51 protein-coding genes, 1 tRNA gene and 1 pseudogene (1 of these 53 only partly in view) are annotated in these 51253 nt (G+C 66.7%); 29 read left to right on the forward strand and 24 right to left on the reverse strand.

Annotation, left to right across the window (positions count from 1 at the left end):
* The 3 genes in view from A5750_RS14650 to A5750_RS14660 are tightly spaced (at most 24 nt apart) and all read left to right on the forward strand, a layout consistent with a single transcriptional unit that may run on beyond the window.
* A protein-coding gene (locus A5750_RS14650; RefSeq protein WP_066957864.1) for a haloacid dehalogenase type II crosses the window boundary here: on the forward strand, positions 1-148 show its final stretch. It extends 533 nt beyond the left edge of the window; the window shows 148 of its 681 coding nt (coding positions 534-681); its start codon lies off the left edge, out of view; it ends in the stop codon at positions 146-148.
* 24 nt (positions 149-172) lie between these two features.
* The gene (locus tag A5750_RS14655) at positions 173-1627 is read left to right on the forward strand and encodes an NAD(P)/FAD-dependent oxidoreductase (RefSeq protein WP_066957861.1); all 1455 of its coding nucleotides are present in this window, start codon (positions 173-175) and stop codon (positions 1625-1627) included.
* A gap of 3 nt (positions 1628-1630) precedes the next feature.
* Positions 1631-2089, forward strand: a complete 459-nt coding sequence (locus A5750_RS14660) for a cupin domain-containing protein (protein ID WP_066957859.1) — start codon at positions 1631-1633, stop codon at positions 2087-2089.
* On the opposite strand, the gene A5750_RS14665 is transcribed toward A5750_RS14660, so the two are convergent.
* Positions 2083-2481, reverse strand: a complete 399-nt coding sequence (locus tag A5750_RS14665; protein ID WP_066957856.1) for a VOC family protein — start codon at positions 2479-2481, stop codon at positions 2083-2085. The genes A5750_RS14660 and A5750_RS14665 overlap by 7 nt on opposite strands.
* Positions 2482-2614: 133 nt before the next feature.
* Between A5750_RS14665 and A5750_RS14670 the strand changes: the two genes are divergently transcribed.
* The 4 genes from A5750_RS14670 (at position 2615) to A5750_RS14685 (ending at position 6473) form a co-directional block, all read left to right on the forward strand.
* Entirely contained in the window at positions 2615-3433 is an 819-nt protein-coding gene (locus A5750_RS14670; protein ID WP_066957854.1) for a GntR family transcriptional regulator, read from the forward strand.
* 96 nt (positions 3434-3529) lie between these two features.
* Positions 3530-4006, forward strand: coding sequence for a hypothetical protein (locus A5750_RS14675; protein WP_066957851.1), 477 nt, complete (start codon positions 3530-3532; stop codon positions 4004-4006).
* A gap of 198 nt (positions 4007-4204) precedes the next feature.
* A complete protein-coding gene (locus A5750_RS14680; RefSeq protein ID WP_066957849.1) occupies positions 4205-5020 on the forward strand; it encodes a lysophospholipid acyltransferase family protein in 816 nt (271 codons plus the stop codon).
* A gap of 73 nt (positions 5021-5093) precedes the next feature.
* On the forward strand, positions 5094-6473 hold the full coding sequence (locus A5750_RS14685; protein ID WP_197505427.1) for a wax ester/triacylglycerol synthase family O-acyltransferase: 1380 nt from the start codon (positions 5094-5096) through the stop codon (positions 6471-6473).
* Here A5750_RS14685 and purQ read toward each other — a convergent pair.
* From purQ to A5750_RS14700, 3 genes are all read right to left on the reverse strand, one after another.
* Positions 6470-7144 (reverse strand): phosphoribosylformylglycinamidine synthase subunit PurQ, encoded by a 675-nt coding sequence (purQ, locus tag A5750_RS14690; RefSeq protein WP_067263706.1) that lies wholly within the window; start codon positions 7142-7144, stop codon positions 6470-6472. The two genes, A5750_RS14685 and purQ, sit on opposite strands and share 4 nt — an antisense overlap.
* Entirely contained in the window at positions 7141-7380 is a 240-nt protein-coding gene (purS, locus tag A5750_RS14695; RefSeq protein ID WP_066955000.1) for a phosphoribosylformylglycinamidine synthase subunit PurS, read from the reverse strand. The genes purQ and purS overlap by 4 nt, the downstream gene beginning before the upstream one ends.
* A 61-nt stretch (positions 7381-7441) precedes the next feature.
* Positions 7442-8176: an ATPase gene (locus A5750_RS14700; RefSeq protein ID WP_066955003.1), complete on the reverse strand. Its 735-nt coding sequence runs from the start codon at positions 8174-8176 to the stop codon at positions 7442-7444.
* Between A5750_RS14700 and A5750_RS14705 the strand changes: the two genes are divergently transcribed.
* A complete protein-coding gene (locus A5750_RS14705) occupies positions 8153-8791 on the forward strand; it encodes an MBL fold metallo-hydrolase (RefSeq protein ID WP_066955007.1) in 639 nt (212 codons plus the stop codon). The two genes, A5750_RS14700 and A5750_RS14705, sit on opposite strands and share 24 nt — an antisense overlap.
* Positions 8792-8876: 85 nt before the next feature.
* Here the strand turns inward: A5750_RS14705 and A5750_RS14710 are convergent, their stop codons facing one another.
* Complete coding sequence (locus A5750_RS14710) at positions 8877-10544, reverse strand: FAD-binding dehydrogenase (RefSeq protein ID WP_066955009.1); 1668 nt, start codon at positions 10542-10544, stop codon at positions 8877-8879.
* A 48-nt stretch (positions 10545-10592) separates the two neighbouring features.
* Positions 10593-11297 carry a DUF2334 domain-containing protein gene (locus A5750_RS14715; RefSeq protein ID WP_066955012.1) on the reverse strand — a complete coding sequence of 235 codons (705 nt, stop codon included), beginning with the start codon at positions 11295-11297 and terminating at the stop codon, positions 10593-10595.
* 147 nt (positions 11298-11444) lie between these two features.
* On the opposite strand from A5750_RS14715, the gene A5750_RS14720 reads away from it, so the two are divergent.
* Both A5750_RS14720 and A5750_RS14725 read left to right on the forward strand, forming a co-directional pair.
* Positions 11445-13070, forward strand: coding sequence for a DHA2 family efflux MFS transporter permease subunit (locus A5750_RS14720; RefSeq protein ID WP_066955015.1), 1626 nt, complete (start codon positions 11445-11447; stop codon positions 13068-13070).
* 242 nt (positions 13071-13312) lie between these two features.
* The gene (locus A5750_RS14725; protein WP_066955017.1) at positions 13313-14935 is read left to right on the forward strand and encodes a DHA2 family efflux MFS transporter permease subunit; all 1623 of its coding nucleotides are present in this window, start codon (positions 13313-13315) and stop codon (positions 14933-14935) included.
* A gap of 10 nt (positions 14936-14945) precedes the next feature.
* On the opposite strand, the gene A5750_RS14730 is transcribed toward A5750_RS14725, so the two are convergent.
* Complete coding sequence (locus A5750_RS14730) at positions 14946-17096, reverse strand: S9 family peptidase (protein WP_066955927.1); 2151 nt, start codon at positions 17094-17096, stop codon at positions 14946-14948.
* The gene (locus A5750_RS14735) at positions 17093-17980 is read right to left on the reverse strand and encodes a phosphoribosylaminoimidazolesuccinocarboxamide synthase (protein ID WP_067263709.1); all 888 of its coding nucleotides are present in this window, start codon (positions 17978-17980) and stop codon (positions 17093-17095) included. The genes A5750_RS14730 and A5750_RS14735 overlap by 4 nt, the downstream gene beginning before the upstream one ends.
* Before the next feature lie 64 nt (positions 17981-18044).
* Between A5750_RS14735 and A5750_RS14740 the strand changes: the two genes are divergently transcribed.
* Positions 18045-18665: a hypothetical protein gene (locus tag A5750_RS14740; protein WP_066955022.1), complete on the forward strand. Its 621-nt coding sequence runs from the start codon at positions 18045-18047 to the stop codon at positions 18663-18665.
* On the opposite strand, the gene A5750_RS14745 is transcribed toward A5750_RS14740, so the two are convergent.
* From A5750_RS14745 to purB, 3 genes are read right to left on the reverse strand one after another with little or no spacing between them, the layout of a single operon-like run.
* Positions 18630-19649, reverse strand: coding sequence for a tellurite resistance/C4-dicarboxylate transporter family protein (locus A5750_RS14745; protein WP_067263713.1), 1020 nt, complete (start codon positions 19647-19649; stop codon positions 18630-18632). The genes A5750_RS14740 and A5750_RS14745 overlap by 36 nt on opposite strands.
* Entirely contained in the window at positions 19646-20905 is a 1260-nt protein-coding gene (locus tag A5750_RS14750; RefSeq protein WP_067263717.1) for a cytochrome P450, read from the reverse strand. Before A5750_RS14750 ends, A5750_RS14745 begins: the two co-directional genes overlap by 4 nt.
* The gene (purB, locus tag A5750_RS14755; protein WP_067263719.1) at positions 20902-22320 is read right to left on the reverse strand and encodes an adenylosuccinate lyase; all 1419 of its coding nucleotides are present in this window, start codon (positions 22318-22320) and stop codon (positions 20902-20904) included. The genes A5750_RS14750 and purB overlap by 4 nt, the downstream gene beginning before the upstream one ends.
* Positions 22321-22362: 42 nt before the next feature.
* Between purB and A5750_RS14760 the strand changes: the two genes are divergently transcribed.
* The gene (locus tag A5750_RS14760; RefSeq protein WP_066955034.1) at positions 22363-23109 is read left to right on the forward strand and encodes a DUF429 domain-containing protein; all 747 of its coding nucleotides are present in this window, start codon (positions 22363-22365) and stop codon (positions 23107-23109) included.
* On the opposite strand, the gene A5750_RS14765 is transcribed toward A5750_RS14760, so the two are convergent.
* A complete protein-coding gene (locus A5750_RS14765; protein WP_066955037.1) occupies positions 23043-23705 on the reverse strand; it encodes a TetR/AcrR family transcriptional regulator in 663 nt (220 codons plus the stop codon). The genes A5750_RS14760 and A5750_RS14765 overlap by 67 nt on opposite strands.
* A gap of 74 nt (positions 23706-23779) precedes the next feature.
* On the opposite strand from A5750_RS14765, the gene A5750_RS14770 reads away from it, so the two are divergent.
* Together A5750_RS14770 and A5750_RS14775 are read left to right on the forward strand one after the other, a co-directional pair.
* A complete protein-coding gene (locus tag A5750_RS14770) occupies positions 23780-24694 on the forward strand; it encodes an alpha/beta hydrolase-fold protein (RefSeq protein ID WP_067263723.1) in 915 nt (304 codons plus the stop codon).
* A 75-nt stretch (positions 24695-24769) separates the two neighbouring features.
* A complete protein-coding gene (locus A5750_RS14775; RefSeq protein WP_067263766.1) occupies positions 24770-26353 on the forward strand; it encodes a gamma-glutamyltransferase family protein in 1584 nt (527 codons plus the stop codon).
* Here A5750_RS14775 and purD read toward each other — a convergent pair.
* Together purD and A5750_RS14785 are read right to left on the reverse strand one after the other, a co-directional pair.
* A complete protein-coding gene (gene purD, locus A5750_RS14780) occupies positions 26350-27618 on the reverse strand; it encodes a phosphoribosylamine--glycine ligase (RefSeq protein ID WP_067263726.1) in 1269 nt (422 codons plus the stop codon). The genes A5750_RS14775 and purD overlap by 4 nt on opposite strands.
* A 24-nt stretch (positions 27619-27642) precedes the next feature.
* Positions 27643-28074 (reverse strand): MarR family winged helix-turn-helix transcriptional regulator, encoded by a 432-nt coding sequence (locus A5750_RS14785; protein WP_231989201.1) that lies wholly within the window; start codon positions 28072-28074, stop codon positions 27643-27645.
* Between the two features lie 58 nt (positions 28075-28132).
* Here A5750_RS14785 and A5750_RS14790 point away from each other — a divergent pair, with 58 nt between their 5' ends.
* Entirely contained in the window at positions 28133-29218 is a 1086-nt protein-coding gene (locus A5750_RS14790; RefSeq protein WP_067263728.1) for an aldo/keto reductase, read from the forward strand.
* Between the two features lie 6 nt (positions 29219-29224).
* On the opposite strand, the gene A5750_RS14795 is transcribed toward A5750_RS14790, so the two are convergent.
* From A5750_RS14795 to A5750_RS14810, 4 genes are read right to left on the reverse strand one after another with little or no spacing between them, the layout of a single operon-like run.
* Positions 29225-29659, reverse strand: a complete 435-nt coding sequence (locus A5750_RS14795) for a carboxymuconolactone decarboxylase family protein (protein ID WP_066955049.1) — start codon at positions 29657-29659, stop codon at positions 29225-29227.
* Positions 29659-30516, reverse strand: a complete 858-nt coding sequence (locus A5750_RS14800) for an NAD(P)-dependent oxidoreductase (protein ID WP_066955052.1) — start codon at positions 30514-30516, stop codon at positions 29659-29661. Before A5750_RS14800 ends, A5750_RS14795 begins: the two co-directional genes overlap by 1 nt.
* A 49-nt stretch (positions 30517-30565) precedes the next feature.
* Complete coding sequence (locus A5750_RS14805; RefSeq protein WP_066955055.1) at positions 30566-31315, reverse strand: SDR family oxidoreductase; 750 nt, start codon at positions 31313-31315, stop codon at positions 30566-30568.
* A 14-nt stretch (positions 31316-31329) separates the two neighbouring features.
* On the reverse strand, positions 31330-32799 hold the full coding sequence (locus tag A5750_RS14810; RefSeq protein WP_067263731.1) for an aldehyde dehydrogenase: 1470 nt from the start codon (positions 32797-32799) through the stop codon (positions 31330-31332).
* Between the two features lie 219 nt (positions 32800-33018).
* Here A5750_RS14810 and A5750_RS14815 point away from each other — a divergent pair, with 219 nt between their 5' ends.
* From A5750_RS14815 to A5750_RS14860, 10 genes are all read left to right on the forward strand, one after another.
* Positions 33019-33657, forward strand: coding sequence for a TetR/AcrR family transcriptional regulator (locus A5750_RS14815; RefSeq protein ID WP_066955062.1), 639 nt, complete (start codon positions 33019-33021; stop codon positions 33655-33657).
* On the forward strand, positions 33654-34880 hold the full coding sequence (locus tag A5750_RS14820; protein WP_067263733.1) for a cytochrome P450: 1227 nt from the start codon (positions 33654-33656) through the stop codon (positions 34878-34880). Before A5750_RS14815 ends, A5750_RS14820 begins: the two co-directional genes overlap by 4 nt.
* Positions 34881-35705, forward strand: a complete 825-nt coding sequence (locus A5750_RS14825) for an SDR family oxidoreductase (RefSeq protein WP_066955068.1) — start codon at positions 34881-34883, stop codon at positions 35703-35705.
* Positions 35702-37057 (forward strand): cytochrome P450, encoded by a 1356-nt coding sequence (locus A5750_RS14830; protein ID WP_066955071.1) that lies wholly within the window; start codon positions 35702-35704, stop codon positions 37055-37057. Before A5750_RS14825 ends, A5750_RS14830 begins: the two co-directional genes overlap by 4 nt.
* Positions 37058-37065: 8 nt before the next feature.
* Positions 37066-37275 carry a ferredoxin gene (locus A5750_RS14835; RefSeq protein ID WP_066955074.1) on the forward strand — a complete coding sequence of 70 codons (210 nt, stop codon included), beginning with the start codon at positions 37066-37068 and terminating at the stop codon, positions 37273-37275.
* A gap of 3 nt (positions 37276-37278) precedes the next feature.
* Entirely contained in the window at positions 37279-37827 is a 549-nt protein-coding gene (locus tag A5750_RS14840) for a hypothetical protein (protein ID WP_066955077.1), read from the forward strand.
* Between the two features lie 154 nt (positions 37828-37981).
* Positions 37982-39109, forward strand: a complete 1128-nt coding sequence (locus A5750_RS14845; protein ID WP_067263736.1) for an NDMA-dependent alcohol dehydrogenase — start codon at positions 37982-37984, stop codon at positions 39107-39109.
* Between the two features lie 27 nt (positions 39110-39136).
* Positions 39137-41191, forward strand: coding sequence for an FAD-dependent oxidoreductase (locus A5750_RS14850; RefSeq protein WP_067263742.1), 2055 nt, complete (start codon positions 39137-39139; stop codon positions 41189-41191).
* A gap of 16 nt (positions 41192-41207) precedes the next feature.
* Positions 41208-41636 carry a ketosteroid isomerase family protein gene (locus A5750_RS14855; protein WP_066955086.1) on the forward strand — a complete coding sequence of 143 codons (429 nt, stop codon included), beginning with the start codon at positions 41208-41210 and terminating at the stop codon, positions 41634-41636.
* A gap of 119 nt (positions 41637-41755) precedes the next feature.
* Positions 41756-42160, forward strand: a complete 405-nt coding sequence (locus A5750_RS14860) for an HIT family protein (protein WP_066955090.1) — start codon at positions 41756-41758, stop codon at positions 42158-42160.
* Here A5750_RS14860 and A5750_RS14865 read toward each other — a convergent pair.
* Together A5750_RS14865 and phoP are read right to left on the reverse strand one after the other, a co-directional pair.
* A pseudogene (locus A5750_RS14865) lies at positions 42132-43590 on the reverse strand (sensor histidine kinase). The gene A5750_RS14860 and the pseudogene A5750_RS14865 overlap by 29 nt on opposite strands.
* Before the next feature lie 40 nt (positions 43591-43630).
* Positions 43631-44350, reverse strand: coding sequence for a two-component system response regulator PhoP (phoP, locus tag A5750_RS14870; RefSeq protein ID WP_066955095.1), 720 nt, complete (start codon positions 44348-44350; stop codon positions 43631-43633).
* A gap of 156 nt (positions 44351-44506) precedes the next feature.
* Here phoP and A5750_RS14875 point away from each other — a divergent pair, with 156 nt between their 5' ends.
* Complete coding sequence (locus A5750_RS14875; protein WP_066955098.1) at positions 44507-45223, forward strand: hypothetical protein; 717 nt, start codon at positions 44507-44509, stop codon at positions 45221-45223.
* Between the two features lie 28 nt (positions 45224-45251).
* Positions 45252-45326: transfer RNA gene (locus A5750_RS14880), tRNA-Thr, on the forward strand.
* Positions 45327-45829: 503 nt separating this feature from the next.
* On the opposite strand, the gene A5750_RS14885 is transcribed toward A5750_RS14880, so the two are convergent.
* Entirely contained in the window at positions 45830-46615 is a 786-nt protein-coding gene (locus A5750_RS14885; protein WP_066955101.1) for a DUF732 domain-containing protein, read from the reverse strand.
* A gap of 363 nt (positions 46616-46978) precedes the next feature.
* On the opposite strand from A5750_RS14885, the gene A5750_RS14890 reads away from it, so the two are divergent.
* Together A5750_RS14890 and A5750_RS14895 are read left to right on the forward strand one after the other, a co-directional pair.
* Positions 46979-47182 (forward strand): cold-shock protein, encoded by a 204-nt coding sequence (locus tag A5750_RS14890; RefSeq protein ID WP_066955104.1) that lies wholly within the window; start codon positions 46979-46981, stop codon positions 47180-47182.
* A gap of 1041 nt (positions 47183-48223) precedes the next feature.
* A complete protein-coding gene (locus tag A5750_RS14895) occupies positions 48224-49195 on the forward strand; it encodes a transglycosylase SLT domain-containing protein (RefSeq protein ID WP_369829488.1) in 972 nt (323 codons plus the stop codon).
* A gap of 68 nt (positions 49196-49263) precedes the next feature.
* On the opposite strand, the gene A5750_RS14900 is transcribed toward A5750_RS14895, so the two are convergent.
* The 3 genes from A5750_RS14900 to A5750_RS26370 form a co-directional block, all read right to left on the reverse strand.
* A complete protein-coding gene (locus A5750_RS14900) occupies positions 49264-50043 on the reverse strand; it encodes an enoyl-CoA hydratase (protein ID WP_067263749.1) in 780 nt (259 codons plus the stop codon).
* A gap of 7 nt (positions 50044-50050) precedes the next feature.
* Complete coding sequence (locus tag A5750_RS14905) at positions 50051-50290, reverse strand: hypothetical protein (protein WP_066955110.1); 240 nt, start codon at positions 50288-50290, stop codon at positions 50051-50053.
* Positions 50291-50357: 67 nt separating this feature from the next.
* On the reverse strand, positions 50358-51253 hold an 896-nt coding region (locus tag A5750_RS26370; protein WP_231989203.1), incomplete at its 5' end, for an MAP_0585 family protein.

The following is a 51253-nucleotide window of genomic DNA, read 5'->3' on the forward strand; positions in this document are numbered from 1 at the left end:
GGATACCCTCGGCGCCCAGAAGGTCGGCTTCAGCGGTGCGCTCATCACCCGGCCCGGCAATCCGCCGCTGCCCGTCGACGGGCTGCCCCAACCGGATCTGGTGGCGAAAGACCTGCGCCAGCTGGCCGCGAAGCTCGTCGCCAGCTGACGCATCACGGGGAGGACGACAACGATGGCAGCACACGAAGAAAGCGGCTACGACGTCATTGTGCTCGGGGCCGGGCCGATCGGGCAGAACGCCGCAGAGGGCGCCCGGGCGGCGGGCCTGAGCGTCGCGCTGGTCGAGCGCGAACTCGTCGGCGGCGAGTGTTCCTACTGGGCCTGCGTGCCCAGTAAAGCCCTGCTGCGTCCGGTGATTGCCGTCTCGGAAGCCCGCCACGTCGACGGCGCGCGCGAGGCGGTCAGCGGCCCCATCAATGCCGCCAAAGTTTTCCGCCGCCGTAACCGCTACGTCAGCGACTGGGACGACACCGGCCAGGCCGACTGGGTGGGCGGCATCGGCGCCACCCTGGTGCGCGGCCATGGCCGGTTGGATGGCCCGCGACGAGTCGCGGTCACCGCGTCCGACGGAGCCACGTCCGTGTTGACAGCACGGCACGCCGTCGTGATCTGCACGGGAAGCCGGCCCGTCCTGCCCGACTTGCCCGGCATCGACGAAGCCAGGCCGTGGACCAACCGCCAAGCCACCGACAGCAGCAACGTCCCCGAGCGGCTCGCGGTGGTGGGCGCCGGCGGCGTGGGCGTTGAAATGGCAACTGCATGGCAAGGATTGGGGTCCCAGGTGACCCTCCTCGCGCGAGGTTCGGGCCTTCTGCCGAGGATGGAATCCTTCGTTGGCGAGCTCGTCGGCCGCGGCCTCGCCGATGCCGGCGTGGATGTCCGCATTGGAGTATCGGTCCGCGCGCTGCACCGGCCCAACGGCGGAGTGGTGACCCTCGAGTTGGACGATGGCTCCGAATTGGAAGTCAGCGAAGTGCTTTTCGCGACGGGCCGCGCTCCGCTCACCGACGACATCGGTCTACACACCGTCGGTCTGGCACCCGGCGACTGGCTGGAGGTCGACGACACCTGCCAAGTGCGGGCGATAGAAGATGGCTGGCTCTACGCCGCGGGCGACGTCAATCACCGGGCCTTGCTGACCCATCAGGGCAAGTACCAGGGCCGCGTTGCTGGAGCGGCGATCGGAGCGCGCGCGGCGGGTAGCCCGTTGGACACCGCACCCTGGGGCAGGCATGCAACCACCGCCGACCATTACGCCGTGCCGCAGGCCTTCTTCACCACTCCCGAAGCCGCCGCGGTCGGCCTTACGGCCCGGCAGGCCGAGCGGGCCGGGCACCGGGTACGCACGGTCGACGTGCAGATCGGCGATGTGGTGATGGGGGCCAAGCTTTATGCCGATGGGTACAGCGGCCGGGCGCGGATGGTGGTGGACCTCGATCGCGGGCACTTGCTCGGGGTCACGCTGGTTGGGCCCGGGGTCACCGAGATGCTGCACTCCGCCACCATCGCGGTCGCCGGCCAGGTGCCCATCGAGCGGTTGTGGCACGCCGTGCCCTGCTTCCCAACGGTCAGCGAGCTGTGGCTGCGGCTCCTCGAGGCGTATCGGGATGCATCGGACCATAATTGACGTATGGCCACCGCAGACGGATTCCATCCCGATTTCGACGAGACAACATTGGAAGCCGCCCATAACCGGGTGCATCACGTCAGGGCATCGGACATCACTTCCGACACCGCGCAATCGGAGGGACTCCGTCGGTTCGCAGCGCTCAGCGGCGCGTCGGTCGGAGCCGAGAAGCTCTGGATGGGCGAGACACACGCAATGCCGTCGACCGTGTCGTCCAATCACCATCACGGCGATTCGGAGACCGCCATCTACGTTCGCAGCGGCCACCCGGAATTCGTCTTTCACGACGGCGCCCAAGAGGTGCGCATCTCGACTTCGCCCGGGGACTACGTCTTCATCCCGCCACACCTGCCGCACCGGGAGGAAAACCCTGATCCAGACGCACCGGCGGAGGTCGTCATCGCGCGCAGCACTCAAGAGGCGATCGTGGTGAATCTGCCGACGTTGTATCCCCTTCAGTAGACCGCGATTTCGATGAGATTCCCGTCAACGTCGCGGCAGTAGTGTGAGGTCATCGGTCCCAAGGCTCCGGTTCTGGCGACCGGTCCCGCAACGATCTGAACTCCGCAGTCGGCGAGGTGGGCGCGGACCTCGTCCGGGCCGCTGCGGGTGATGAAGCACAGGTCCTCGGAACCGGCCGCCTCGACCGACCCGGTAATCCACTCGGGGTCGGCGGCCAGCGCCCCGACCGGCCGCAGGTTGAGTTTCTGCTCCCCGAAGCGCAGGGCGATCCGGCCAGCGGGACCAAACGTCTCTCGCCGCATGCCCAGAACCCGCTCGTACCACGCGGCGGTGGCCTCGACGTCTGTGCAGTTCAGCACGACATGATCAATCCGTTCCACTGCGAATGCCACGGTCAGCCTCCTGTGGTGTGCAGCCGAAAATCGCTCGGCGCCAGAGTAATCCGACGGCTGTTGTCGGTTGTGGGCGGCAACGGCGCGGCAAGCGGCCTTTACGCCCCACCCACCAGACGTTTTAATACGTCTTATGACCACCCGGTCGCTCGACCTCGAGTCCGCCGATCTGCGAGTCAGGCGCGGCAGCGTGCCCGCGAGCACTCAGCTCGCCGAAGCGCTCAAGGCCGCGATCATCAAGCAACGCGTGCCCCGCGGCGGACGCCTGCCCAGCGAGCGGGAGCTCATCGATCGATCCGGTCTGAGCCGGGTAACCGTGCGAGCCGCAGTCGGACTGCTCGAGCGCCAGGGCTGGCTGGTGCGGCGCCAGGGTCTGGGCACCTTCGTGACCAACCCGGTCAGACAAGAATTGGGCTCCGGCGTGCGGACGATCACCGAGGTCTTGGCGAGCTCCGGGATCACTCCACACGTCGACGTGCTGTCCCATCGCGTCGATGAGCCCCCGCAACGAATAGCCGAAACGCTCGGCTTGTCCAAAGTCCTTTGCATCCACCGGCGCTTTCGCGACGGGGACGTGCCGTTGGCGCTGATGATCGCCTACTTGCCGCCGGGACTGGGCAAGGCCGTCGAACCGCTGCTGTCGAGCGTGTCGGACACGCAACCCGCACGGGCGATGGAAAGCACCTACACGATGTGGGAGCGGCGACTGGGCATCCCCGTCGCCCGGGCCGGCTATGAGATCCACGCGGCGGGGGCCTCCGTCGAGGTGGCCGGCGCGTTGAATCTGCCGTTGGGCTCCCCAGTGCTCGTGCTTGAACGCATCAGCTACGGCAATGACGACAAGCCCCTGGAGGTCGTGGAGTTCCACTATCGTCCCGAGCGGTACCGGTTCTCGGTAATGCTGCCCCGGACCATGCCGGCGCCCGGTGCGGGGATTGTCGAGCGGCGCTGAACGGCCGCCTCGACTCAGCCAATTCTCAACAGATTCTTCGGTGGCCCATGGCTTGTCTCCCAGCATCCGCAAAGCCACTGGCCGCAGCATGTTTTCATGACGAACGAGCCCACGTGCGCAAACTTGGTCGAACATTACCTGCGCACCCGCGGGCGACGCTATTTCCGTGGCCACCACGACGGTGAATACTTCTTCGTCACCAGCGCCCGCACGTCCGTCGCGAGGCGCCTGCACGTCCACCTCGAGATCTCGCCCGAGCACGGCGACGTGCTGATCATTCGCGTGACTCCGGGGTGCTTCTTCCCCGCCGCCGAGCGCTCCTGGTTGGTGCACTTCTCTGACACCTGGAACCGCCAGGAACGCGAAGTCACCGCGATCGTGCACGGCTCGTCCGACCCACAGCGAATCGGTGTGGTGGCGCGCAGGTCGCACTGGATCCGGCAGAACGTTTCCTTCGACGACTTCGCCGCCTTCGTCGACCGCACGATCGCGGACGCGACCGACCTCTTTTACGACTTGAGCCCGGCCGGCGACCTGCCGACGGCGCATCCACTGCTGCGCGACGCCGGCTGATCCTCGCGCGCCGGTGCCACCCGTTGTCAGCGGGCGAGAGCCACAGGCTTTTCTCGGATACCGTCCGGCGTCGTCAGCGAACGAATATGGCATTCTCTTATACGGAGAGTAGGACATGCCAATCCGGGACTCAGGTTTGAGATCTGCGTCACACCGGCAATCAATACCAAACGGCAAGAACACGACAACGGGGAAGCCATGAAGGGCAGCGGTGTTGAGGCGGCCGAAAACCACGAAACCGCCAAGTGGGATCCGGCCTTTACCGAGCAGGTCGCCAATGCCCTCGGGCCGGTCATCAAGCGGTGGTATCGGGCCGAGGTGCGCAATCTCGACAACGTCCCGCCGTCCGGCGGAGCGTTGGTGGTGTCCAACCACTCGGGAGGCATGCTCACCCCGGACGTGTTGATCTTCTCCCCGGCGTTCTACCAGAAGTTCGGTTACGACCGGCCCGTCTACACCCTGGGCCACTACGGCCTGTTCATGGGCCCCCTGGACGGCTGGCTGCGCCGCCTCGGGGTTATCGAGGCGAGCCGCGAAAACGCTGCCGCGGCACTGCATTCGGGCGCGGTGGTGTTGGTGTTTCCGGGCGGTGACTACGACTCCTACCGGCCTACCTTCAGCGCCAACTCCATCGACTTCAACGGGCGCACCGGCTACGTGCGGACCGCCATCGAGGCCGGGGTGCCGATCGTGCCCACCGTCTCGATAGGAGGCCAGGAGACCCAACTCTTCTTGACCCGCGGCAACTGGCTGGCGCGCAAATTGGGGCTGACGAAGGCGCGCATGGATATCTTCCCGGTGAGCTTCGGGTTCCCGTTCGGGCTGAGCGTGATCTTCCCACCAAACCTGCCGCTACCCGCCAAGATCGTCACCGAGGTGCTCGAACCGATCGACGTCACCGCCCAGTTCGGCGACGACCCCGACATCGACGAGGTCGACGCGCACGTGCGCGCGGTCATGGAATCGGCGCTCAAGCGACTCGCCGGTCAGCGCCGACTCCCCATCCTCGGCTGACGTCCGATGACTGAAGGCGAGACGCCATGCGAAAGTCGCGACAGCACAAGCTGATTCCACGGCGGGGTGGCGGTTGAAGAGGCTCAACGGCATGGACGCCATGCTGCTCTACAGCGAGACGCCCAATCTGCACACCCACACGTTGAAAGTGGCGGTCATCGACCCCGCCGAAGCCGAGTTCGGCTTCGAGGCGTTCCGCCGTCACGTTCGTCGCCGGCTGCACCTGCTGGAACCGTTGCGCTACCAGCTCGTCGACATCCCCTGGCAGCTTCATCACCCGATGTGGCAGGAGAACTGCGAGGTCGACCTCGATTACCACCTGCGGCGCGTGCAGGTGCCCCCGCCGGGCGGCCGGCGAGAGCTCGACCAGGTGATCGGCCAGGTCGCCTCGACGCCGCTGGACCGCAGCCGGCCGCTGTGGGAGTTTCACTTCGCCGAGGGGCTGGCCGGTGGGCGATTCGCCCTCGTCGGCAAGATTCACCACGCGCTGGCCGACGGCGTGGCGTCCGTCAACCTGCTGTCCCGCGCCATGGATCTCGAGGACGGGCCAACCGACGAACGCGACAACGACGAAACGGGCGTCACCGCTTCGACCGCCGACCTGCTGCGCGCCGCGGCCCGCGACCATGCCCGGCAAATCGCCGAACTGCCGGGGCTGGTCAGGGACGCCGCCGTAGGGCTGACGCGAGTGCGCCGCCGGTCCAAACAACGCGGTGACCACCCGGACCTGGCCGATGCGTTCGACGCCCCGCCGACGTTCTTGAACAACGTCGTCTCGCCTCAGCGGCGGTTCGCCAGCACGACGCTGCCGCTGGCCGACGCCAAGGCGACGGCCAAGGCGCTGGGCATCACCATCAACGACCTGATCCTTGCGACCGCCGCCGGCGGCCTGCGCACGCTGCTGTTGGCGTATGACGGCGCGGCCGACCGGCCGATCATCGCGTCCGTACCGACGGCGACCGACAAGTCGGACCGCATCACCGGCAATGAGATCAGCGGCCTGATGATCTCGTTGCCGGTACACGTTGCCGATGCCGCCGACCGGGCGCGGCTGGTGGCATTGGCAACTCGAATTGCCAAGGAAGACCACGAGATCCTCGGCCCGCAGCTCTACGGGCGACTAATGGCCTACCTGCCGACCGCCGCTGCCCCGGCCGCTTTCCGGTGGCTGGGGCGGCGCGACGCGCCGAACAAGCTGATGAACGTCGCTGTCTCCAGCGTGGTGGGCCCGCGTGAGCGCGGGCACTTCGGCGGCGCGGCGGTCAGCGAGATCTACTCAACCGGGGTCTTGTCGCCGGGCGCCCCGGTCAATATCACCGTGTGGAGCTACGTCGACCAGCTCGGCGTCGCCGTGCTCACCGACGATCAGACGTTCGACGACCCACACGAAGCGACCGACGCCATCAGCGCAGCATTCGCCGAATTACGGTCAGCCGCAGGGATTTCCGCCTAGACCGAAAGCACCGCGTCCAGCGCCGAATAGAACAGGCCCAAGCCGTCGTCGGAGGGGCCAGTCAACGCTTCGATGGCGTGCTCGGGGTGCGGCATCAGTCCGACGACACGGCCGTTGGCGGAGCTGACTCCGGCGATGTCGTGCAGGGAGCCGTTGGGGTTGTCGAGGTAGCGGAATACGACCCGGCCCTCCCCTTCCAGCTCGTCGAGCACATCGTCGGGGGCCACGTAGCGGCCCTCGCCGGACTTCAGCGGCACCAGCAGCTCAGCACCCCACTGGAAACGCGACGTCCAGGCCGTCGAGATCGACGCCACCCGCAACCACACATCGCGGCAGACGAAGTGCAGCCCGATGTTGCGGGTCAGCGCCCCGGGAAGCAGCCCGGCCTCGCAGAGCACCTGAAATCCGTTGCAAATGCCCAAGACTGGCATGCCGCGATTCGCGGCGGCCACCACTTCACCCATCACTGGGGCGAACCGGGCGATCGCCCCCGCCCGCAGGTAGTCGCCATAGGAGAACCCTCCCGGCACCACCACGGCGTCGACGCCCTTGAGGTCGGCGTCGGCGTGCCACAGGCTGACCGCCTCGGCCCCGACACTCCGCGCCGCCCGGGCGGCGTCGACGTCGTCCAGGGTCCCCGGAAAGGTGATGATGCCGATTCTTGCCGTCACTTGGTCTCCCGGCTGATCGTCCAGTCCTCGATCACCGTGTTCGCCAACAAAGTCTCCGCTATGTCGGCCAGCACCGAATCGTCGACGGTGTCGTCCACCTCGAGTTCGAATCTCTTGCCCTGTCTGACATCTGAGATTCCCGGATGGCCGAGTCGGCCCAACGCGCCGACGATGGCCTGACCCTGCGGGTCGAGAATCTCCGCTTTGGGCATCACATGAACGACTACCCGGCCCACCGGCGCTCCTCCTCAGATCTGTCTTCGCGCCAACTCTACCGGCGTAGGTGCGGCTCGGCCGTTACGGGCACGAGGCAATGTAGGCCTCGCAGAGGGGCGCGGTCATGGCGTTCAGTACGGGGTCGTCGGCCATTGCCGGCCACGGGACCTGCGGCGGGCCCGACGACCAGAGCGTGAGCTCGCTGATCGTGCTGCTGGCCGGGTGGGCGAGCAGGTAGGTATGCATGACGACCGGACCACTGATCACGGCGGCCATCCGGCTCGTTTCGTCGCTGGTGATCGATGGTGATTGCAACGGCGCACGTTGCTGGCAGGAGCGCAGCGCGGCGACGGCGTTGCTGAACACCGACCCGACGATGGCGCCGCCGCTTGCCGTATCGCCGCGCCAGTGCAGGATCTGCGCCTGCAACTGCCACTGCCCATCCGGGTGGGCGACCGTGGCGCGTGCCACGACCGCCGAGTCGCGGGGGTCACGCGGCACCGGCGGCGTGGAACACACCTCCTCGAACCGGAATCGAGGGCCGGGTGTCGACCCGGTCACCTGCGCCGCCAGGCCAGCCAGCGGGGGCCAGCTGTAAACCGGATCCAGCGGCACCGCTCGGCGCTGGATCCACGCGGAGTCGGGGATCTGGTCACACACGGGCGGACAGGCCTGCGGTTCGGCGTGTGCGGGCACGGCGATGATGAGAGCCACCGCGAGGCCGCCGACCACGACCATGGTCGCCAGGATCACCCGCATCGGCATCACCCCCGTCGGGGCACAATCGTAGTCATGCAGCTGACGCATTTCGGCCATTCCTGTCTACTTGCAGAATTCGACCACACCCGCGTGCTCTTCGATCCTGGAACGTTTGCGCACGGTTTTGAGGGCATAACGGGGTTATCGGCCATCCTGATCACCCATCAGCACCCCGACCACGTCGACGGCACCCGCCTGCCTGCGCTGCTCGAGGGCAACCCGGATGCCGCGCTGTTCGCCGATCCGCAAACCACCGCCCAGCTGGGCGCGCCCTGCCAGGCCGTGCACGTCGGTGACGAGCTGAGCATCGGTGAGCTGACGGTTCGCGCGGTCGGCGGCAGACACGCCGTCATTCACCCCGAAATCCCTGTGATAGAGAACATTTCATTCCTGGTGGGCGACGGCGATCATCGCGCCAGACTGATGCACCCCGGCGATGCGCTGTTCGTGCCCGACGAGCCCGTGGACGTATTGGCGACACCGGCGGCCGCCCCGTGGATGAAGATCTCCGAGGCCGTCGACTACCTGCGCGCGGTGGCACCCGCGCGCGCGGTGCCCATCCACCAAGGGATCATCGCTCCGGACGCGCGGGGCATCTACTATGGCCGGCTCACCGAGATGACCACGACCGATTTTCAGGTGCTGCCCGAGGAGGACGCGGTCACCTTCTGACCGCTACTCACCTCGAGTGTCGCGCCAGAGTGACGCTCGCGTGCCAGGGTTGCGCGCGCGTGACGTTGGGCGATGCGCTACCGCGCTAGGCGATGTCGTCGGCCACGCCGCGGCCGGCGGCCCGGCCGGAGAAGATGCAGCCACCCAGGAAGGTGCCCTCCAGGGCGCGGTAGCCGTGCACGCCACCTCCGCCGAAGCCGGCCACCTCACCGGCGGCGTACAAGCCGTTCAGGGGGGTGCCGTCGGCTTTCAGCACGCGGGCGGCCAAATCGGTTTCGATGCCGCCCAACGTCTTTCGGGTCAGGATGTGCAGCTTCACCGCGATCATCGGCCCCGCCTTCGGATCGGTCAGCCGGTGCGGTGCCACCACCCGGCCGAGCCGGTCGCCGAGATAGCCGCGGGCGGCGCGGATCGCGGTGATCTGGCCGTCCTTGCTGAACTTGTTGGCCACCTCGCGGTCGCGGGCGGTCACCTCGCCCTCCACCGTGGCGTAGTCCAGGGGCGCCACGTCGGGCAACTTGTTCATCCCGGTGACCAATTCCCGCAACGAGTTTGCGCTGACGAAGTCCACTCCCCGGTCGACGAACGCCTGCACCGGCCCCGGGGGGCCGGAGCGTGCCCGGTTACGCAGCAGCTCGCGCAGGCTCTGCCCGGTCAGATCGGGATTCTGCTCCTGACCGGACAGCGCGAATTCCTTCTCGATGACTTTGGCGTTCAACACAAACCACGTGTAGTCGTACCCGGATTTGGTGATGTATTCCAGCGTGCCGAGGGTGTCGAAACCGGGATACAGCGGCACGGGCAACCTCTTGCCGGTCGCGTCGAGCCACAGCGACGACGGCCCGGGGATGATCCGGATGCCGTGCAGTGGCCAGATCGGATCGTAGTTGGTGATGCCCTCGGTGTAGTGCCACATCCGGTCCGGATTGATCACCCGCGCTCCCGCCCGCTGGGAGATGCCGATCATCCTGCCATCAACGTGAGCGGGCACGCCGCTGAGTAACTGCTCGGGTATGCGGCCCATCCGCTTCGGCCAGTTCTTGCGCACCAACTCGTGGTTTGCACCGATTCCACCGCTGGTGACGATCACCGCCGGTGCGCGGAACTCGAATTGCCCCAACGCCGTTCGTGACGACGCCACACCCCTGGGTGCGGCCGAGGGCTCCAGCACCGTGCCCCGCACGCCGGTTACCGCGCCGCCCTCGACGATCAGCTCGTCGACCCGGTGGCGGTGCGCGAAGCGCACCGTCGAGCGGTCCCGCAGCTGACGGGCGAAGATCTCGACCAAAGCGGGCCCGGTGCCCCAGGTGATGTGGAAGCGGGGCACCGAATTGCCGTGGCCCCGTGCGTCATACCCACCACGTTCGGCCCAACCCACCAACGGAAAGAGCTTGAGCCCCCGGTCACGCAGCCAACGGCGCTTCTCCCCGGCGGCGAAATCGACGTAGGCGTGCGCCCATTGGCGTGGCCAGTAGTCCTCCGGCCGATCAAACGCCGCGGTGCCGAGCCAGTCCTGCAAGGCGAGTTCGTGGCTGTCGCGGATTCCCAAACGGCGCTGCTCTGGACTGTCGACGAAGAACAGGCCGCCGAACGACCAGAACGCCTGCCCACCCAGGTTGGCGCTGCTCTCCTGGTCGACGATCAGCACCCGCATGCCGCGGTCCACCAATTCGCAGGCGGCCACCAACCCTGCGAGTCCCGCCCCCACGATGATGGCATCGGCGCCGAACCCCGCGGCCGAAGAATCGCTCATGTCGGACCAGGGTAGTGCCCGCGCCGGGCGGATTGAGGGGACGCTTGGTCAGGCCGCGTCGAGAATCGCCCTGTCGCGCCGCCAGCGGTAGACCGCGGGCGCGCAGCCGTGCATCAGCGACAAATCGACGGCGTCCACCATCGCCTGCAGCGGGCCGGGTTTACGCAGGTGACGAGCTGCGACGGCAACCCGAACCACCCCGCCGCGCCGAGCGATCCGCTCGGCCGACAGCACCACCATCCGGCACCACCACGGTTCGGTGAGGAAGCCTTCCCCGATACCCAATACCCGGGAGCGCACGGTGGTGTGCCGAACCAGGTCGGTGATGCCATGCAGGTCGGCAAGCAGACGAAAACCGTTGTCCGGCAACGCCTTGACGACTCCTGGGGAAACCACCCAGCCGGGTGCCGCGAACAGCCGCGTGCGCAGCCCGAGGTGCTCGAGCACCCGGTCGGCGGCCATCAGCCGCAGGTTTGCCTCGTGCGCCCGAAGGATCGCGAACTCACCGCGGCGCTTCTTGGTGGCCGCATCGTCGTAGCCGTGCAGCACGATGGCGTCGCCGCCGGACCGCCGGTCGGTCAACCATTCGACGGTGCGCGGGTCGTGGTCGAGTCGGTAGTCACCACTGAGCCGCGGTGCCACCAACAGGGACACTGGGACATTTCGGGCATCCATTTGAGCGCAGAACGCCTCGACGTCACTCAGGGTGCGTTCGCCTATCCCCGAGACCGAGACGATCAATTTTCCAGCCACACCCGCAGTTTGACGATCTCAGGTTTCGGAATGGTGAAGGACACGCAGACGGCAGGCGTATATCGATACCGCTGGACCGCAGGTCGGGCGGGCTGCGCGCCAGCCGGAAAGGGTCCCGCGGGCGGACGGCGGGGGAATCGGTTCGATATGCTAAGCAACGCCATGGATCAGGCCCCGTATGTAGCGGCCGACATACCGCTGCCTTACGACCCCGCCCCGCAGCCGGGCGCGGGCGCGGGCGAGCGGGACTATCCCGACAAGCTGGACGCCGGCCTGTTGCGGATTTCCGGCGTGTGCATCCTCGCCACGGTCATGGCGATCGTGGACGTCACCGTCGTCAGCGTTGCGCAGCGCACCTTCATCGACCAATTCGGGTCTTCACAGGCCGTCGTCGCGTGGACGATGACCGGCTACACACTGGCATTGGCGACGGTCATACCGATCACCGGGTGGGCGGCCGACCGGTTCGGCACCAAACGGCTTTTCCTGGGCTCCGTGCTCGCCTTCACGCTAGGCTCCCTCCTGTGCGCGCTGGCCGCAAATATCCTGCAGCTCATTGTCTTTCGGGTGGCCCAAGGGATCGGCGGCGGCATGCTGCTGCCCCTGAGTTTCATGATATTGACACGTGAAGCGGGCCCGCGGCGGCTCGGTCGCCTGATGTCGATCCTGAGCATCCCGATGCTGCTCGCCCCGATCGGTGGCCCAATCCTGGGCGGCTGGCTGATCGACGCTTCGAGCTGGCGGTGGATCTTCCTGATCAACCTGCCGATCGGCCTCGTCACCATCGCGCTAGGGGCGATCATCTTTCCCCGTGACCACCCGTCGCGGTCGGAAACCTTTGACCTCGTCGGCGTGCTGCTGCTGTCACCCGGCCTGGCCATGTTCCTGTTCGCGGTGTCGTCGATCCCGCGATGCGGCACCGTGGCCGACCGCCACGTGCTCATACCGGCCATCGTCGGCCTCACCCTGATCGCGGGGTTCGTCGCCCACGCGTGGCACCGCGCCGATCACCCCCTCATCGATCTGCGGTTGTTCCGTAATCCGGTGCTCACCCACGCCAACGTGACGATGCTGGTATTCGCCGGCGCCTTCTTCGGTGCCGGCCTACTCCTGCCGAGTTACTTCCAGCAGGTGCTGCACCAGACGCCGATGCAGGCGGGCCTGCGCATGATCCCCCAGGGACTTGGCGCAATGCTGACCATGCGCCTGACCGGGCCATTGGTGGACCGACGGGGGCCCGGCAAGATCGTGCTGGTCGGTATCGCGCTGATCACCGCCGGCCTCGGCACGTTCGCCGTTGGCGTGGCCAGGCAGGCGGACTACCTGCCCACGCTGCTGATCGGCCTGGCGATCATGGGCCTCGGCATGGGCTGCACCATGATGCCGCTGTCGGTCGCCGCGGTGCAGGCGCTGGCCCCGCACCAGATAGCCCGGGGCACGACGCTGATGAGCGTCAGCCATCAAGTGGGCGGGTCGGTGGGCACCGCGCTGATGTCGATGATCCTCACCAATCAGTTCAATCGCAGTGAGAACATCGTCGCGGCGAACAAGATTGCGGCGTTACAGCAGAAAGCCGCCGTCAGCGGGGTGCCGGTAGACCAGTCCGCAATACCGCGTCAGACGCTCGACGCCGGTTTTTGGGCCAACGTCGTACACGACCTTTCTCACGCCTATACGGCGGTATTTGCGATCGCGGTGGTGTTGGTGGTCTCTACGATCATTCCGGCGTCCTTTTTACCGAAAAAGCCGGCGAGCCAAACCGTCGGTAATTAGCGCAATTCGCTATCTCAGCAAATCGCACCTAGGAGAAAGGCCGGCGTCGGCGGCCGTTACGGGTGCCCGCGCGCTCGTTCCGCGGGCTACCTGCTCCGATGGTGGGAGGTCTTACCGGACCGGGTCGATGCGCGCGCGCTGTCGTTGTGGGAACGACAACCGAAACGCCTGCACGCAGCAGGTTAGCGGCGTCGGCCGAGCCAAACGCCTAAAAGCGTCCGCTTGCGGGTACCGATATCGCTATGCTCGGCGACACAATGCAGAAGGCCTCTTCCGGCTTGTCCGACGCTCTGGTGTCCACCGCTGACACCGGAGAGTTAGACGACGACGCCGCACGTGAATACCCCGACAAGCTTGACCCCGCACTACTTCGCATCGCCGGGGTTTGCGGGTTGGCCTGCATCATGGCGATTCTCGACAACACCGTCGTCGCTGTGGCGCAACGCACCTTTATCGACCAATTCGGCTCGACCCAAGCCATCGTCTCGTGGACGATGGCCGGCTACATGTTGGCATTCGCTACTGTAATTCCGATAACCGGGTGGGCAGCCGACCGATTCGGCACCAAACGGCTCTTCATGGGTTCGATTCTGTCGTTCACGGTCGGCTCGCTACTATGCGCGATAGCGCCAAACATATTGCTTCTCATCATTTTCCGCGTCCTGCAAGGTATTGGCGGCGGCATGCTATTGCCGCTGAGCTGGACGATCTTGACTCGCGAGGCCGGCCCGAAGCGGGTCGGTCGCCTGATGGCAATCGGGGGAATTCCGATTCTGCTGGGGCCGATCGGTGGACCGATATTGGGCGGGTGGTTGATCGACTCATACGGGTGGAAGTGGATCTTCCTGGTCAACCTGCCGATAGGCCTGGCCACGTTCGTCCTTGCCGCGATCCTCTTTTCGAAAGACCGCCCGTCCCCGTCGGAAGCACTCGACGTCACCGGGCTGCTGTTGCTGTCTCCCGGGGTGGCGATATTCCTATGCGGGGTGTCGTCCATCCCCGGACGACACACGATTGCCGACCCCTACGTGTGGGTACCGATGGTCATCGGCGTGACGCTCATCACCGCTTTCGTCTTGCACGCCCGGTTCCGCACGGATCATCCGCTCATCGACCTTCGGCTGTTCAAGAACCCGGTGGTCACCGAGGTCAACGTGACGCTGCTGGTATTCGCCGCCGCCTCAGTCGGCGCCACGCTGCTCATACCCAGCTACTTCCAGCTCGTATTGCATGAGACGCCCATGCAGGCGGGCCTGCACCTCGCGCCGGTGGGACTCGGCGCCCTGATAACCCTGCCGATCGCGGGGGTGTACATGGACAGATACGGGGCGGGCAAAATAGTGCTGCTTGGCCTCCCGGTAATGGCCATAGGCCTTGGGATCTTCACGCTGGGCGTGGCGAGGCAGGCTCATTATTCGCCGATCCTGCTCGCCGGTCTGACGATCACAGGCCTGGGTGTGGGTTGCACCACGACGCCGCTCTCTGCAGCCCTCATGCAGTCACTCGCGCCGCATCAGATCGCCCGCGGTACGACGCTGGTAAGCGTCAACCAGCAGCTGGGCGGCTCGATTGGTGCCGCCCTGATGGCGGTGGTCTTGACCAACCAGTTCACCAGCGATGAAACCTTGGCCGCCGCGAGCAAAATGGCCTCGCTGCAGGAGGAGGCCGACAGACGCGGGCTGCCGGTTGATCCGGCGGCAATCCCACGCCAGGCCCTGTCCCCGGATTTCGCCAGCCATGTCACGCATAACCTCTCCCAGGTCTACACCCTGGTGTTCGTGCTGGCCGTCGTCCTGGTGGCGTTCACGATCATCCCGGCCGCATTTCTGCCGCGCAAGCCGGTAACACCCCACGACGTTTCGTGACCGTCGGGCGTTATCCCTCGACGTCGTCTTTCTGTCCGCCGCCATCGCGGTGGCCTTCGGCGACAGCCAATAGCCAGGCGTACTGGAATGCGGTCTCCTGCCACGCCTTGTAGCGGCCACTGACCCCGCCGTGACCGGCGTTCATCTGGGTCTTCAGCAGAATCGGACTGCCGTTGGCGTTGGCGTGCCGCAACGCCGCCACCCACTTGGCCGGCTCGACGTAGTAGACCCTGGTGTCGTTCAGGGAAGTCATCGCCAAAATGGCCGGATACTGCTTGGCCTCGACATTCTCATAAGGCGAATATGACTTCATGTAGGAATAGACGTCTTTGTCCTGCAACGGGTTTCCCCATTCGTCCCATTCCGTGACGGTCAGCGGCAAGGAGGGATCGAGGATGGTGGTCAGCGGGTCGACGAACGGGACCTGCGCCAGGATGCCGGCGAAGAGATCCGGCGCCAGGTTGGCGACCGCCCCCATCAGCAGGCCGCCCGCACTGCCGCCCAGCGCCACCAGCTGATGCGGCCGGGTGACACCCGTGTCGACCAAGTGCCTTGCCACAGCTACGAAGTCGGTGAAGGTGTTCTTCTTCTCCAACAGCTTGCCGTGCTCGTACCACGGCCGGCCCATTTCACCGCCACCGCGGACGTGGGCGATGGCGAAAACCATGCCGCGGTCCAGCAGCGACAACCGAGCGATGGAGAAGCTGGGGTCGGTGCATATCTCGTAGGCGCCATAGCCGTAAAGCAAGGCCGGCGCGGGGAATTCGATCCCGGCGCGGTGCACGATCGATACCGGGATGCGGGTCCCGTCGTCGGCAAGGGCCCAGTCGCGCCGTTCTACGTAGTCGTCGGTGCGGTAACCGCCGAGCACAGGTTGCTCGCGCAGCAAGGTTCTTTCCCCGGTGGCAAAGTCGATGTCGTATACCCGCGCCGGGATGACCAGCGACCCCGCTCTGATTCGCAACTTGGGCGCGTCCCAGTTCGGGTTGCCCGCGAGACCGGCCGACATCAGCTCCGAGTCGAACGTAATCTCCTCGGGCTCATCGTATTTCCCTCCGGAATCGATCCGCCACACCTGGAGCCGGGGCAAAGCCTCCCTCCGGTAGCTGACCACCAGATGGCCGGCAAAGGCGTCCACCCCGTCGAGCCGCACGTCGTCGCGGTGCGGGATCAGGGTGCGCTGCTGGGTCGGTTCGCTCACCGGCGCTTCGGTCAGCGTGAAGTTCACCGCGTCTTCGTTGTGCAGAATCAAGAACCGGTCCTGCCCACCGACCACCGCGTGCTCGACGGCGTACTCGATGCCTTCGCGCCGCGGCAGCACGACGGAGAACGGTGCGCGCGGATCGGCGGCGTCGGCGTACCGGTACTCGGAGGTGATGGAGGAACCCGATGCGATCAATACGTAGGCTTCACTCCGGGTGAGCCCGACGCCGAGCCAAAACCGTTCGTCGGCCTCGTGATACACCAACTCCGCGGTCTCGTCGGAGCCCACCCGGTAGCGCCAGACCTTGTCGGGGCGGTGCGCCTCATCCAGGGTCAGGTAGTACACGGTGCGGTTGTCGGCCGCCCAGGTCGCGCCCGCCCCGATGTCGGCGATCTGGTCCGGATACAGCTCGCCGGTGCGCAGGTCCTTGAAGCGCAGGGTATAACGTTCGTCCCCGACGGTGTCGACGGAATATGCCAGCAGATTCCCGTCCAGGCTGACGGTGGCGGCACCGAGCGCGAAGAATTCGTGGCCGTGCGCCTCGGCGTTCGAGTCGAGCAGGATCTGCTCGCCGGGTATTTCGGTGTCCTCTTCCAAAGTCGGCGGATCCCAGTCATCGGGATCGCCGACCGGACAACGGCACTGGACGCGGTACTGCTTTCCTTCGAAGGTGCGGGCGTAGTACCACCAGTCGCCCTGCCGCGTCGGAACCGACAGGTCGGTCTCCTTGGTACGCGCCTTGATCTCATCGAAGATTTTCTGCCGCAGCGGTTCGAGATCAGCCGTCATCCGATCGACGTAATCGTTCTCCGCCTCGAGGTAGGCGATGACTTCGGGGTCGGACTTGTCGCGCAGCCACTCATAGGGGTCGATGAAGACGTCGCCGTGATGCTCGCGTCGGCGCTCCTCGCGCTTGGCGACGGGCGGCGCTGACGCGCCGGCACGTGTTTCCGTCATGCGCCGATCCACTCGCCGAAACTCAGGCCCGAAATGCGTTCGTAGGCATCGATATAACGACCTCGAGTGGCGTCGATGATGTGGTCGGGCAGCGGCGGCGGTGGTTGCGAGCCATGGCGGTCCCAGCCCGACTCGGGGCCGGTTAGCCAGTTCCGGACGAATTGCTTGTCGAAACTCGTCTGCACAACCCCGACCCGGTAATCCTCGGCCGGCCAGTATCGCGAGGAGTCCGGGGTGAAGATCTCGTCGGCCAGCAGCAAGTTGCCGTCGCGGTCGGTGCCGAACTCAAACTTCGTGTCGGCGATGATGATTCCCCTCGTCAAGGCGTGGTCGGCGGCCTGGACATAGATCTGCAGCGTGCGGTCGCGCAGCTGGTTGGCATAAACGCCGCCCACTAACTCGATCACCCGGTCGAACGAGATGTTCTCGTCGTGATCCCCCAGCGCGGCTTTGGTGGCGGGGGTGAACAGGGGTTCGGAGAACTTGCTGGCCTCGACGAGGCCGGGCGGCAGGGTGATGCCGCAGACCTTCCCGGTCGCCTGATAGTCCAGCAACCCAGACCCGGTGAGGTAGCCGCGCGCCACACACTCCACCGGCAGCATCTCCAGCCGCCGCACCACCAGGGCACGACCCAGGACCTCCTCGGGAATCCGCGGGTCATCCGGTGGCCCGGCCAGGTGATTGGGAGCGTCGACCAGACCGAAGAAGAAGACGCTCATCGCGGTGAGGATGCGGCCCTTGTCCGGGATCGTGCTGTCGAGGACATAGTCGTACGCCGAGATGCGGTCGGTCGCGACCAGCAGCAGATGTTCCTCGTCGACGGAAAAGATCTCGCGAACCTTCCCCCTGGCCAGGTGCCGGTAGTCGGACAGTGCAGGGCGCATCGGGTTAGCCTATCGGGCACCCGGGAAGGGGCCGCGTGTCGGGAGCTGTGCTGGGATCGAGACTATGACCCCGCGGTTTTTGCCCTACTCCACCCGACCGGGCCGGCTGCTGGCCCAGCTGCTCAGCGACTTCGCCGTCGTCCTGTGGACCGCCATCTGGCTGCTCGTCGGTCTGGCGGTTTACGACGCCGTTTCGACGATCGCCGAGGCCGGCAGGCAAGTCGAGAGCGGCGCCCATGGCATCGCCGGCAACCTTGCGTCGGCCGGCAAGGGCGCCCAGCACATCCCTTTGGTGGGGGACGCGGTCAGCCAGCCGCTGAACTCTGCCAGCCAGGCGGCGCTCGATCTCGCGGGTGCCGGCCACGACCTGGACTCCACGGCCAGCTGGCTTGCGGTCCTGCTGGCGATGGCCATCGCCGCCGTCCCTATCCTCGTCGCCGACGTGCCGTGGCTTCTCCTGCGGCTGCGGTTCTTTCGACGGAAATTGACGGTGACAGCGCTGGCCGCGACCCCGGCCGGCGAGCAACTCCTTGCCTTGCGGGCACTGACGAACAGGCCGCCGGGAAAGCTCGCCGCGGTCAGCGCGGATCCGGTCGGTGGGTGGCGCCGGGAGGATCCGTTGACCATCCGGGCGCTGGCCGCGCTCGAATTACGCGCGGCCGGCATCTCGATCGGCCGGCTGTAGCAGCGCGCGGCCGAGCAGCATTAGCCCAGCGACGACGACAACGAGCCATGCCGCCAACGCGTCCCAAAAGAATACGAGCGAAACCGTCAGCAATGACCTCCGGCCGATTTCACCTGCCATGGCGTAGCTGGCCGCGGAATACATACCCAGCGGGAACACGAACGCCCACCACACGCCGGCGAAACGCAACATGTTGGGGCGCCTGCTGATCCGGTGTAGGCCGAAGTAGATCAGTGGCGGTATCCACAGGGTGGCCGTCACCCACGTCACGACCGTGACGATGCGCACGGGGCAGGTCAGCCACGCGGGGGCGAGGGGGTGGATGTTGGCGCCGGCCAGCGTCGCAATCGCCATGCCGCCCATCAGGATCCAGGTATCCGGCTCGAATCCGTCCCGGTCCTGGCGCTCGTTGACGACCCGCCACACGATCAGCCAGGTCATCAGGCCATAGAAGAGGATCGCCGCCGCCCACACGGCCACGGCTACGGTCAGCCACCAACGGTGACCGGTGTGGTACGCCGTCCGGGCGATGACGATCGCTAGCCCTGAGCTTCCCACGCTACCCAGTTGCCACGCGCCGTGGGCGCGGTCGCGCAGCGCCGACCAGCGGCGCGCCAACATATTCCGTGCGGTGAGGCCGATCAGCACCAACCAGGATGAAAGCCCCACCGCGCCGAGCACCCGCAGCACCCACGCATTGGACGACAAACGGGTGTCGATCACCGCGCAGGCGGCAACGAAGGTGAACAACCGAAGGGTGACATCGGGATCCGTCAGATCCCAGCGCAACTTCTCGCGCCTGCCCACGGTCGTCGTGACCACCAGGACCACCAATAACACCAGGCCGACGGTGGCGACGACGCCCAGCGCGTCACTGACCCAGCGGTAGCCGTGGTTGTGCGCAGCGATCGACAGAATCCCTGTCGCCATCACCGCGGCGAAGACGTCCGGCGTCGGCTCGGCCTCGGCGCGTCGGATCGTCACCGTTCCTCGAGGAGTTCCACAACCAGGTGCCGGATGCCGGTATGCCGGTTACTGCGGGCCCATTCGATCGGCCGCACAACGCGCACACCGCCGAACCGGGAGAACAGCTCCTCATAGAGCACGCGCAGTTCCAGCCGGGCCAGGTTGGCGCCCAGGCAATAATGCACACCCTGACCGAACCCTAAGTGCGGGTTGGGCTTTCGGGCGATATCAAAATCGTCGGCGCGCTCGAATACGGCGGCGTCGCGATTCGCCGAGCCCTCCCAGATCTGGATCTTCTGGCCCGCCTCGATCGACTGACCGCCGAGCGTGGCGTCGCGCGTGGCGGTGCGCCGCTTGGACGGCGACGGCGACGTCCACCGCACGATCTCCTCGACGGCGGTCGGCAGCGCGTCGAGATCCGCGCGCAGCGCCCGCAGTTGCTCCGGATGGTTGGCCAGCGCCAGCAGCCCTCCGGCGACCGCATTGCGCGTCGTCTCCGCGCCGGCGCTGAACAACAGGCTGAAGAACAGGTAGAGCTCGAGGTCCGACAGGGACGGCGCGTCCGCGTCGTCGACCATCGCGTTCGCCACGACCGACAACATGTCGTCGGTCGGCTCGGCCCGCTTCGACGCGATCAGCTGTTGGCCGTACTCGTACATCCGTGAGCCGGCCGCCGCGTCTCTTTCCGAGACCGACAGCTGCGATAATGACGCTTTGCGCGAGCCGCCGAAGTCGAACTGCGGCTCGATGGCCTCGAACAGCCAATGCCGTTCGGACTCGGGCACTCCCAACAGGATGCAGATCATCTGCATCGGCAGCTCGGCGGCAATGTCGACCAGGAAGTCGAACGGTTCCCCGGGCACCACCGCGTCGAGCAGCCGACGCGTGCGCGCCCGCAGATCGTCTTCGACCAGCCGGATCATTCGCGGTGTCAGCCCGGAACTGACGAGGCGCCGTATATGTGAGTGACGCGGGTCGTCCATCATGTTGAGCACTTGCCCGGCGATGGAGAGGTCCTGCAGAAGCGTACCGCCGTACGGCCGGCCGCCGCCCGTGACCGAGGAGTATGTCACCGGATCCTTTAACACCTCAAGCGTTTCCGCATAGGTGGCGACAGACCAGAAGCCCTCGCTGTCGGGGGTGTTGTCGGTCGGTTCGTGCCAGTACACCGGCGCCTCACGACGGTGGATGGCGAACAAGTCGTGCGGAAATCCGTTGGCGAAATTGTCCAGATCGGTGAAGTCGATCCCCGCGAGCGAGCCGGCGAGCGTCACAGGATCGCGCCCGGGGCGTACTTGGCGGCGTCCGGGTAGCGGCTTACCAACGCGTCCACCGTGGCGGTCACTTCGTCCACCTGATCGCCGGCGGCGCCGATGAACGCCTTCTTGTCGGCCAGCGCGGCATCCAGCGCCGCCCGGTCCAGCGGCAGTCGCTCGTCGGCGGCCAACCGCTCCAGCAGGTCGGGCTCCGTGCCCTGTTCCCGCATGGCCAGGGCCGTCGCGACCGCGTGCTCGCGGATCACATGGTGCGCGGCCTCGCGCCCCATCCCCGCGCGGACCGCCGCGATGAGCACCTTGGTCGTGGCCAGGAACGGCAGGTAGCGATCCAGCTCCCGGCTGATCACCGCGGGATAGGCGCCGAACTCGTCGAGTACGGTCAAGAACGTCTCGATCTGCCCGTCTATGGCAAAGAAGCTGTCCGGCAATGCAACTCGGCGCACCACCGAGCAGAACACGTCACCCTCGTTCCACTGCGCGCCCGCGAGCTCGGCGGCCATCGAGGCGTAACCGCGCAGCACCACCTGCAGCCCGTTGACCCGTTCGCAACTGCGGGTGTTCATCTTGTGCGGCATCGCCGACGAGCCGACCTGGCCCGGAGCGAATCCCTCGGTGACGAGCTCGTGCCCTGCCATCAGCCGGATCGTGTGGGCCATCGACGACGGCCCGGCGCCGAGCTGCACCAGCGCGGAGAGCACATCGTGGTCGAGCGATCGCGGATAAACCTGCCCGACGCTGGTCAAAACCGTTGCAAAGCCTAGGAATTGGGCTATGCGACGCTCGAGTTCGGCCAGCTTTGCCGCGTCACCGTCCAGCAGGTCCAACATGTCCTGGGCGGTGCCCATCGGGCCTTTGATACCGCGCAGCGGGTAGCGGTCGATCAACTCGCGCAGCCGGGTCAACGCGATCAGCGTCTCTTGCGCGGCGGACGCGAACCGCTTGCCCAAGGTGGTGGCCTGCGCCGCGACGTTGTGGCTGCGTCCGGCCATCACCAGGTCGCGGTAGCCCACCGCTCGTTCGGCGAGCCGCGCCACCACCGCGATTCCATGGGAGAAGACCAATTCCAGGGACCGCCGGATCTGCAACTGCTCCACGTTCTCGGTCAAGTCACGACTGGTCATGCCCTTGTGCACGTGCTCGTGACCGGCCAGCGCGTTGAACTCCTCGATGCGGGCCTTGACGTCGTGGCGCAGCGCGCGCTCGCGTTCCGCGATCGAGGCCAGGTCGACGTCCTCGATCACCCGCTCGTAGTCGGCGATCGCGTCCTGCGGAACGTCGACCCCGAGTTCCGCCTGTGCCCGCAGCACCGCCAGCCACAGCCGGCGTTCGGCGACGACCTTGGCCTCCGGCGACCAGATCGCGACCATTTCCGCGCTGGCGTACCGGGCGGCCAGGACGTTCGGAATGCTCACAGACATAGAGCTTACGATCCGGCAGGCCATACCCTGGCCAGGATGTACTTCGCCGGCGTCGATCTGGCCTGGGCCGGGCGCAATCCCACGGGGGTCGCGGTCGTCGACGCCGGGGGCTGCCTCGTGCACATCGACGCCGTCGGCGACGACGCCGCGGTGCTCGCCGCGTTGTCGCCCTACGTGCAGGGGCAGTGCCTGGTCGGATTCGACGCGCCGCTGGTGGTGACCAACCCGACCGGCCAGCGTCCCGCCGAAGCGGCGCTCAACCGCGACTTCCGCAAGTTCGAAGCCGGGGCGCACCCGGCCAACACGGCGAAACCGGAGTTCGCCGACGGCCCGCGCGCGGCGCGTCTGGCGCGGGCGTTGGGACTGGACATGGACCCGCGCTCACCGGCATGCCGGCGCGCCATCGAGGTCTACCCGCATCCGGCAACCGTGGTGCTGTTCCGGCTGGCGCGAACCCTCAAGTACAAGGCCAAGCCCGGCCGCGGCGTCGATCAGCTCAAATCCGAGTTGCTCTTGCTGATGGACGGCATAGAGAAGCTTGCGCACGCCGCGGTACCCCTGCAGGTAGCGGGTAATGAAGAGTGGGCTCGGCTGCGCAAGCGCGTAACCATTGCCGAGCGCAAAAGCGAGCTGCGCCGCGCCGAGGACCCCGTCGACGCCGTGGTCTGTGCCTATGTGGCCCTCTACGCGCAGCGCCGCCCGGCGGACGTGACGATCTACGGCGACTTCGCCACCGGGTACATCGTGACGCCTTCGCTGCCGGCCGACCGCAGGGGCCGCTGATCGATGGGGGCGAGCACTTCGATGAGATCGACCACCGTCCCCAACGCCGCCGCGCGAGGATCGCGGCCCTCGACCAACGCGGACACCACCGAACCGTCGACCGCGCAGATCAGCGTGCACACCAGCTCGATGTGTACCGTGCGGCCCGATCGCTCGACGGCCTCGGCCACGGCCTCGGCGCGCTGCCGCAGGCTGCGACGCATGGTATCGCGCAATGCGGGCAGCCGGGTGCACGCGATGTGTCGCTCGTAGCGCGAGATCAACTGGTCGCTGAGTCCCGGGCTGGACACGTCGCCGACAAGCAGGTCTACCAACACCTCGGCGATGGTCTCCGGTCCGCGGCGCCGACGGGAAAGGGCGGTAACCCGCGACCGCAGCTGTGCCACCTCGATCATCGCGATGTGTTCGACGGCACGCGCGATCAAATCATCAAGGGACGAGAAGTAATACGTAGTAGACGCCAACGGCAGTCCGGCCCGCCGAGCGACCGCGCGGTGACCCACCGCATCGAATCCGCCTTCGGCAAGCAGCTCGGCGGCGGCGCTCACGAGCGCATACCGTCGACGTTCTCCCTTCGGAGTGACTGCTGCCGTCACGAGTAGCCATCGTGCCAGTCAAAGTGGTACTGCATTGCCATTTCGGCCAAACGGTCCGCCAAAACCAACATGGCATGATGGCCCCCATGCCCGACTTGAGCCGCCGTGCCCTGCTGGGTCTCGGCGCCGGCGCCGCCGCGGGAGCAGCGGGCACGTACGCGCTCGACATCCTGTTCAAGCCCCGACCATCTCAGGCCATGCCGCTGTCGCCGGCCGGCACCCAGGCGCCGCTGGCGCCACCGACCCCACCTCTCGAACCGGCCCCCCCGGGTCAGCCGGCGCCCACCATGGTGACGGGTTCCTTCGTCTCGGCGGCGCGCGGCGGGATCAACACCAACTGGGCCATCGCGCGACCGCCAGGCCAAACGAAGGCGCTGCGACCGGTCATCGCGCTGCACGGCAAGGGCAGCAACGCATCCACGGTGATGGCCGGCGGCGTCGAACAGGGCCTGGCCCAAGCCGTCAACGCGGGCCTGCCGCCGTTTGCCGTTATCGCCGTCGACGGTGGCGGCAGTTATTGGCACAAGAGGGCGTCCGGCGAGGACAGCGGGGCGATGGTGCTCGACGAGCTCATCCCGATGTTGAGTGGCCAGGGCCTGGACACCTCGCGGGTGGCGTTCTTGGGCTGGTCGATGGGCGGCTACGGCGCATTGCTGCTGGGGGGTCGGCTGGGTCCGGCGCGCACCGCGGCGATTTGCGCCGTCAGTCCCGCACTGTGGCTCTCCTCCGGCGCTGCTGCGCCTGGTGCCTTCGACGGGCCCGACGACTTCGCGGCGAATTCGGTGTTCGGGATGCCTGCGCTGGGGTCGATTCCCATTCGGGTCGATTGCGGCGACGGCGATCCGTTTTACGCCGCGACCAAACAGTTCATCGCGCAACTGCCCCATCCGCCTGCGGGCGGTTTCTCGCCGGGCGGCCACAACGGGGAGTTCTGGAGTTCGCAGCTGCCCGCCGAGCTGACCTGGATGGCGCCGCTGCTGACGGCGTGAATGCGTTTGGCCATCGAGCGTCACGCTAGGGCGGTGCTGGGCAACGAGCGTCACGCCAGCGCTACGCTCGCGAAGGTGACGGCACCCTTCGATTGGGAGTTTCCTTACGCCTGGCCGCGAAAGCCCATGCTGGCGGACAACGTTGTGTGCACGTCGCAACCGCTGGCAGCCCAAGCGGGCCTTCGGATGCTCGCCGACGGGGGAAGCGCGGTGGATGCGGCCATCGCCACCGCCATCGCGCTTACGGTGGTGGAGCCGGTCTCCAACGGCATCGGCTCGGATGCCTTCGCCATCGTGTGGGACGGCCGGCAGTTGCACGGGCTGAATGCGTCTGGCCGTTCGCCCGCGGCCTGGACGCCGGAATACTTCGGCGGCAACGCGGTTCCGGTGGTCGGCTGGAACGCGGTCACCGTGCCGGGCGCGGTGTCGGCGTGGACCGAGTTGCACGCCAAGTTCGGCAAGCTCCCGTTCGAAAAGCTCTTCGAGCCCGCAATCCGCTACGCCCGCAACGGATTTCTGGTGTCACCGACCGTCGCGGAGCAATGGGCGGCGCAGATCCCGCTGTTCGAGAAGCAGCCCGGCTTCGCCGCCGCCTTCATGCCCGCCGGGCGGGCGCCGAAACCCGGTGAGCGGTTCAGCTTCGCCGAACAGGCCACCACCCTCGAAGAGATCGCCGCAACCAATGGCGACGCGTTCTACCGCGGAGAGCTGGCCGCCCGACTCGAGGCGCACGCGGTGGCCAACGACGGCGCGATGCGCGCCAGCGACCTCGCCGCTCACCGCGCCGACTGGGTGGGCACCATCCGCGGCACCTACCGCGGGTACACCGTCCACGAGATCCCGCCCAACGGTCACGGGATAGTGGCCCTGATCGCCCTGGGAATCCTGCAGCACTTCGACATGGGCTCGTTCCCAGTCGATTCCGCGGACAGCGTGCATCTACAGATCGAGGCGGTGAAGCTGGCCTTTGCCGACGCGCAGGCCTACGTCGCCGACATCGAGCACATGCCGGTGCGCCCGGAACACCTGCTGGACGCCGACTACCTGAGGCAACGCGCGGCCCTGATCGATCGCGCCCGGGCGAGGCCGGCATCCGCGGGCGCTCCGAGCGGGGGAACCGTGTATCTGACCGCCGCCGACGCCGCGGGGATGATGGTGTCGATGATCCAGTCGAACTACATGGGATTCGGGTCCGGTGTCGTGGTGCCGGGCACCGGGATATCGCTTCAGAACCGCGGGGCGAATTTCGCTGCGGCCGAAGGACACCCGAACCGCGTGGGGCCGGCCAAACGGCCCTACCACACGATCATCCCTGGCTTTGTCACCAAAGACGGCGCCCCCGTGATGAGCTTCGGCGTGATGGGCGGAACGATGCAGCCTCAGGGTCACACACAGGTGATGGTGCGCATCGCCGACCATGGACAGAATCCGCAGGCCGCGTGTGACGGTCCTCGGTTCCGGTGGGTGCAAGGCATGCAGGTGAGCTGCGAGAAAGGCTTCCCGGCGGCGACGCTCGACGAGCTTCGCCGTCGCGGACATGACCTCGTTGCCGTGGACGACTACAACCAGTTCGGCAGCTGCCAGGCGATCTGGCGGCTCGGTGGCGGCTATTTCGCGGCTAGCGATCCCCGCCGCGACGGCCAGGCCGCGGGTTTCTAGACGCTGATCTTGCCCTCGGCCGCCAACAGCGCGATGTCGCTTCGAAAGTGGCTGCCGGGCAGTCGGATCGACCGCATCAGCTCGTACGCCTGCGACCGCGCGGCGGCGAGGTCGGCGCCGGTGCCCACCACCGACAGCACGCGACCGCCCGAGGAGACCACCTCGCCGTCGTCGCGGCGCGCCGTGCCCGCGTGCAGCACCCCGTCGGCTTCCGAGCCTGCGACGACGTCCCCGACCCGAGGGCGCCCGGGATAGTTCTCCGCCGCCAGCACCACCGTGACAGCCGCCCCCTCGTACCAGCGCAACTCGCCGAAGTCGGCCAGCTTGCCGGTGCCCGCCGCGTACAGCAGTTGCCCGAACGGCGATTCCAGCAGCGCCAGCACGGCCTGGGTCTCCGGATCGCCGAACCGGCAGTTGAATTCGACCACGGCCGGCCCGTTGGCGGTGATCGCCAGTCCGACGTACAACAACCCGCAGAACGGGCTGCCGCGCTGAACCATTTCGGCCGCAACGGGTTCGACGATGTTGCCGACGATGTCCCGGTACACCTCGTCGGGAAGCCACGGAACCGGCGCGTAGGCGCCCATGCCGCCGGTGTTGGGTCCGGTATCGCCGTCGCCGACACGCTTGAAGTCCTGCGCCGGCAACAGCGGCACCACGGTCTGGCCGTCGACGACGCAGAACAGCGACACCTCCGGGCCGTCCAGATACGACTCCAGCAGCACCGGGTGGCCCGCCTCGAGCAGGCCGGCGGCGTGCGCCCGGGCGACGCCGCGGTCCGCGGTCACCACTACGCCCTTGCCCGCGGCCAGCCGGTCGTCCTTGACCACCCAGGCGGGGTCGCCCGCCGGAGGCCCGAACCGGTCCAGGGCGGCGTCCAAATGCGCCGGGCTGTCAACGGTTTCGCTGGCCGCGGTACGCACGCCGGCGGCGGCCATGACCTCCTTGGCGAACGCCTTGGAGCCTTCGATGCGGGCGGCGTCCTTGCTGGGCCCGAAGCAGACGATGCCGGCGGCTCGCAGGGCGTCGGCCACCCCCAGCACCAGCGGCACCTCGGGACCGATCACCACCAGGTCGGCACGGAGCTCGCGCGCCAGGGCGACAACGTCGGAACCCGATGTGATGTCGACGTCATGCTGCTCGGCCACGCGGGCGGTACCGGCGTTGCCGGGAGCGACGAATAACCCCGTGACCTGCGGGTCTTTCCGAAGCGCCAGCAATAGCGCATGCTCTCGTGCACCCGAACCGATCACCAGAACTCGCACGACACGTCAGACTAGCTCAGGCGTTCAGACGATTCGCTCCAGCAGGTCTTTGAGCTCTTTTTGCTGCGCGGCAGTGAGGCGTCCGAGACGCTTGTTGAACTCGTCGGACAGCAGCGCCAACCCGTCCGTGGCGGCCTTACGTCCGGCCGGAGTGAGTAGTAGTCGATGGCGCCGCAGATCGGAGGCGTCGATCTCACGACGCACGAATCCCGCGGCCTCAAGTCGTTTGAGGTAGACGGTGACCGTCGCCTTGGGCATGCTCAACGTCGCCGCCAGTTCGGCGGGGTAGGGATGCTCGTCGATCTCGGCGAGCAGGAACAGTTCCTTGGATTCGAGTCCCAGTGCGCAGATGTCGGGCTCGGCGCACGAGATGACCGACAGCAGCACGCGGTAGTTCAACGACCAGATCTTGGCCGCGTCGATCGCAGGCTTCGACTTGCCTGATCGTTCAGACATGAACTAGTTTAGGATTGAACAAACCCATGATCGAACAACTTACCAGAAGGCGGCCCCCATGCCCCTGGATCAGTACGTGACACTCGGACGCTCCGGACTGCGCGTCAGCCCCTTGTGCCTGGGCGCCATGACGTTCGGCGAAGACCTCGGCTGGGGCACCAGTGTTGAAGAGTCTCAACAGATCATCGACCGGTACACGGACCTCGGCGGCAACTTCATCGACACCGCCAACTTCTACACCCGAAGCCATTCCGAGAAGATCATCGGCGACCACGTCGGTCGCAACGCCGCCCGCCGGGATCGATTGGTGATCGCCACCAAATTCAGCGGCAACCTGTATCCCGGCGATCCCAACGGAGGGGGCTCGGGCCGTAAGTCCCTGATCAACGCTTGCGACAACTCTCTGCGGCGTCTGCAAACGGACTACATCGATCTGTACTGGTTGCACATCTGGGACGCGAACACTCCGATAGATGAGACGATGTCGGCGCTCAACGACCTCGTCCGCGCCGGAAAGGTCCGCTACATCGGCGTTTCGGACACCCCGGCGTGGAAGATCGCCGAGGCCAACCTCATCGCTCGGTTCCGTAGCTGGTCGAGCTTCGTCGGCCTGCAGGTCGAGTACTCGCTGTTGGAGCGCTCGATAGAACAGGAACTCGCCCCGATGGCAGCGGAGTTCGGCCTCGGCATCACACCGTGGTCGCCGCTGAAGAGCGGCGTGCTCAGCGGCAAGTACACCCGAGCCAATGCCGGTCGGCACGACGCCGATCGCGGCGCCATGGTCGACGCATTCCTCAACGACAAGACCTACGCGCTGATCGACGAACTCGAAGGCATCGCCAAGGCGCACGAGACGAACGTCGCCAGCGTCGCACTGGCCTGGGTGCATGCGCAGCCCGCCGTCTCCTCGGTCATCATCGGGGCGCGCAGGCTCTCGCAGCTCGAGGACAACGTCCGCGCCGTCGATGTGCGGCTCAGCACCGACGAACTGGGCCGGCTCGACGCGCTGACCAAGCCGAAATTCGGGTTCCCGCACAACATGCTGGAAATGGCGCCGGGCATCATCAACGGTGGAACGTCGGTCAACGGCGGCCTTGCGCCGATCTCCGAGTACGTGATGCCCGAAGGTGGCCGGCCTTACTGATACCGGTCAGTCCTTGTCTCCGGAGTGCATCTTCAGCGCGGTGTCCACGTTGGCCTTCTTGTCCTCTCCGGCGCCCTTCGCCGCGGCCTTCTTCCGCTTCGCGACGACGGCGTCGACGGCGCCGTTGAGCGCCGAACCGAGGGGGAAACCGAGATAGTGGGTGAGGAAGACGGCCATCTCCTTGAGCTCAGTCTCGGTCAGTTCACCGTTGAGCAGCGCGGCGTTGATCTGAATCTCGGCCAGGTCGCGGTTGCCGATCGCGGTCACCGCCGTCAACGTCATGATGCGCTTGTCGCGCATCGACAATCCCGGTCGTGTCCAGATGCTGCCGAACAGGTGATCGACGGTCAGGTCGAAGTACGCATCGCCCTCGATGTTGGGCATCTCCCAGCCGTAGACCTCGTTCATCTTCGCGAGGCCCTTGCGGCGAAGTTCGTCCATCACGCCTCTTTCTCTGTGTGTGGCACCCCGAGGCCGGCCGCCAGCCCCTCGTAGGCCAACCGGGCCAGCGGCAGATCCACCGACACCGCCTCGCCCAGGGCCAGCGCCAGGCTCAGGTCTTTCTCCCCCAGCCCCCGGGTATGCATGAACGGCTGGTACAGGAAGTGTTCCGGCTCAAGGTCTTTCATGTCGTCGCGGACCATGATCGCCCCGGGCCCGCCGGTGAGGGCATCGGTGTGACGCACCACCCGACCCAGCGCCTGCAGATCCAGTCCCGCCGCCTCCGCCAGTTTCATGGCTTCGCACGCCGCGACATACGACGTGAACGTCAACATGTTGCGGGCCAGCTTCATTCGAGTCCCAGCACCGGGCTCACCGGCGTGGATGACCACCGCCGCCCAATGTTTGAACGCCGGCTTGATCCGCTCGTACACCTCCCGATTGGCCCCCACCATGGTGGCAAGCTCGCCCTTCGCGGCGGCCGCGGCGCCACCGCTGACCGGGGCGTCCACGACATGGATGCCCTGCGGCTTGAGGTCACTGGCCAGTTCCGCAGCCGTCGTGTCGCTGATCGTCGAGTGGATCGCGATGACCGTCCCGGGCTTGGCGTGGGCGGCCAGCTCGCCGACGACCTCGCGCACCTGCGCGTCGTCGAGGACGGTGACGTGGATGATGTCGGCGGCAGCGACGTCGGCGACGCTGTCGGCCAGGCCGGCGCCCTTCTCGGCCAGCGGCGTCATCGCCTCGGTTCGGATGTCGTAAACCGTCACCCCGCCGGGCCATTCGGTCATCTTCGTGGCCATCGGCGCACCCATGTTGCCCAGCCCGATGTAGCCCAGCCTCAGATCTTCTGCCATTGGCGCCGCTCCTCCTCATCGCTCCGCTCTGCATCGTCGCCGGCGTTGCTCATGACCGGATTATCTGCCCGCCGTCAACGTTGAAGATCTGCCCCGTGATCCACGACGCCTCATCGGAGAGCAAGAACAGGCACATCCCGACCAGATCCTCGGGAGTCCCCATGCGCGACAAGGGAAGACCCTTGACGATGTCGGCCACCATCTCCTGCGGCGTGGTGGTCCGGTTGGCCTCGGTGTCGATGGGCCCGGGCGCGATCGCGTTGATCCGGATGTTCTGGCCGCCCAACTCGCGGGACAACTGTTGGGTCAGGCCGTTCACCCCGACCTTGGCCAGGCCGTAGTAGTTCGAGTACAGCCACGCCGCCGTGGACGACTGGTTGACGATCGCCCCACCGCCGCGCTTGGCCATCTTGCGATAGACGGCGCGGGTGCACCACAGGGCGCCGTCGAGGTTGACGCTCATGAACTTCTTGTAGTACTCGGGATCGATCGTGAGCAGGAAATCGAGCTTCATGCCCCCGAAGATCGCGGCGTTGTTGACCAGATAATCGATGCCGCCGAACTCGGCCAGCGCGCGGTCGGCCATCGCCTTCGCCGACGCCGGGTCGGACACATCGACGGGCACCGCCAGGGCCGTACCGCCGTCGGCGACGATCTGCTTGGCCACCGCCTCGGCCGCCTCGGACTTGATGTCGGCCACGACAACCGCGGCACCTTCACGGGCTAGCGCCTCGGCATACGCCTGACCGATGCCGCCACCGGAACCGGTGACGATCGCGACCTTGTTCTCAAACCGCATGCTCTCGAGCTCCTCTAGTTAACCGCTGTCGCGATGGTTTTGATTTCGAGGTACTCCTCGAAACCGGCCAGGCCCATCTCTCGGCCGTTGCCGGACTGCTTGTAACCGCCGAACGGGGCGTCGGCCGAATACCACACGCCGCCATTGACATTGATGGTGCCCGCGCGGACCCGCGCGGCGACCCTCGCCGCCCGATCCGGGTCGGCGCCGAAAACGGTGCCCGACAAGCCGTATGGCGAGTCGTTGGCAATGCGCACCGCGTCGTCGTCGCCGTCGTGCGGAATCACCGTCAGGACCGGGCCGAAGATCTCCTCGCGCGCGCAGCGGGCGTCGTTGCCCAGCCCGGCGATGACGGTGGGCTCGATGAAGAAACCGACGTCGCGGCCGGACGGCCGGCCACCCCCGCATGCGAATGTGCCGCCCTCGGCGATCGCCGAGTCGAGGTAGCCCTGGATGCGGTCGCGCTGACGCGCCGAAATCACCGGCCCGCAGATGGTTCCGGGGTCCGTGGGGTCGCCCGCCTTGATGCCGCCCATCGTCGCGGCCGCGATGGCGACGGCTTCGTCATACTTCGCCCGCGGCACCACCAGCCGGGTGGTGATCGCGCATCCCTGCCCGGCGTGCATGCAGACCGAGAACCCTGCCACGCCCACGGCACCGCTCAGGTCGGCGTCGTCGAGGACGATAAACGCCGACTTGCCGCCGAGCTCGAGGAAGACCTTCTTGATGGTGGCGGCACCGTCGGCCATCACGCTGCGGCCGGTGGCGGTCGACCCGGTGAACGAAACCATGTCCACCCGTGGGTCTTTGGCCAACAGCGCACCCACGCCGTGGTCGCTGGAGGTGACGATGTTGATGACACCGGGCGGGAAGTCGGTGTGCTCGGCGATGAGTTCGCCCAGCACCGCGGCGCACCAGGGTGTGTCGGGGGCGGGTTTGAGGACCACGGTGTTTCCAGCCGCCAGTGCGGGTCCGATCTTGGCGAGGTTGATCTGGTGGGGAAAGTTCCACGGCGTGATCGCCCCTACCACGCCGACGGCCTCACGGGCGATGGTGCGCCGGGTACGGATGCCCATCGGCGACGCCTCGCCGAGATCCTGGTTGTAAACGTAGGATTCGGCGGTATCCGCCGCGAACGCCAGGTCGTTGACCGGGACTTCGAGCTGGGCGATGCTGGTGAGCATCCGCGGCGCGCCGACCTCTGCGATGGTCAGGTCCCGCAGTTCTTCAAGGTGCTGCTGCATCGCCTCGCGCAGTTGGCGCACGCACCGCACCCGTAGCTCGGTATCGCGCGACCAGTCGGTGTCGTCGAAGGCGCGCCGCGCGGCGTCGATCGCGCGGCCCATGTCGTCGGCGCCGCCATCGGCCGCGGCTCCCAATACTTCCTCGGTCGCCGGATTGATCGTCGGGAACGTGCCGGCGCTGCCGGGCGACATCTTCCCGTCGATGAAAAGTGCGCTCACGCCGTCGGCCAACAAGGCCATCTCCCGCTCCCGTCTGTGCGACCAATCGAGCACGCGAATTCCAATGGATTTCAGTGGACAGTTGTCCGATATTATCCGATGGAACCATAGCCGCCTCGCTGTTAGCGGTGCAAGGGCCGATCTCGACTGGGGCGGCTACGCGACCGAAAACAGCACATTAACCGCCGTCTTTGCCGATCGGTCTTGCTTCCGGCGGAGTCGGTCCGATAGCTTGGACATGTGTCCAGCGATGCACTGGTGACGATCACGTCTCAGGCCGAGCACCAGACCGGCCCGCCCGCGCGAAACCGCCGCCAGGAGGAGACCTTCCGGAAGGTGCTCGCGGCGGGCATCGAGACGCTGCGCGAAAAGTCCTACGCCGACCTGACGGTGCGCGCGGTCGCGGCTCGCGCCAAAGTCGCCCCGGCCACGGCTTACACCTACTTCTCGTCGAAGAACCACCTGATCGCCGAGGTCTACCTGGACCTGGTCCGGCAGGTCCCCTACTTCACCGACGTCAACGACCCGATGCCCACCCGGGTGGACCAGGTGTTGCGCCACCTGGCCCTGGTGGTCGCCGATGAGCCAGAGGTCAGCGCCGCGTGCACGACGGCCTTGCTCAGCGGAGGCGCCGAGCCCGCGGTGCGGGCCGCCCGCGACCGGATCGGCGCGGAGATCCACCGCCGCATCACGTCCGCGATCGGCCCCGATGCCGACCCCACCGCCGTGTCGGCGCTCGAAATGTCGTTTTTCGGGGCGCTCGTTCAGGCCGGCAGCGGCGAATTCACCTATCGCGAGATCGCCGACCGGCTGGCCTATGTGGTCAGGCTGATCCTCACCGGCGCCGGAGAGACGAGCCAGGAGACAAGCACCGAATGACCATCCATGTTGGCGACCACGAGCTGGTCCTCGATCCATACGACTACGACTTCCACGAGGACCCGTACCCGTACTACAAGCGCCTCCGCGATGAGGCCCCGCTGTATCGCAACGAGGACCTGAAGTTTTGGGCGCTGTCGCGGCACCAGGATGTGCTGCAGGGTTTCCGCAACAGCACCACGCTGTCGAACAAATACGGCGTTTCGCTGGATCCGGCGTCGCGCGGCCCGCACGCGTCCAAGACGATGTCGTTTTTGGCGATGGACGATCCCGCCCATCTGCGTCTGCGGACGCTGGTGTCAAAAGGCTTCACACCGAGGAGGATTCGCGAACTCGAACCCCGCGTCACCGAGATCGCGACACAACACCTCGACACGATGCTGGAAAAGGCTAGGTCGTCAGCGGACGGCACGGTCGACTACGTCGACGAGTTCGCCGGAAAGCTTCCCATGGACGTCATCTCCGAGTTGATGGGTGTCCCCGAACCGGATCGAGTCCAGGTGCGCGCCTGGGCCGACGGGGTGATGCACCGCGACGAGGGCGTCACCGACGTGCCGCCGGAGGCCGTCGAAGCCTCCATCAACCTGATCGTCTACTACCAGGGAATGGTCGCCGAGCGGCGCAAGAAGCTGACGGATGACCTGACCTCGGCGCTGCTGGAAGCCGAGATCGACGGCGACCGGCTCACGGACGAGGAAGTCCTCGGCTTCATGTTCCTGATGGTGATCGCCGGCAACGAGACGACCACCAAACTCCTTGCCAATGCCGCATTTTGGGGCCACAAGAACCCCGAGCAGCTGACTCCGGTCTATGCCGACCTGTCGCTGGTGCCGCTGTGGGTCGAGGAGACCTTGCGCTACGACACGTCCAGCCAGATCCTGGCCCGCACCGTATCCGGGGAACTCACCCTCTACGACACCACCATTCCCGAGGGCGACGTATTGCTGCTGCTGCCCGGTTCCGGCCACCGCGACGAGCGGGTCTTCGACAGGCCCGACGACTATCTGATCGGCCGCGAAATCGGGCCCAAACTATTGAGTTTCGGTAGTGGCGCACATTTCTGCCTGGGCGCGCATCTGGCGCGGATGGAAGCCCGGGTCGCTCTCACCGAGTTGTTCAAGCGAATCCGCGGATATGAGGTGGACGAGGCCAACGCCGTCCGCGTCCACTCCAGCAATGTCCGCGGATTCGCTCACCTACCAATGACCGTGGAGGTCCGCTGAATGCCCCGCTTTGACCCCCTGCCCGAACGCCGGCCGGCCATCGTGGCCGGCGCCTCGTCCGGCATCGGAGAGGCCACCGCCATCGAACTCGCGGCGCACGGCTTCCCGGTCGCGCTCGGCGCGCGCCGAGTCGAGAAGCTCAACGACATCGTCGGCAAGATCAACGCCGAAGGCGGCGAGGCGGTCGGATTCCACCTGGACGTCACGGATCCGAACTCGGTGAAATCCTTTGTCTCGCAGTCGGTCGACGCACTGGGCGACATCGAGGTAATGGTCGCCGGTGCCGGCGACACATACTTCGGCAAACTCGCGGAGATCACCACCGACGAGTTCGAGTCGCAACTGCAAATCCACCTCGTCGGCGCCAACCGGCTGGCCGCCGCCGTGCTGCCGGGCATGCTGGAGCGTCAGCGTGGCGATCTGATCTTCGTCGGCTCCGACGTGGCCCTGCGCCAGCGGCCGCACATGGGTGCCTACGGCGCGGCCAAGGCCGCTCTCGTGGCGATGGTCACCAACTTCCAGATGGAGCTCGAGGGCACCGGCGTGCGGGCCTCGATCGTGCACCCCGGCCCGACGAAGACCTCGATGGGCTGGAGCCTGCCGGCCGAGAAGATCGGCCCCGCACTGGAGGACTGGGCCAAGTGGGGCCAGGCCCGCCATGACTACTTCCTGCGCGCGGCGGACCTGGCGCGCGCCATCACGTTCGTCGCCGAGACACCGCGCGGCGGGTTCATCGCGAACATGGAGCTTCAGCCCGAAGCCCCGTTGGCCGACAAGAAAGATCGACAGAAGCTCGCACTCGGCGAGGAGGGGATGCCGTCATGACAACCACCGCGATTGTGCCGCGGGTTTCCGGCGGCGAGGAAGAGCACGGTCACCTCGAGGAATTCCGCACCGACCCAATCGGTCTGATGAAGCGCGTCCGGGACGAGTGCGGCGACGTCGGCTGGTTCCAGCTGGTCGACAAACACGTCATCCTGCTGTCTGGCGCGGGCGCCAACGAATTCTTCTTCCGCTCCGCGGACGAGGATCTGGACCAGGCCGAGGCCTACCCCTTCATGACGCCGATCTTCGGCAAGGGCGTCGTATTCGACGCCAGCCCCGAGCGGCGCAAGGAGATGCTGCACAACTCGGCGTTGCGCGGCGAGCAGATGAAGGGCCACGCCAGCACCATTGAGGGCGAAGTCAAGAAGATGATCGCCAACTGGGGCGACCAGGGCGAGATCGAGCTGCTCGACTTCTTCGCGGAGCTGACCATCTACACCTCGACCGCCTGCCTGATCGGGCTGAAATTCCGTGAGCAGCTCGACCATCGCTTCGCGGAGTACTACCACGAGCTGGAACGCGGCACCGACCCGCTGTGCTACGTCGATCCCTACCTGCCGATCGAGAGCTTCAAACGACGGGACGAGGCGCGCGTCAAACTCGTTGCGCTGGTGCAGGAGATCATGGACCAGCGGCTGGCCAATCCCCCGAAGGACAAGGCCGACCGCGACATGCTCGACGTGCTGGTCTCGATCAAGGACGAAGACGGCATTCCCCGGTTTTCCGCCGACGAGGTCACCGGAATGTTCATCTCGCTGATGTTCGCGGGGCACCACACCAGTTCGGGGACCTCGGCGTGGACGTTGATCGAGTTAATCCGCCACCCCGATGTGTACGCCGAGGTGCTCGCCGAGCTCGAGGAGCTGTACGCCGATGGCGAAGAGGTGAGTTTCCATGCGCTGCGGTCGATTCCGAAGCTGGATAACGTGGTCAAGGAGACCCTACGGCTGCACCCGCCGCTGATCATCCTGATGCGGGTGGCCCAGGGCGAGTTCGAGGTCGAGGGCTTTCCGATCCACAAGGGCGACTACGTCGCCGCGTCCCCGGCGATCAGCAACCGGATCCCCGAGGACTTCCCCGATCCGGATGCCTTCAAGCCCGACCGCTACAACAAGCCCGAGCAGGCCGACATCGTCAATCGGTGGACCTGGATTCCATTCGGCGCAGGGCGACACCGGTGCGTCGGCGCCGCCTTCGCCCAGATGCAGATCAAGGCGATCTTCTCGGTTCTATTGCGCGAGTACGAATTCGAGATGGCACAGCCGGCCGACAGTTACCACAACGACCACTCCAAAATGGTCGTCCAGCTCGCCCGGCCGGCAAAAGTCCGCTACCGCAAGCGCCAGAAGTAGGTTCTCCCATGGGATTCAGGATCGAAGCCGATCTGGATTTGTGCCAGGGCCATGCCATGTGCGAACTGGAGGCGCCGGACTACTTCCGGGTGCCCAAGCGGGGCAAGGTCGAAATCGTGGACCCCGAGCCGCCCGAAGACGCCCGCGAGGAAGTCGAGCGCGCGGTCGATATGTGCCCAACGCATGCACTGTTCATCAAAGAAGATCCAGGAGACTGATTCATGACATCACAAGCGTCACGCGAGGAACTCGAGGCATGGGTCGACCGCTGGCTGCAGGCCAACAAGGACTGCGAGAAGGCCGGTGACTGGCGGCCATTGGCGGACTTCTACACCCAGGACGCCACCTACGGCTGGAACATCGGCCCCAAGGAAGACGTGATGTGCGTCGGCATCGACGAAATCCGCGACATTGCCCTGGGCCTGGAGATGGAGGGCCTGGAGAACTGGGTGTACGAGTACCAGAAGGTGCTCATCGACGAGAAGCAGGGCGAGATCGTCGGCTTCTGGAAGCAGATCGTCAACAAGTCCGACGGCACCAGGGACGAGATCTACGGCATCGGCGGCAGTTGGTTCCGCCTCAACGCCGACAACCTCATCGAGTGGCAGCGGGACTTCTTCGACTTCGGTCACGTCGCGTACATGTTCGGCAAGCTCATCGAATCCGGCGACCTCAGCTCCGGCATGCAGAAGCGAATCGAGCGCAGCATCGCCGGCGAGAAGCTGCCGGGCTACTACCCGCTCGGCCAGGCACCGGTGCCGATCTGGTGACCGGAGCCAGTGGCGGACCAACCAAGCATTTGATTTGTTGCACGCGCTATGCTGACGCGACAAGGGTGCCTGTGGCGCCCGTCACCAAGTTGTCCGGCATCAAGGGGCCGGCCAGCTCTGATCGATTCAAAGGCGAAATGGGGTCAGGACCATCGTGAAGACAAAAGGCGCACTGATCTGGGAGTTCAACCAGCCCTGGTCCATCGAGGAAATCGAGATCGGCGACCCGCAAGCGCATGAGGTCAAGATCCAGATGGAAGCGGCCGGCATGTGCCACTCCGACCATCACCTCGTCACCGGCGGAATCCCGATGGCCGGTTTCCCGGTGCTCGGCGGGCATGAGGGTGCCGGCATCGTCACCGAGGTCGGTCCGGGCGTCGAAGACATCGCCCCCGGCGACCACGTGGTGCTGTCCTTCATCCCGTCCTGCGGGCAGTGCCCGACGTGTCAGGCCGGCATGCGCAACCTGTGCGACCTGGGGGCCGGACTGCTCGGCGGTGCCGCGGTTTCCGACGGCACGTTCCGCATCCAGTCAAAGGGTCAGAATGTCTTCCCCATGACGCTGCTGGGCACGTTCTCGCCGTACATGGTGGTGCACCGCAGCTCCGTGGTGAAGATCGACCCGTCGGTTCCCTTCGAGGTCGCCGCCTTGGTCGGCTGCGGCGTCACCACCGGGTACGGCTCGGCGGTCCGCACCGCCGACATCCGGCCGGGCCAAGACGTCGCCATCGTCGGTGTCGGCGGGGTCGGCATGGCGGCGCTGCAGGGCGCCGTCAACGCCGGCGCACGCTACATCTTCGCGATCGACCCGGTCGAATGGAAGCGCGACCAGGCGCTGAAATTTGGTGCCACCCACGTCTATCCCGACATCGACGCGGCGCTGATGGGCATCATGGAGGTCACCTACGGGCTGATGGCCCACAAGGTCGTGGTCACGGTCGGCGAGCTGCACGGCGCCGACGTCGACAACTACCTCAACATCACCCAAAAGGGCGGCACCTGCGTGCTGACCGCCATCGGCAGCCTGCTGGACACCAACGTCAACCTCAACCTGGCGATGCTCACCCTGATGCAGAAGAACTTGCAGGGCACCATCTTCGGCGGCGGCAACCCGCAGTACGACATCCCGCAGCTGCTGTCGATGTACAAGGCCGGCAAGCTGAACCTGGACGACATGGTCACCACCCAGTACCGCCTGGAGCAGATCAACGAGGGCTACCAGGACATGCTGGACGGCAAGAACATTCGCGGCGTCATCCGGTACACGGACGCGGACAGGTAACTGCCGCCCCAACCGACTGGGTCCCGAGTGACGGGGTTCGGGCACCTGCTGGCGCCGGGACAGATCGGCGCCATGACAGTGCGCAACCGCATGGTCATGTCTCCGATGGAGACCATGTATGGCACGCCCGATGGGCTGCCGTCCGAGCGCACCCGCGACTACTTCGCCGCACGCGCCAAGGGCGGAGTCGGCCTGATCACGCTGGGCGCCACCGGGATCGACCACCAGCATCCGGAGACTCCAGGCGGGTTGCACCTGGCCACCGACGAATCGGTCGACGCGCATCGGGCGCTCGTGGAGGTGGTGCACGAGCACGGGGCCAAGATCCAACCACAAATCGTGCACGCCGGTCCCGACGGTCTGGGCCCCGAGATCTTCGGTGTCACGTCATTGGGCCCGTCGGTGATTCCCTCCTACCTCACCGGGCGCCCGTCGGTCGAGATCAGCAAGCAACAGCTGTGCGGGGTGTTCGATTTGTTCAAGGCCGCGGCGCGGCGTGCCGTCGAGGCCGGGTACGACGGCATCGAGCTGCACGCCGCGCACGGCTACATGCTGCTGGGCTCATTCCTTGCCCCGCAACGCAATCGCCGCACCGACGACTACCGCGGTGATTCGGTCCGCGGCCGTGCGCGGGTGGTCCTCGATGCGCTGGCCGCAATCCGTTCCGAGATCGGTGACGCCCTGCCGATCACGCTGCGAATCTCGGGCTACGAACGGGTCGCGGGTGGCCGGCCGATCTTCGAGACCGCGCAGCTGGCGCCGGAGTTCGTGGCCGCGGGTGTCAACGCGTTCCACATCAGCGGCGGGGTGATCGACCGGTTGGTGACCGGGATGGTCAACGGTGCCGACGACGGCGAGGGGCTCAACGTCGGGGCCGCGGCCGCGGTCAAGCAGGTGGTCGACGTGCCCGTGATCGCCGTCGGCCGCATCCACGATCCGGCCCGGGCCGAACGGATTCTGGCCGACGGACGCGCCGATTTCATCGCGATGGGCCGTCCGCTGCTGGCCGACCCCGAGCTGCCGCGCAAACTGCGCGACGGGCAGGCACACCGGATTCGCAAGTGCATCTCCTGTGAAAACTGCATCGATGCAATGGAACTGCGTTTCTCTGTCGACTGTGCCGTCAATCCACGCACCGGCAAGGAGCGCGAAATGGCGGCGGCTCCCGCCGCACGCACCAAGCGCGTGGTGGTGATCGGCGGTGGGCCCGCCGGGCTGGAGGCCGCCCGGGTAGCCGCCGAACGGGGACACCGCGTCACGCTTTTCGAACGCAGCGCCGCGCTGGGCGGCGCGCTGCGCTGGGCGGCGGTTCTGCATCCGGAGAATGAGCCTTTTCTGCGCTACCTGCGCCAGGAGATCAAGCTCAGCAGCGTGGAAGTCCGCCTGGGTCAATCGATTTCGTCTCAGGACGTCGTCGATGTCGGCCCGGATGCGGTGGTGGTCGCCACCGGTGGCAGGGTCGCCGTGCCGGCGATCCCCGGATCCGATCTACCGCACGTCCACACCGGTCCCGGGCTGCGCGAATTGCTGGGCGGGCGAGCCGAATCCGGCGCACCGGCTTGGCAACGGCTGGGGGCTTCCGCGCTGGGCGGGTGGCGGCAGCGGCTGGTGCATCCTGCCGCGGTCCGGATGGCCAGCCGCGCCTGGATGCCGGTCGGACGGCGGGTCGCCATCATCGGCGGTGACCTGGTCGCCCTGGAACTGGCCGAATTCCTGGCGAGCCGGGGCCGGCTGGTGTCGATCCTCGAATCCGGCAAAAATATCGCCCCGGAGGTGGGCAACAAACGCAAGACCGAACACATGGATCGCCTCGACCGGCTGGGCGTCACCGTGCATGTGCGGGCCACCGTGGAACGGATCACCACCGAAGCGGTGGTGTTCACCCCGGCCGGCGGCACCGCCCGGCAGCTGGAGGCCGACAGCGTCGTGCTGGCCGGCACGGTCGAACCCGACACCACGATGTTCGACGCGCTGGCCGCCGCCCTGCCCGGCGCTCAGGTGCACGCCGCCGGCGACTGCACCGGGCTCGGGCTGATCCGCAAGGCCACCGAGGAAGGCGCGCGCGCCGCGTGCGCAATCTAGTGACAGGAGAACAAGAATGACCCGAACCGAAGAATCGCAGGCGACCCCGGCGCTCGCCGCCTCGCAGGCCTCATGGCGATGCGTACAAGCGCACGACCGGGAGGGCTGGCTGGCCCTGATGGCCGACGACGTCGTCATCGAGGATCCGATCGGCAAATCCGTGACCAACCCGGACGGCACCGGGGTTCGCGGTAAGGAGGCAGTCGGCGCGTTCTTCGACACGAACATCGCGGCCAACCAGCTGTCCATCACTTGCGAGGAAACGTTCCCGTCGAGTTCCCCCCATGAGATCGCCCACATATTGGTGCTCAACAGCAAGTTCGAGGGCGGCTTCACCAGCTCGGTGCGGGGCGTGTTCACTTACGCGGTCAACGACGCCGGACTGATTACCAACATGAGGGGCTACTGGAACCTCGACGTCATGCAGTTCGGCAAGGAGGAGTGAGCCGGCCGCACGGCGCCGAAGGCACTACCGCCTCCTGAGATTCGATCGCGCGTGCGCTATCGAACCCGGCGCAAGCAGGCGCGGCCCGAGGCGAGAACCATCGCCCCTATGCTGGGGCCATGGCATCGATCTTCACCAAGATCATCAACCGTGAACTTCCCGGCCGCTTCGTCTACGAGGACGACGAGGTCGTCGCGTTCTTGACGATCGAGCCCATGACTCAAGGGCACACGTTGGTGGTGCCGCGGGCCGAAATCGATCAGTGGCAGGACGTCGATGGGGCGACGTTCGCCCGGATCATGAGCGTGAGTCAGCTCGTCGGCAAGGCCGTGTGCAAGGCCTTCAAGACTGAGCGGGCGGGGGTGATCATCGCCGGGCTGGAGGTGCCCCATCTACACGTGCACGTGTTCCCCACCCGCCGCCTGAGCGACTTCGGTTTCGCCAACGTCGACCGCAACCCCTCACCGGAATCCCTGGACGACGCGCAGGCCAAAATCAAGGCGGCCCTGGCTCAATTGGCGTGAACCGGCTCCTGCGCCGGCACTTCGCTGACGCGCGGGAGTGTGACCCGGAAACAACAGCCCTCCCCGGGCGCGGTCGTCACCGTGACGGCGCCGCCGTGCGCGCGCACCAGCGAGTCGACGATCGATAGCCCCAATCCAGTGCCGCCGCTGGCACGCGCCCGCGACGAGTCGGTGCGATAGAAGCGTTCGAACACCCGCGACGCGTCCTGCTCGGTCATGCCGGGACCCTTGTCGGCCACTTCGAGCACGGCGTCGTCCCCCTCGGTGCCGACCCGCACGGTGACGTCGGCGCGCTCCGGGGTGTGCTGCAAGGCATTCGCGACCAGGTTGCTCAGCACCTGTCGGATCCGCGGTTCGTCTCCGAGCACCTCCGGGGTGCCAGGGCCGTCGAGCACTTCCATGGCAATGGTGCGCTTGGGGTCCATCGCCTGCGCGTCGTGCACGGCGTCGCTGGCCAGCGCCAGCAGGTCGACCCGGTTGTGTTCGAGCGGTCGTTGCACATCGAGGCGGGCCAACAGCAGCAGGTCGTCGACCAGCAGCCCCATCCGGCTGGCTTCGCTTTCGATGCGCGACAACAGCATGGCGACGTCGCGCGCGGCGCCCTGCCGATACAACTCCGCGAAGCCGCGGATTGTCGTTAGCGGGGTGCGCAGCTCGTGGCTGGCGTCGGTGATGAACCGCCGCATCCGCTCCTCGGAACCGCGGGCCTTCTCGGCCGACGACTCCGAGGACGCGAGCGCCTCCTGGATCTGCGCAAGCATTCCGTTCAGGGCGAGGGACAGCCGGCCGACCTCGGTACGTGGATCACGTTCCGGGACACGGCGATCCAGCTGGCCGGCGGCTATCGCCGCGGCAGTCTGTTCGACCTCGGAGAGCGGCCGCAGGCTGCGCTGCACGACCGCGAAGCCGGCGATGCCGACCACTACCAGCACCGCCACCCCGATACCGATCTGCAACCAGACCAGGGAGCTGACCGTGTGTTGGACGTCGGACAGGTCGATCGCAACGGTCGTCAGGCCGTGCGGGCCGCGCACCGACACCGCGCGCCACTGGATGTCGGACCCGTTGACCGACGGCAGCGTCGTCGGATTGGGGCCTACGTCGTTGTTGGGCGGCAATGCCGGTTCGGAGTTGCGGTCGTTGATCGCGGTGAACGGGGTGCCGTCGATGCCGATGCCCCGCACGTAGAACTTCGACGGTGGCCGGCCCGGGTCGGGGGCCCCGTAGGGCGGCGGCGACTCGCGCCGCGGGGCCTGCGCCCAGCCCCGCGACGCGTCGAGCAGCGTCTGGTCGATCCGGGTGACCAGGCTGTGCCGCAGGATCGACGTGACCGCGATGCCCGAGACCGCCAGCCCGCACGCCACCAGCGCCAGGGTGGCGGCGACCAGCCCTACCCGGAGCGGCAATCCACGTCGATGCTGTTTGGCCATGTGAATGATTCTTCGCTAACGCTGGTGGCCGAGCGCGGGCTCAGCGTGGTTCCCGCAACACGTAGCCCACTCCCCGCAGGGTATGCAGCAGCCGCTTCTCCCCAGTATCGATCTTGCGGCGTAGGTACGAAACGTAGGACTCGACGACATTGACGTCACCTCCGAAGTCATATCGCCACACGTGGTCGAGGATCTTGGGCTTGCTCAAGACCGTGCCCGCGTTGATCACAAAGTAACGCAGCAGCGTGAACTCGGTCGGCGATAGGGACACCGGTTCGCCGGCCTTCCACACCTCGTGCGTCTCCTCGTCGAGTTCGATGTCGGCGAAGGTCAGCCGGGCGCTGCGGGGCTCCGCTCCGCCCTTGCCGGCGCGCCGAAGGATGACCCGCAGCCGGGCGACGACTTCCTCCAAGCTGAACGGCTTGGTCACGTAGTCGTCGCCGCCCAGGGTCAGGCCGGCGATCTTGTCCTGCAACGAATCACGGGCCGTCAGGAACAGCGCCGGGGCGTCGATGCCGTCGGCGCGCAGGCGCCGCAGCACTCCGAATCCGTCCATCCCGGGCATCATCACGTCCAGGATCACCGCGTCGGGGCGGGCTTCCCGGGCCCGATCCAGGGCCTGGGCGCCATTCGTCGCGGTGTAGACCTCGAAACCCTGGAACTTGAGGCTCACCGAGAGGAGCTCGACGATGTTGGCCTCGTCATCGACTACGAGGACACGAGCCTCCGGTTTCGTTTCGCTTGAGGTTGCCGCGGTCATCAGATTCTTCTGCCTCTTGTTGAACGTTTCCTATGTAAAGGTTGTGTGGTTGCTGAAAGCTCAGTGCCAACACTCTGATAGTAGTCTGCCAGGCCTCATCGCAACCGCTCGGACCTGCGCGGGTCGGCGCAGTCGCGTCGCGAATAGACTCGTGGAATGAACCTCGCCGCACGGATCGTGTTGGCCGCGACCGCCCCGGCACGTGTCGGGCTCGCCGCCGCGGACGCCGGCCTGACCGTGGCAACCGCGGCGGTCGGGGTGGCGAAACGGGCGCTGGGCGAAGGCGGGACGGGCGGAACGAACGCCATGACTTCCATGCTGGGAATCGACGACGCGATCGTTCGTGCCAACCGGCTCGCCCGGCTGCTGGACGACGATGCGCCACTGGGACGGGCCGTGGCACCGGAGGGACCGATCGACCGGCTGCTGCGCCCGGGCGGGTTGGTCGACATGCTGACGTCGGACGGCGGCCTGCTGGACCGCCTTACCGCTGAGGGCGGGGGCCTGCACCGCACCCTGCAGCCCGGCGGCCTGGCCGATCAGCTTGTCTCCGAGGACGGACTGATCGAGCGGCTGCTGGCCGAGGATGGGCTGGCCGACCGGCTGCTGGCCGAGGGTGGTCTGGTCGACAAGCTGACGGCGAAGAACGGGCCGCTGGACCAGCTCGCCGACGTCGCCGACACCCTGGCGCGGCTGACGCCCGGGATGGAAGCGCTGGAGCCCGCGATCGCCACGCTGCAGGACGCGGTCGTCGCGCTCACCATGGTGGTGAACCCGCTGAGCAGCATCGCCGACCGCATTCCGCTCCCCGGCCGGCGTCGTCCTTCGTCCCGGACGGTGCGCTCAACGCGCATCATCGACAGCGGCGAGTGACCGATTAGGCTTGGACCGGTTTGATCCCGCCTCCTTAGCTCAGTGGTAGAGCACTCGCCTTGTAAGCGAGCGGTCGTCAGTTCAATCCTGACAGGGGGCTCCAGGCATCGCCGCCGCTCTGGCGCTCTCAGATTCCGGCGCAGATATGGATGAATGGAATCGGCGCGCAGATGCTGGCCGAGACGTAGGGCCTGGGGCCGTAATAGCCACCCCAAGCGGGCGGCGGAGGCGGTGGAGCCGCCGGAGGTGGTGGCGGTGGGGCCGCCGGTGGCGGCGCTACTGGTTGAGCCGCCTGCGCGAGCACCACACACGTATCGGACGGTGGGTCGTACACGGTGCCTTCGCCACATTCGGCGGCCCTACTTACCGCCGGCGATAGAGACGTCATGGTCACCGCCAGCGCGAATGCGGCTGGGCCGATGACTGCCAAACGGTTAGCTACGCTGCGCATCACATGACTCCGTGCAGGGAGATCGTAGCTCTGACCTCGTTGCTACGGAAGGGGCCGAAGTGGCCTTTTTGGCGCGAACTCAACCAAAGTCCAGTCGGCGAGTTCGGGGACTCCGCACAGCAGCTTTCCGGGCCGGACGAAGGCGACCACCCCGGTTATGGCGGGCCGGGGACGCCGTCCAGATCTCGGTGGATACCTTGCAGGTCCCCTTGGATCCCTTGCAGCTTCCCCTCGATTGCCTGCAGATCGGAGAGGGCATTCTGGTAGGCCGGCGACAAGTCGGCCGGGGCCGCGGGTTGAGACTGAGGGCAGTACGCAACGATGGCGCCCGCGGTGACTTCGGTGCTTTGGTTGGCGTCCCAAATCGACGATCGCTGCACGAATTCGACCGCATCCGCGAAATTGGGTTGGCGCGCCAGGAAGTCGCAGACCGCGTGACCCTGGGTTATCACGTATTCGTGGTTGGGGACTGGCACCCCTTCGTGCTTCAACGCGGCGATGAACGCCGCGTCGGCGGCCTCGATGCGCGCATTGGGCGCTTGCGGCGCAACAGGTTTGGGCGCGGGCGCGGCCGACGGCGGAGTTTCCGCCCGCTGCGCCGATGAATCCTGGCGGTGGACCGAAAACATCACCACCACCGCGGCGGCGACGGCCACCAGAGATAGCGGCAAGGCCGCGAGCAGGCCCAAGTGCCGCTGCACGCCCTTGCGCCGGCGAAGCGTGGTGCCGATTCCGGCGCCCCTCGACCCGGCGTTGGGGGCAACATCGGTTTCATAGGCTTTCGCCGCAGCGGGGAGAGACGCCCCGGCGCTGTGGGCCAGGAGCTCGTCGAGCAGTTCGTCCACCTCTCGGGACGACGGCTCGCCGCCGTGCTCTCGGACCGCTCGTCGCCCGAGCGCGATGCGCCGCAATTCTGAATCGATGGTCTCGCGGTCGCGCATATCAACCAGTTTGAGCGTGTCAGGACGACGTCACAAGCCCCTAGATACGGGCCGATAACGGCGCGCCCGCACAGCCGCGCTCCCGCTGACCATGCAGCGTTGTTAACGCCGCCACGAACGCCCCGAACGCGCGGAGACTTGCCGGGAGCCGGCCCGCCACACCTGCAGTTCGACCTCGTGCACGCCCCGACGAGCTGGCGCGATCCGCACGCCGGAGACTCCAGATCCGATTCGTCGCCCACGAACCTTTGGACGACATGAAAGCCATTCTGAGGCAGTCGATTACAGTTAATAGCCACCCCACGTGGTACGCTTGCCCGGGATGCCCGTCGGCATCCGTTCAAAATGAGAGAAGTTGAAGGTATGACACAGGGAACTGTGAAATGGTTTAACAGCGAAAAAGGCTTCGGTTTTATCGCTCCGGACGGCGGCGCAGCAGATGTGTTCGTCCACTACTCGGAAATCCAGGGAAACGGCTACAAGTCGCTGGAGGAAAATCAGCGAGTTGAGTTCAATGTCGAGCAAGGGGCCAAGGGTCCGCAGGCAGTCGGAGTAACCGCCGTCTAGCGCGAGTTCGACCGTGTGGGCTGGTGGGTCGTTTCCCACCAGCCCACAGCACGTTAAGGGGTCCCCGGCCCGCTTCCGCCAGGGCGTGCACCGGGGCGCGGTTTTTGGGGTTGATGAATGCCAGGCGCTCGGCGCAACGTCCGTGCGAACTCTGGCGTGTAGATTGGTAGCAGCAGTCCGCGTTCGCGCTGCCGAGTAGCCAAATTCTTGTGGGGATGAGCAGATCCACGAATCGATCGCCCTTCGCCCCCAAGCCAACCACATTTGGGCTGAAGCCAACCTAACTTGAGGACCCGCTCCATGACATCATCCGACTTGTTTTCCCATCGCTACGAGCCCGAGGTCGTGTCACCGGCCAGTCGCGATGCAGAACCGGTGCAACTTCCGACTTTCTCCGACCGCCCCAACAGCGATTCCGCCGCTCCGAAGCCCTGAGCGTCTGAGCGCGATCCCGGCCTGACCGCCGACCCATCGCGCGGCGCTCCGTCGCCTACTGCGCCGGAGGCGGCACGGGGCCGGGCGGCGGTCCGTCCGGCGGGGGCGGTGGAGCCGGTGACCGGTGCGTGCAGTCCGGCACATAAATCAGCACGCCCCCGACCATCGTCCAACCGATCGCGCATCCCGGCGGCAGCAGAGGGCGTGTATCGGGCGCAGCGATCAGCATCGTCACCATTGCGGCAAGCATCGCCGGACGAATGAGACGAGAGACGTGCTTGGGCATTGCCGCCGCAGCTCGGCGAATCCTGTTCCGTCTCTCGGTCGGTTCAGCCGCGGCGTCACACATGTAGCTTGTCCACTCTGCTGGGAAGGTGATTCTCAGTCTGGAATAAGCCGCGGTCACCCGCAACTTGTGGGGAATTCCAGGGCCCCGAGATTTCGCCGGTTTCCGCGCGGCATGAAGCCGGTTGCCGTCAACAAGATTTCGCACTTCGGGGATGCTTTGAGGCCACTACCTGAGGCGATCTGCCCCAGCCGATACGGGCCACGGCATTGATGTCAGGCGGTCAGATGCGAAAGACTATTCCTGGCAAATCGACGGAAGTGACTCCAGTGAGGCGTAACCCGACAGTCGCTGCGACCGCGCCGGTGTTTCTCGGCGCCATCACGTTGCTAGTCGTCGGCTGTTCGTCCCCGACGGTGAAGCCCAATGCAACGGCGATGACCGCTTCAACCGCCGCGACGGCGGGCGCCGCACCGCTCGCTTCGAGAACTGTTGCCGCAGCACCGAATCCGCCCCTTGGCGCCCAGCCACAACTGGCGTCTGACCCGGCTCAGTTGGCCGACGATTTGGTCGCGGACGAGCGCGCGCTTCGTGACCCGTCGACGGCGGAGCCGGCACTGACGGCGGCGGCGCACCGCGAGCAGGCCGCGTACCGCGCCATTGGGCGGCACCCCGATTGGGACTCGATCACCCGGCCGCGCATCCCGCCGGAGCTGAGCGGCGTCTACGACCGTAACCTCGATGCCCGTCGCCAGCTCCAGGCAATGACGCCCGCGAAAGACACGCTGCCCGCGTGGCGGATCGAGCCTCCCGTACCCGCCGACGAACTGATGCATGACTACCACGCGGCGGAATCGGAGACCGGCGTCGGCTGGAACTACCTGGCCGCGATCAACCTCGTCGAGACCCGCTTCGGCAGCATCAACGGCGCGAGCACGGCCGGCGCGCAGGGCCCCATGCAGTTCTTGCCGTCGACGTTCGCCACCTACGGCCAGGGCGGCGATATCAATTCGCCGCGCGACAGCATCATGGCGGCGGGCCGCTTCCTGTCCGCCAACGGCTTCGCCAACGACCCCGACCGCGCCATCTACGGCTACAACCACGCACACGAATACGTCCAGGCGGTCGACCAATACGCCGCGCTGATCGCGGCCGACCCGGCCGCGTTCCCCACCTACTACCGGTGGGACGTCTATTACGTCACCACCGCCGGCGACGTGTTGCTCCCCGTCGGTTACGCGGAGGCAGCCCCGATCGCCGTCGCGGATTACCTCGCGGCTCATCCCCAGTAAGGCAGCTCCGCACGGCGGCGACCAAGCGCGACAAGCTATTTCGTGTGCGGCACCGGGTGGGGGCGACGCTATGTTCGGTCCTGCTTGCGCGCGAGGAACGCCTGCATGTGCTCCTGGGGCTCTCCGGTCAAGAACGCCAGACCGAACTGCTCGATGCTGTCCTCGATCGCCCCGTGGACCGTCATGTCGAACCACTTGTTGAGCAGGCGCTTTTGCTGCCGGACCGCGTGCGGGCCGAATCCGGCGAGTTTCGCGGCGAGTTCGGCGATGCGAGAGTCGAGCGCGTCGGCGGAAACCACCTCATGCACCAAACCCCAGGAGACGGCCGTGCCCGCGTCGATTGTCTCACCGGTCAGCAGGAGCCACGCCGCGTGCGACGCCCCGATCAGCGCGGGCATCAAGGCCGAGTGGATCACCGAGGGGATTCCGACCGCCACTTCCGGCATGCCGAATGTCGCCCCGGATTCGGCGATCCGCAGATCGCAGCACATCGCGACCTCGAGCCCACCGCCGAGGCAGTACCCGGCCAATCGGGCGATGACGGGAGCGGGACATTCGCGGATCGACTCGCACAGGGTTGCGAGCCGACGGATGAACGCCTCGGCGCTCGACCGGTCCAGGTTGACCATCTCGTTGATGTCGGCGCCGCCGATGAACGCCGCCTCCCCCGCCCCGCGCAGCACGACCACCCGGACGTCACCATCGCCGTCGACGGCGCGGAATGCCTGTGTCAATTCCTCCACGGCGCGCGTGCCGACGATGTTGAGCCGCTTCGAATTGGTCAGCTCGATGGTGAGTACGCCGCTGTCACCACCGACCCGGACGAACCGCTCCTCCACCGCGTTCACGCACCCCTCATAGGTACTTCAGGGCGATGTCTTGGAGGTGAGCGCGCATCTTTTGGCCAGTCGCCTTCTCCAGCTTGATCCCCAGTTCGCCCGCGAGGTTGACGAAACCCATCAACAGCAGGATTTCTCCGTCCGGCTCATCGATCACGTTCTCGACGAGCCGGTTCCAGGCGAATTCGTTGCCGCTGTCGGACGTCCAAGCCGTCATGACGTCGATGGCTCGGCGGACGTTCTCTCGCACATCCATTCCCGGAGCCTGCCACGACGACCCGATCGCCGCCCACCAATGGCGCGCCGGCTAGACCGGCGGCCCGTCAGTACAGCGGAACCCAGACGCCCATGTACCAGAACCCCCAACCGCCGAACTGCCAGTTGAAGACCGGGATGGCGGTGTAGGAGTCGTACTGGAACGGCCCGAAATCGACCTGCGCGACGGCGACATCACGCTGCGGCCCCGACCACGGACGGTTCCAGCCGCCGGGAGGCGGCGGACCGTCCCAACCCCCTGGAGGCGGCGCGCCGACCCAGTGCGGCGGCGGATGGCCGGGGGCCGGACCGTCGTTCCAGCCGTGGCCCCGCGGCGGGGGTGGCGGCGGCGCCCCGTGGTCGACGATGCTGAAGCCCGCCCGCGCATCGCCGGGCCCGCCTACCTGGGCATTACCGCTGACGTACGTCCCGCGCGGAACGTAAGGCTGATGCGGAGGCTGGGTGCTCGGCGGGTTGAGGGCCTGCCTGCCCTGCGGCGGCGGGTTGTGCTCGCTCGCCGGCGCATTGGGTTGTCCACCCGGTCCGTTCTGATCGTGATCACCCGGCTGGTTGCCCGGCCCGCCCTGCTGCGGGTACTGGTTTGGCGCCGGCGAGTTCTGCCCGCCCTGCGGCGGGTTTTGCCCGTGCTCGTTGGGCGCCGGCGTGTTCTGCTGACCCTGCGGCGGGTTGTTCTGCCCGGTCTGCTGCGGCGGGTTGTTCTGGCCGGTCTGCTGCGGGGGATTGTTCTGCCCGCCGGGGCCGTTCTGACCGCCGGGTCCGCTCTGCTGACCGCCCTGCTGACCGCCCTGCTGACCGCCGGGGCCGTTCTGACCGCCGGGTCCGCCCTGTTGACCGCCGGGTCCGCCCTGTTGCCCGCCGGGTCCGCCCTGCTGCCCGCCGGGTCCGCCGGGGTTGCCCCCGCCCCCGCCGCCGTGCCCTGGCTGCCATGGCGGTGGCGGTGGCT

Source organism: Mycobacterium sp. 852002-51613_SCH5001154, from assembly GCF_001667425.1.
Taxonomy (GTDB): Bacteria; Actinomycetota; Actinomycetes; order Mycobacteriales; family Mycobacteriaceae; genus Mycobacterium.

Excerpts from the sequence above, each read along its gene's own strand:
- A5750_RS14705 (WP_066955007.1), top strand. The coding sequence starts at position 8,153 with ATGCAGCTGACGCATTTCGGCCATTCCTGTCTACTTGCAGAATTCGAC.
- phoP (WP_066955095.1), bottom strand. The coding sequence starts at position 44,350 with ATGACCGCGGCAACCTCAAGCGAAACGAAACCGGAGGCTCGTGTCCTC.
- A5750_RS14675 (WP_066957851.1), top strand. The coding sequence starts at position 3,530 with ATGACGAACGAGCCCACGTGCGCAAACTTGGTCGAACATTACCTGCGC.
- A5750_RS14660 (WP_066957859.1), top strand. The coding sequence starts at position 1,631 with ATGGCCACCGCAGACGGATTCCATCCCGATTTCGACGAGACAACATTG.
- A5750_RS14855 (WP_066955086.1), top strand. The coding sequence starts at position 41,208 with ATGACCCGAACCGAAGAATCGCAGGCGACCCCGGCGCTCGCCGCCTCG.
- A5750_RS14725 (WP_066955017.1), top strand. The coding sequence starts at position 13,313 with ATGCTCGGCGACACAATGCAGAAGGCCTCTTCCGGCTTGTCCGACGCT.
- A5750_RS14730 (WP_066955927.1), bottom strand. The coding sequence starts at position 17,096 with ATGACGGAAACACGTGCCGGCGCGTCAGCGCCGCCCGTCGCCAAGCGC.
- A5750_RS14885 (WP_066955101.1), bottom strand. The coding sequence starts at position 46,615 with ATGCGCGACCGCGAGACCATCGATTCAGAATTGCGGCGCATCGCGCTC.
- A5750_RS14875 (WP_066955098.1), top strand. The coding sequence starts at position 44,507 with ATGAACCTCGCCGCACGGATCGTGTTGGCCGCGACCGCCCCGGCACGT.
- A5750_RS14835 (WP_066955074.1), top strand. The coding sequence starts at position 37,066 with ATGGGATTCAGGATCGAAGCCGATCTGGATTTGTGCCAGGGCCATGCC.
- A5750_RS14770 (WP_067263723.1), top strand. The coding sequence starts at position 23,780 with ATGATGGCCCCCATGCCCGACTTGAGCCGCCGTGCCCTGCTGGGTCTC.
- A5750_RS14840 (WP_066955077.1), top strand. The coding sequence starts at position 37,279 with ATGACATCACAAGCGTCACGCGAGGAACTCGAGGCATGGGTCGACCGC.
- A5750_RS14670 (WP_066957854.1), top strand. The coding sequence starts at position 2,615 with ATGACCACCCGGTCGCTCGACCTCGAGTCCGCCGATCTGCGAGTCAGG.
- A5750_RS14860 (WP_066955090.1), top strand. The coding sequence starts at position 41,756 with ATGGCATCGATCTTCACCAAGATCATCAACCGTGAACTTCCCGGCCGC.
- A5750_RS14820 (WP_067263733.1), top strand. The coding sequence starts at position 33,654 with ATGACCATCCATGTTGGCGACCACGAGCTGGTCCTCGATCCATACGAC.
- A5750_RS14700 (WP_066955003.1), bottom strand. The coding sequence starts at position 8,176 with ATGGCCGAAATGCGTCAGCTGCATGACTACGATTGTGCCCCGACGGGG.
- A5750_RS14720 (WP_066955015.1), top strand. The coding sequence starts at position 11,445 with ATGCTAAGCAACGCCATGGATCAGGCCCCGTATGTAGCGGCCGACATA.
- A5750_RS14800 (WP_066955052.1), bottom strand. The coding sequence starts at position 30,516 with ATGGCAGAAGATCTGAGGCTGGGCTACATCGGGCTGGGCAACATGGGT.
- A5750_RS14680 (WP_066957849.1), top strand. The coding sequence starts at position 4,205 with ATGAAGGGCAGCGGTGTTGAGGCGGCCGAAAACCACGAAACCGCCAAG.
- A5750_RS14890 (WP_066955104.1), top strand. The coding sequence starts at position 46,979 with ATGACACAGGGAACTGTGAAATGGTTTAACAGCGAAAAAGGCTTCGGT.
- A5750_RS14825 (WP_066955068.1), top strand. The coding sequence starts at position 34,881 with ATGCCCCGCTTTGACCCCCTGCCCGAACGCCGGCCGGCCATCGTGGCC.
- A5750_RS14735 (WP_067263709.1), bottom strand. The coding sequence starts at position 17,980 with ATGCGCCCTGCACTGTCCGACTACCGGCACCTGGCCAGGGGGAAGGTT.
- A5750_RS14790 (WP_067263728.1), top strand. The coding sequence starts at position 28,133 with ATGCCCCTGGATCAGTACGTGACACTCGGACGCTCCGGACTGCGCGTC.
- A5750_RS14810 (WP_067263731.1), bottom strand. The coding sequence starts at position 32,799 with ATGGCCTTGTTGGCCGACGGCGTGAGCGCACTTTTCATCGACGGGAAG.
- A5750_RS14760 (WP_066955034.1), top strand. The coding sequence starts at position 22,363 with ATGTACTTCGCCGGCGTCGATCTGGCCTGGGCCGGGCGCAATCCCACG.
- A5750_RS14740 (WP_066955022.1), top strand. The coding sequence starts at position 18,045 with ATGACCCCGCGGTTTTTGCCCTACTCCACCCGACCGGGCCGGCTGCTG.
- A5750_RS14655 (WP_066957861.1), top strand. The coding sequence starts at position 173 with ATGGCAGCACACGAAGAAAGCGGCTACGACGTCATTGTGCTCGGGGCC.
- A5750_RS14805 (WP_066955055.1), bottom strand. The coding sequence starts at position 31,315 with ATGCGGTTTGAGAACAAGGTCGCGATCGTCACCGGTTCCGGTGGCGGC.
- A5750_RS14785 (WP_231989201.1), bottom strand. The coding sequence starts at position 28,074 with ATGTCTGAACGATCAGGCAAGTCGAAGCCTGCGATCGACGCGGCCAAG.
- A5750_RS14830 (WP_066955071.1), top strand. The coding sequence starts at position 35,702 with ATGACAACCACCGCGATTGTGCCGCGGGTTTCCGGCGGCGAGGAAGAG.
- A5750_RS14710 (WP_066955009.1), bottom strand. The coding sequence starts at position 10,544 with ATGAGCGATTCTTCGGCCGCGGGGTTCGGCGCCGATGCCATCATCGTG.
- A5750_RS14795 (WP_066955049.1), bottom strand. The coding sequence starts at position 29,659 with ATGGACGAACTTCGCCGCAAGGGCCTCGCGAAGATGAACGAGGTCTAC.
- A5750_RS14905 (WP_066955110.1), bottom strand. The coding sequence starts at position 50,290 with ATGGATGTGCGAGAGAACGTCCGCCGAGCCATCGACGTCATGACGGCT.